This is a genomic window from Apibacter sp., assembly GCF_025291155.1.
Classification (GTDB): Bacteria; Bacteroidota; Bacteroidia; order Flavobacteriales; family Weeksellaceae; genus Apibacter.
Genome location: NZ_JAMBJZ010000010.1, coordinates 1 through 40,510, shown reverse-complemented (window position 1 = coordinate 40,510; position 40,510 = coordinate 1). Strand labels below are relative to the sequence as shown.

36 protein-coding genes and 1 pseudogene are annotated in these 40,510 nt (G+C 30.3%); 15 read left to right on the top strand and 22 right to left on the bottom strand.

Annotation, left to right across the window (positions count from 1 at the left end; all coding sequences use genetic code 11):
* The 6 genes and pseudogenes from M3Z80_RS02245 to M3Z80_RS02220 form a co-directional block, all read left to right on the top strand.
* Positions 1-1,910, top strand: a pseudogene (locus M3Z80_RS02245) (hypothetical protein); the annotation flags it as partial.
* Between the two features lie 282 nt (positions 1,911-2,192).
* Positions 2,193-4,262 (top strand): protein-disulfide reductase DsbD family protein, encoded by a 2,070-nt coding sequence (locus M3Z80_RS02240; RefSeq protein WP_293917125.1) that lies wholly within the window; start codon positions 2,193-2,195, stop codon positions 4,260-4,262.
* Positions 4,263-4,317: 55 nt separating this feature from the next.
* The gene (locus tag M3Z80_RS02235) at positions 4,318-5,001 is read left to right on the top strand and encodes an SIR2 family NAD-dependent protein deacylase (protein ID WP_293917123.1); all 684 of its coding nucleotides are present in this window, start codon (positions 4,318-4,320) and stop codon (positions 4,999-5,001) included.
* A 152-nt stretch (positions 5,002-5,153) separates the two neighbouring features.
* Positions 5,154-6,314 (top strand): GlmU family protein, encoded by a 1,161-nt coding sequence (locus M3Z80_RS02230; protein ID WP_293917121.1) that lies wholly within the window; start codon positions 5,154-5,156, stop codon positions 6,312-6,314.
* Between the two features lie 147 nt (positions 6,315-6,461).
* Complete coding sequence (locus M3Z80_RS02225) at positions 6,462-7,490, top strand: PLP-dependent cysteine synthase family protein (RefSeq protein ID WP_293917118.1); 1,029 nt, start codon at positions 6,462-6,464, stop codon at positions 7,488-7,490.
* A 23-nt stretch (positions 7,491-7,513) separates the two neighbouring features.
* Entirely contained in the window at positions 7,514-8,767 is a 1,254-nt protein-coding gene (locus M3Z80_RS02220) for an aminotransferase class I/II-fold pyridoxal phosphate-dependent enzyme (RefSeq protein ID WP_293917116.1), read from the top strand.
* A gap of 151 nt (positions 8,768-8,918) precedes the next feature.
* Here the strand turns inward: M3Z80_RS02220 and dtd are convergent, their stop codons facing one another.
* Genes dtd through M3Z80_RS02205 form a run of 3 tightly spaced genes read right to left on the bottom strand, consistent with a single transcriptional unit; the run spans position 8,919 to position 11,106 of the window.
* Positions 8,919-9,371 (bottom strand): D-aminoacyl-tRNA deacylase, encoded by a 453-nt coding sequence (dtd, locus tag M3Z80_RS02215; RefSeq protein WP_293917114.1) that lies wholly within the window; start codon positions 9,369-9,371, stop codon positions 8,919-8,921.
* A gap of 13 nt (positions 9,372-9,384) precedes the next feature.
* Positions 9,385-10,305, bottom strand: coding sequence for an OmpA/MotB family protein (locus tag M3Z80_RS02210; RefSeq protein ID WP_293917112.1), 921 nt, complete (start codon positions 10,303-10,305; stop codon positions 9,385-9,387).
* 15 nt (positions 10,306-10,320) lie between these two features.
* Positions 10,321-11,106, bottom strand: a complete 786-nt coding sequence (locus M3Z80_RS02205) for an exodeoxyribonuclease III (RefSeq protein ID WP_293917111.1) — start codon at positions 11,104-11,106, stop codon at positions 10,321-10,323.
* A 686-nt stretch (positions 11,107-11,792) separates the two neighbouring features.
* Between M3Z80_RS02205 and M3Z80_RS02200 the strand changes: the two genes are divergently transcribed.
* A complete protein-coding gene (locus tag M3Z80_RS02200) occupies positions 11,793-12,023 on the top strand; it encodes a hypothetical protein (RefSeq protein WP_293917108.1) in 231 nt (76 codons plus the stop codon).
* Between the two features lie 926 nt (positions 12,024-12,949).
* Here M3Z80_RS02200 and M3Z80_RS02195 read toward each other — a convergent pair.
* The 10 genes from M3Z80_RS02195 to M3Z80_RS02150 form a co-directional block, all read right to left on the bottom strand.
* Positions 12,950-13,510 carry a hypothetical protein gene (locus M3Z80_RS02195; RefSeq protein ID WP_293917106.1) on the bottom strand — a complete coding sequence of 187 codons (561 nt, stop codon included), beginning with the start codon at positions 13,508-13,510 and terminating at the stop codon, positions 12,950-12,952.
* 4 nt (positions 13,511-13,514) lie between these two features.
* Entirely contained in the window at positions 13,515-15,182 is a 1,668-nt protein-coding gene (gene menD / locus M3Z80_RS02190; RefSeq protein WP_293917103.1) for a 2-succinyl-5-enolpyruvyl-6-hydroxy-3-cyclohexene-1-carboxylic-acid synthase, read from the bottom strand.
* A 76-nt stretch (positions 15,183-15,258) separates the two neighbouring features.
* A complete protein-coding gene (fabG, locus tag M3Z80_RS02185) occupies positions 15,259-16,005 on the bottom strand; it encodes a 3-oxoacyl-[acyl-carrier-protein] reductase (protein WP_293917100.1) in 747 nt (248 codons plus the stop codon).
* A gap of 192 nt (positions 16,006-16,197) precedes the next feature.
* Positions 16,198-16,800 carry a cytidylate kinase-like family protein gene (locus tag M3Z80_RS02180; protein ID WP_293917099.1) on the bottom strand — a complete coding sequence of 201 codons (603 nt, stop codon included), beginning with the start codon at positions 16,798-16,800 and terminating at the stop codon, positions 16,198-16,200.
* A 20-nt stretch (positions 16,801-16,820) separates the two neighbouring features.
* A complete protein-coding gene (locus M3Z80_RS02175; protein ID WP_293917097.1) occupies positions 16,821-18,173 on the bottom strand; it encodes an MATE family efflux transporter in 1,353 nt (450 codons plus the stop codon).
* A 190-nt stretch (positions 18,174-18,363) separates the two neighbouring features.
* Positions 18,364-18,597: a hypothetical protein gene (locus tag M3Z80_RS02170; RefSeq protein ID WP_293917095.1), complete on the bottom strand. Its 234-nt coding sequence runs from the start codon at positions 18,595-18,597 to the stop codon at positions 18,364-18,366.
* A 17-nt stretch (positions 18,598-18,614) separates the two neighbouring features.
* Positions 18,615-18,866: a GlsB/YeaQ/YmgE family stress response membrane protein gene (locus tag M3Z80_RS02165; RefSeq protein WP_293917094.1), complete on the bottom strand. Its 252-nt coding sequence runs from the start codon at positions 18,864-18,866 to the stop codon at positions 18,615-18,617.
* A 416-nt stretch (positions 18,867-19,282) separates the two neighbouring features.
* The gene (locus M3Z80_RS02160; RefSeq protein WP_293917093.1) at positions 19,283-20,545 is read right to left on the bottom strand and encodes a cation:proton antiporter; all 1,263 of its coding nucleotides are present in this window, start codon (positions 20,543-20,545) and stop codon (positions 19,283-19,285) included.
* 211 nt (positions 20,546-20,756) lie between these two features.
* Entirely contained in the window at positions 20,757-21,701 is a 945-nt protein-coding gene (locus M3Z80_RS02155; protein WP_293917092.1) for an aldo/keto reductase, read from the bottom strand.
* A gap of 63 nt (positions 21,702-21,764) precedes the next feature.
* The gene (locus M3Z80_RS02150; protein WP_293917091.1) at positions 21,765-23,015 is read right to left on the bottom strand and encodes a CinA family nicotinamide mononucleotide deamidase-related protein; all 1,251 of its coding nucleotides are present in this window, start codon (positions 23,013-23,015) and stop codon (positions 21,765-21,767) included.
* Between the two features lie 306 nt (positions 23,016-23,321).
* Here M3Z80_RS02150 and M3Z80_RS02145 point away from each other — a divergent pair, with 306 nt between their 5' ends.
* On the top strand, positions 23,322-23,987 hold the full coding sequence (locus tag M3Z80_RS02145; protein ID WP_293917089.1) for an HAD family hydrolase: 666 nt from the start codon (positions 23,322-23,324) through the stop codon (positions 23,985-23,987).
* A gap of 31 nt (positions 23,988-24,018) precedes the next feature.
* Positions 24,019-24,474, top strand: a complete 456-nt coding sequence (locus tag M3Z80_RS02140) for a DinB family protein (protein WP_293917088.1) — start codon at positions 24,019-24,021, stop codon at positions 24,472-24,474.
* An 86-nt stretch (positions 24,475-24,560) separates the two neighbouring features.
* On the opposite strand, the gene M3Z80_RS02135 is transcribed toward M3Z80_RS02140, so the two are convergent.
* On the bottom strand, positions 24,561-25,487 hold the full coding sequence (locus M3Z80_RS02135) for a manganese-dependent inorganic pyrophosphatase (protein ID WP_293917086.1): 927 nt from the start codon (positions 25,485-25,487) through the stop codon (positions 24,561-24,563).
* A 197-nt stretch (positions 25,488-25,684) separates the two neighbouring features.
* Here M3Z80_RS02135 and ffh point away from each other — a divergent pair, with 197 nt between their 5' ends.
* Positions 25,685-27,031, top strand: coding sequence for a signal recognition particle protein (ffh, locus tag M3Z80_RS02130; protein WP_293917127.1), 1,347 nt, complete (start codon positions 25,685-25,687; stop codon positions 27,029-27,031).
* A gap of 223 nt (positions 27,032-27,254) precedes the next feature.
* Here ffh and M3Z80_RS02125 read toward each other — a convergent pair whose 3' ends face one another.
* The 4 genes from M3Z80_RS02125 to M3Z80_RS02110 all read right to left on the bottom strand — a co-directional run bounded on the left by M3Z80_RS02125 (position 27,255) and on the right by M3Z80_RS02110 (position 30,044).
* Positions 27,255-27,866 carry a thiamine diphosphokinase gene (locus M3Z80_RS02125; RefSeq protein WP_293917084.1) on the bottom strand — a complete coding sequence of 204 codons (612 nt, stop codon included), beginning with the start codon at positions 27,864-27,866 and terminating at the stop codon, positions 27,255-27,257.
* Positions 27,859-28,425 (bottom strand): cob(I)yrinic acid a,c-diamide adenosyltransferase, encoded by a 567-nt coding sequence (locus M3Z80_RS02120; protein ID WP_293917082.1) that lies wholly within the window; start codon positions 28,423-28,425, stop codon positions 27,859-27,861. Before M3Z80_RS02120 ends, M3Z80_RS02125 begins: the two co-directional genes overlap by 8 nt.
* Positions 28,426-28,536: 111 nt before the next feature.
* Positions 28,537-29,298, bottom strand: a complete 762-nt coding sequence (locus M3Z80_RS02115; RefSeq protein WP_293917080.1) for a protein kinase family protein — start codon at positions 29,296-29,298, stop codon at positions 28,537-28,539.
* Entirely contained in the window at positions 29,295-30,044 is a 750-nt protein-coding gene (locus tag M3Z80_RS02110; RefSeq protein WP_293917078.1) for a TrmH family RNA methyltransferase, read from the bottom strand. The genes M3Z80_RS02115 and M3Z80_RS02110 overlap by 4 nt, the downstream gene beginning before the upstream one ends.
* 4 nt (positions 30,045-30,048) lie before the next feature.
* On the opposite strand from M3Z80_RS02110, the gene tamL reads away from it, so the two are divergent.
* Genes tamL through M3Z80_RS02090 form a run of 4 tightly spaced genes read left to right on the top strand, consistent with a single transcriptional unit; the run spans position 30,049 to position 35,401 of the window.
* On the top strand, positions 30,049-32,886 hold the full coding sequence (gene tamL / locus M3Z80_RS02105) for a translocation and assembly module lipoprotein TamL (protein WP_293917077.1): 2,838 nt from the start codon (positions 30,049-30,051) through the stop codon (positions 32,884-32,886).
* A gap of 54 nt (positions 32,887-32,940) precedes the next feature.
* Positions 32,941-34,089, top strand: coding sequence for a sensor histidine kinase (locus M3Z80_RS02100; RefSeq protein ID WP_293917075.1), 1,149 nt, complete (start codon positions 32,941-32,943; stop codon positions 34,087-34,089).
* 60 nt (positions 34,090-34,149) lie between these two features.
* Positions 34,150-34,878: an LPS export ABC transporter ATP-binding protein gene (gene lptB / locus M3Z80_RS02095; RefSeq protein WP_293917074.1), complete on the top strand. Its 729-nt coding sequence runs from the start codon at positions 34,150-34,152 to the stop codon at positions 34,876-34,878.
* A gap of 1 nt (position 34,879) precedes the next feature.
* Positions 34,880-35,401 (top strand): TlpA family protein disulfide reductase, encoded by a 522-nt coding sequence (locus tag M3Z80_RS02090; protein WP_293917072.1) that lies wholly within the window; start codon positions 34,880-34,882, stop codon positions 35,399-35,401.
* 12 nt (positions 35,402-35,413) lie between these two features.
* Here M3Z80_RS02090 and M3Z80_RS02085 read toward each other — a convergent pair whose 3' ends face one another.
* The gene (locus M3Z80_RS02085; RefSeq protein ID WP_293917071.1) at positions 35,414-35,986 is read right to left on the bottom strand and encodes a DUF3109 family protein; all 573 of its coding nucleotides are present in this window, start codon (positions 35,984-35,986) and stop codon (positions 35,414-35,416) included.
* A gap of 168 nt (positions 35,987-36,154) precedes the next feature.
* Here M3Z80_RS02085 and M3Z80_RS02080 point away from each other — a divergent pair, with 168 nt between their 5' ends.
* Positions 36,155-37,423, top strand: coding sequence for an NAD(P)/FAD-dependent oxidoreductase (locus M3Z80_RS02080; protein WP_293917069.1), 1,269 nt, complete (start codon positions 36,155-36,157; stop codon positions 37,421-37,423).
* 62 nt (positions 37,424-37,485) lie between these two features.
* Here the strand turns inward: M3Z80_RS02080 and M3Z80_RS02075 are convergent, their stop codons facing one another.
* The 3 genes from M3Z80_RS02075 to radA form a co-directional block, all read right to left on the bottom strand.
* A complete protein-coding gene (locus M3Z80_RS02075) occupies positions 37,486-37,872 on the bottom strand; it encodes a bactofilin family protein (RefSeq protein WP_293917068.1) in 387 nt (128 codons plus the stop codon).
* A gap of 17 nt (positions 37,873-37,889) precedes the next feature.
* Positions 37,890-38,759: a peptidoglycan DD-metalloendopeptidase family protein gene (locus M3Z80_RS02070; RefSeq protein ID WP_293917067.1), complete on the bottom strand. Its 870-nt coding sequence runs from the start codon at positions 38,757-38,759 to the stop codon at positions 37,890-37,892.
* Positions 38,760-39,020: 261 nt separating this feature from the next.
* Positions 39,021-40,376 (bottom strand): DNA repair protein RadA, encoded by a 1,356-nt coding sequence (gene radA / locus M3Z80_RS02065; RefSeq protein WP_293917066.1) that lies wholly within the window; start codon positions 40,374-40,376, stop codon positions 39,021-39,023.
* Positions 40,377-40,510 lie beyond the last annotated feature (134 nt).

The following is a 40,510-nucleotide window of genomic DNA, read 5'->3' as shown; positions in this document are numbered from 1 at the left end:
CCGAATATAGATTTGCTTATGGAAATGTCGGTATAAATTTAGCGTTAAGTAATTACGATGAAAATACATTTTCTTCCGTAGGGAATAAAAAAAACACAGGTTATGCAAGCAGATTTTATATAGATATAAAGAATGAAAAAAATAATTGGAAAAGTAATCTGAATTTATCCCATACATTTATTCAGAAAAATTTCCATATTTTAGAAAGAATACATGAGGTAGAATTTGATAGAGATTTTAATATTTCGCAAGAATTTAACGGCATAAATCAACATAAATTTAGTTTGAATTGGAAGAATGTTTTTTTTGATAAATGGATCGTAAATTACACTTTTAATTTATTAGACGAAAAAAACTTCTATACTGGTTATAAAAATGACATATTGCTAGGATATAGAAAAAAAAATACTGACTTTCATTCTAAAATAAGTTATTTGCATACTACACAACAAGACAGTATAAAATCAAATTTTATCAAATACACTACAGAATTTCATCATAAAATAGGAAGCCTGAAAACAGGCATAGGATATAAAGGAGAATCAAATAGAAATAAAAATAATTTAGTATCGGAATATACTTCTTCTAGTTTTAACTGGAATGAAATATATACTACTTTTTCTTTAGATAGTTTAAAAATAACCACAGAGTTAAAATTATATATTAGATCAGACGACTCAGTTCGCGTAGGTAAACTGAAGAATTTTACAACTTCCTATGGAAGTATACTAACTAATCATTTAATAAAAACTCAAAAACATAATTTATACTTAGATTTTCATTATAGAAAAGTTCATTATAGTAAAGCAGTATATAGTAATCAAAATGATGAAAATTACATATTAGGATCACTCCGTTGGAATAAAATATTATGTAATAATGGGGTACAATTAAATTCAGTTTATGAGTTATCTAGTGGACAAGAAGCGCAAAGAGAATTCAAATATGTGAAAGTAACAGATGGGAAAGGTATTTATAAATGGACGGATTATAATGGAAACGGAATAGAAGAGCTTGATGAATTTGAAGTTGCAGAATTTAGTGATCAAGCCCAATACATACGTGTATATACAGATAATATCAATTATGTAAAATCAAATAGCAATAAATTTATTTTTAGCTTACAAATATCGCCTTCAAGATTTTTACGATCAAGCTGGTGGGAAAGAATAGGATTACAATCGGCATTCCAATCAGTTTCATCGTATAAGAAAAAAAATAAAACAGCAGAATTAAATCCCTTCTCGAAGAGTGACCTTTTAACTCAAACGCAAAGTTTTACCACAAATTTATCTATTAATAGACTAAGTATTCATAAGTGGATGGCAACCTTTCAATATATGGAAAATAATAATACACAATATATATTTACAGGGAGAGAAAAAAGAAATAATGATAATTTTCAAGTGTTATTAAATTATAAACCATGGAAATTCTGGATTTTTGCCATTCAAAGTAATTTAATAAAGGATAAAAGTAGATCTCAACTTTTTTCAACCAAACGCTTTACTATAGAAACTACGGCAATAAATCCATCTGTAACCTATGAAATACAAAAAAATATTAGCTTAAGTACTTTAGTTAAATATCAAAACAAAAAAAATATATTAGGAAATGAACGTTTAGATTGGAGAGAGGTAGGTTTAGAATTACGTTGGAATGATGAAAAAAGAACCTCTCTTACAGGTAGTTATTCATACATTAAAAACGATTTAAAAGGGAATAACTATTCATTAGTTTCCAGTCAAATGATGGAAGGCTTACTAAGCGGAAAGAATAGTGTTTGGAAAATTTATCTTCAAAGAGAACTCAGTTCTGTCTTTACCTTGAATATAATCTATGACGGTCGTAAGAGTGAGGAATCCCAGGCAATCCATACGGGAAGTGTTCAGATAAGGGCTTCTTTCTAATAAAATTCAATAAAAATTTAATTTATTTAGAAAATTTATTTGAGCTAATAGAAAAGAATTTCTTGAATAAATCACATTTAATTTTTATTGCATAAATAAAGAACTATTTATAAATCAGGTCATAAATATCATGCAGATTTTTAAAAATATAACACCTATTTTCAATTTTATATAAAAAAATGTTTTTAAGAAAATAAAATTAGGGTATAACGAATGGTATATATTTGCGAAATTTATTACATTTGATACGTAAACTCTAATTATAAAAAACAAACGCTTATCATGAAAAAACTGATTTGGATTTTTTTTACTCTTGCAATAATAGTACAGGCTCAAGTAAAGAATCCTATCAAGTGGAAGTCTGAAATTAAGCATACTAAGGAAAATAAATACGAGGCCATATTTACAGCAATATTGGAACCTGGTTGGCATGTATATTCTAAAGATATTAAAGTAGAAAGTGCCATTCCTACTCAATTTGTGTACTCTGAAAACTCTTCTATTCGATTAGTAGGTCCAACCAAAGAAATAGGTAAAAAGATCGAAGAATACTCGGACGTATTTGAAGGAAACTTAATTTATTATTCTAATAAGGTAGAATATCGACAACAATTAGAGATTAAGGGTACTAATCCCGTAGTATTTGAAGCAGAAGTCGAATTTCAGATATGTAACGATAAAGTTTGTTTAGCACCTGATGTAGAATCTTTTACATTTACAATAACTCCGGAAGATAAATATGAAGAAAAAACTCAAATAATACAAAAAGATACAATTAAACATTCTTCGGTCGTATTAACTCCTAAAGTGGACTCTATCGATTCTGACCGAATGAAAGATTTTGTCGAATCTAAAACAGCAGTTAATACAATTAATAAAAATCAAATTATAATTCCCAGCTTAAATGTAGCAGAACCCATATCTAAAGAGTGTGGTGAGAAAATAATAAAAGAAGAGGGGAATATGTGGATTTTCGCATTTGGATTTTTTGGGGGATTGGTAGCTTTGTTAACTCCTTGCGTTTATCCCATGATTCCGTTGACCATATCCTATTTTACCAAACATGCTAAAAGTAAAAAGCAAGGGAAAAAAGATGCATTGATTTATGCCTTTTTCATCCTATTAATCTTTGTATTATTCACTTTACCATTTCATTTAATTAGTGGAATAAATTCCGATATTTTTAACCAAATAGCTACCAATATATGGTTAAACCTTATCTTTTTTATAATTTTTATTCTATTTGCATTTAGCTTTTTCGGTTATTACAATATCACACTTCCTAGTTGGATGGCTAATAAGTCCGATAAAGCTTCCGAATCGGGAGGGGTAATAGGATTATTTTTTATGGCATTAACTTTAGTCATAGTATCTTTCTCATGTACCGGACCTGTATTAGGAAGTATATTAGCCAATGCAATTCAAAATCCAAACCAATTGACCATGGCATTTGGAGGTTGCGGTTTGGCTTGGGCATTAGTTTTTGGCATATTTGCATTATTTCCACAATTTTTACATAACATGCCTAAATCCGGAGGATGGATGAATACAGTAAAAGTTGTCTTAGGATTTCTTGAATTAGCATTAGCGTTTAAATTTTTATCTAAGGCAGATTTAGTAGCAAAAACGTTCTTTTTGAAAAGAGAAATTTTTATTGCCATTTGGATTCTTATTTCCATATCAGTAGTGCTCTATTTATTAGGGGTAATTAAATTTCCTCATGACGATAAGCATCCAAAGATTGGAATTGGGCGAAAAATCTGGGCATGTATATTTATAGGTATAGCGGTATATATGCTTCCCGGATTGTTCCCTTCAAAAAAACCGAATTTAAAATTACTTAGTGGATTAACCCCACCCTTAAATATAAGTATTTATAAAAATAATCAGACAGAAGGAGTATTAGGACTTACCAGTGTACATGATTATTATGAAGCCATAGAAATTGCAAAAAAAGAAAATAAGCCTATATTAATTGACTTCACAGGATATGGATGCGAAAATTGTCGAAAAATGGAAGAATATGTTTGGAGTGAAACAGATATTTGGAATATCTTACATGATAAATTAATTATTGCATCACTGTACGTAGATGACTCAGAAGAATTACCAAAAAATGAACAAATAACTATAAGTTTGAAAGAGGGTCGAAAAAGAAAAATTAAAACGGTTGGAAATAAATGGTCTACTTTTCAAAGGGAGAACTTTAATTCTAACTCTCAACCATTTTATGTTTTGGTAACTCCGGATAGCCAAATAATAAATTTCCCAGTTGCCGGCTATATGGATAAAAAAGAATTTAAGAAATTTCTGCTATGTGGAATTAATGCTTATGAGGAGATGAAAAAATAGAACCAAATATTTATATTAAATGAAAATATTAATTAACTAATTGAGAACATATAGTATGAAAAAAAAATTAGTTGTATTAACAGGAGCAGGAATGAGTGCTGAAAGTGGTCTGAGCACTTTTAGAGACTCAGGTGGATTATGGGAAAATTATAATGTGCAAGAAGTTGCTTCCATAGAAGGATGGTATAAAAATCCGGAACTTGTTCAGAATTTTTATAATATGCGTAGAGCAGAATTGCAAAATCACGAACCCAACCAAGGACATTATTTGCTAAAAGAATTTGAATCCATTTTTGATATTTCAATCATAACGCAGAATGTTGATAATTTTCATGAAAGAGCTCAATCAACAAAAATTCTTCATTTACATGGGGAGCTTACAAAAGTGAGAAGCGAAACTAATGAATCATTAGTTTATGAAACCTTACAAGATGTTCATATGGGAGATTTAGCTGAAGATGGAGGACAATTAAGACCCCATATTGTATGGTTTGGTGAGATGGTGCCCGAAATGGAAAAGGCTATCGAAATAACTCAAAATGCAGATTTATTTCTTATTATAGGGAGTTCTTTACAGGTTTATCCAGCAGCATCTTTATTAGACTTCGTTCCTATAACCTCAAAAGTGTATGTAATCGATCCTAAACCTGTTGAAACAGCGTTACGAAATGATATTATATTCATTCAGAAAGGAGCATCCGAAGGATTGGAATATTTTAAAAATCATTATATCGAATAAAGAGTTACACTGGGGCATAATAAAATAATTTATATTAAATAATACGTATATGGTCAACATATACTTATAAATACAATTAATTATAATGATTAAGATAAAGTAAATTCTATGATATAATTTTATATATTTGAAAAAATAATAAAGTAGAAATTATGAATATTATTCTTTTTGATGGGAAAGAATACTCCGATCTGTTGCCGTTAACTTATACACGTCCTGTAGCAGAATTAAGAATGGGAATATTGACTTTTGCTGAAAGATGGAGATCAATATTCCAGACAGAGAAAATTTCATATTTGACTCAAGAATATCTTTCAAAAAAATATTCCCTTCATACAGAAGAACAAAATTTTTTCATTAACCCAACTTATTTCCCCTACCAAGAATTTATTCTCACACTTAAAAATTTAGAATTTGGAGAAGCTATCTATCATAATGAGGAACTAATAGCTTCAAAAACTACACTCGAAAATTTTCAATTAAATAAATTTGATAAGAAGAATAATATAGAATTCAAAGGAATTCATATACAATATCCATGGGACTTATTTACCTACAATGCAAAGGCTATAGCCTATGACTTTACATTAGTAACACAAGGAAGAAAATCAAAGGATTTATCTGATACGGTTAAAATTATAGGAGATCCATCACAAATTTTTATAGAAGATGGAGCTGTTGCAGAATGTGCGATTTTAAATACCAAAGAGGGGCCTATTTATCTAGGGAAGAATACAGAGGTTATGGAAGGTGCAATGATTCGAGGTTCGTTTGCCTTGTGTAAAGGTTCCAAAATAAATATGGGGGCAAAAGTCTATGGAGGAACAACTATAGGACCGTATTCCAAAGTAGGAGGAGAAGTAAATAATATTATAATATTGGGATATTCTAATAAGGGGCATGAAGGATTTTTAGGAAATTCGGTAATAGGGGAGTGGTGTAATCTTGGAGCCGATACAAATGCCTCTAATTTGAAGAATAATTATGCAGAAGTAAAGCTTTGGAATTATACCGCACGAAAATTTATAAACTCAGGATTGCAATTTGCCGGTATGATTATGGGCGATCATTCAAAATCTGCTATAAATACACAGTTTAATACAGGTACAGTAGTGGGAGTTTCTGCAAATATATTTACCCCAGGTTTTCCTCCAAACCTTATAAAATCATTTTCATGGGGAGGTAGGTCAGAAAGCCCTCTTTTCAAATTAGAACAAGTTTTTGAGGTAGCAGAACGGTCTATGAAAAGAAGAGGGATTGAATTATCAGAAGTAGATAAAGAAATAATAAAGTATATATATAATAACTATTAGGAATTTATATAAATTTAGCAAAAAAATAAGGTTTAAGATTCGATTTGGTTTGAATAAGTCAAATTTCATTAAGTTAAGTTTTTTGTAAGAAAAAAAAATTATAAATTTGCCCCTTGAATTAATTATATAAATTAATAATAAGATAGGATGGCTAGAACTTATAATAATGTTCTTGAGTTAATTAACAATACGCCGTTAGTTCGCTTAAATAGAGTAACAGAAGGGATGAAAGGTTCTTTTTTTGCAAAATTGGAATGTTATAATCCCGGACACTCAACTAAAGATAGAATTGCACTTCATATAATTGAAAATGCTGAAAAACAAGGTTTATTAAAGCCAGGTGCAACTATAGTGGAAACAACTTCAGGGAATACCGGTTTTTCCATAGCTATGGTAAGTATCGTTAAAGGCTATAAATGTATTTTAGCTGTAAGCGATAAAACAAAACCTGAAAAAATTTCATTTCTTAAAGCAATGGGAGCTAAAGTATATTTATGTCCGGCTAATGTTCCGGCAGATGACCCCAGATCCTATTATGAAGTTGCTAAACGAATAGCCGCGGATACCCCTAATTCGTTATATATTAATCAATATTTTAATCAAGAAAATACAAAATCTCATTATCTAAGTACAGGTCCTGAGATTTGGGAGCAGACCCAAGGTAAAATTACCCATCTTATAGGATGTACAGGAACAGGTGGAACTCTAACCGGTGCAGCACAGTTTCTAAAAGAAAAAAATCCTAATATTAAAGTGATAGGAGTAGATGCCGTAGGCTCAGTATTAAAAAAATACTTTGAAACAGGAGAAGTTGATCCTAATGAAATAAAGCCTTATCAAATAGAAGGTCTAGGTAAAAACCTAATACCTGGTGCATTGGATTTTTCCGTAATTGATAAATATGTTAAAGTATCAGATGAACCTAGTGCTTATGCTACAAGAGAGTTAGCGCTTAAAGAAGGAATGATGGTAGGCTATACGAGTGGAGCAAGTTTAACAGCGGCACGAACTGTCGCAGATACTTTTGATGAGAGTTCTGTAGCTGTTCTAATCTTTCCGGATCATGGATCAAGATATATGACTAAAGTTTTTAGTGATGAATGGATGTCATCTCAAGGTTTTGTTAATAGCAAATTGAATGGATTAGAATCACACGCTACTGTAGAAAAAATATAAGTAACTTTGGTTAAATAATAAAAATGGATATTTTTGAGAGAATAAAAAATAATCCCGGTCCTCTTGCTAAATATGCGGACTATGGGGAAGGTGAATATATATTTCCTGTTCTAGAAGGAGAAATCAGTCCGAGAATGAAATTCAAGGGTAAAGACATGATAGTCTGGAGCATTAATGATTATTTAGGACTAGCCAATCATCCTGAAGTAAGAAAAGCTGATGCCGAAGCTGCCGCTAAATATGGTATGGCGTATCCGATGGGTGCTCGTGCCATGTCTGGGCAGACCCATTACCATGAAGAATTGGAAAAACAACTTGCTGCTTTTGCTAATAAAGAGGCGGCATATCTTTTGAATTTCGGTTATCAAGGTATGCTATCAATAATTGATACTCTTGTTTCCAAAAATGATGTGATTGTTTATGACGTTGATAGCCATGCATGTATTGTAGATGGCGTAAGGCTTCATTTCGGTAAAAGATTTACCTATCAGCACAATGATATGGAAAGCTTAGAAAAAAACCTTAAAAGAGCAGTAAAAAACGCAGCAGAATCAGGGGGAGGAGTTTTGGTGATTACTGAAGGGGTTTTTGGAATGAGAGGTGAGCAAGGAAAATTAAAAGAAATCGTTGAGCTTAAAAAGAAATATAATTTTCGATTATTAGTAGATGATGCTCATGGTTTCGGTACGTTAGGTAAAACTGGAGCAGGTGCAGGTGAAGAACAAGGATGCCAAGACGGTATTGATGTTTATTTTTCTACCTTTGCAAAGTCTATGGCAGGAATTGGTGCATTTGTAGCATCTAATAAGGAAATTATCCGATATTTAAAATATAATCTACGTTCACAGATTTTTGCCAAATCACTTCCAATGCCTATGGTTATTGGGGCTTTAAAAAGATTGGAGTTACTGAAAAGTAAACCTGAACTTAAAGATAGATTATGGCATAATGTAAAAAAACTTCAAGAAGGCCTTAAAGAAAGAGGATTTGATATAGGCAAAACCAATACTTGTGTAACTCCTGTATACATGCAGGGAGATGCTATTGAAGCAACATTATTGATAAAAGATATCCGTGAAAATTATAAAATATTTACCAGTGTGGTAGTATATCCGGTTATACCAAAAGGAATGATTCTTTTACGTTTAATACCAACAGCTTCACACACAGATGAAGAAATAGATAAAACTCTTCAAGCATTCGAAGCTGTAAGAGACAAACTGGTGAATGGAGTATATAAGCAAGAAATGGCGGATTTAAATATTAATATAATTTAAATTAAATCATATTTATTTAAAAAAACCTGATTAGAATAGTAATCAGGTTTTTTTTATTTGATATTCAAATTATATTTTTATGTAAAAAAATGGATTGAGAACATTTGCTTTTATATATTTTTTATAAAATACACGCTTTTGAAATACCTATTTATTCTTTATTTTTAGAATCTATTGTTATAGTAACGGGGCCATCATTGATCAATGATACTTTCATATCTGCCCCAAAAACTCCTGTTTGAATAGATATTTTTAATAATTGACAAAGATAATCTTTGAATTTTTCATACATGGTCTTAGCATATTCATGTTTTGCTGCTTTTATATAGCTGGGCCTGTTTCCTTTTTTTGTAGATGCATGAAGGGTAAATTGACTAACTAATAATATGTCTCCTTGAATATCTAAGAGAGATTTATTCATGATACCTTTTTCGTCATTAAATATTCGTAAATTACAAATTTTATTAGCCAACCATTCTATATCCTCTTGATTATCCGCATCTTCAATGCCTAAAAATAATAGTAATCCTTGATTAATTTTACCCACTATTTTATTCTCAACCCTAACAGACGATTCTGAAACTCTTTGAATAACAACCCGCATTATCTATCAATGATTACAAATCGTTTAAAATCTTTGTTATCTCACTTAAATTGGGGGCTATAATAATATCCACCCTTCTATTTATAGCTTTTCCTGTAGCAGTAGAATTATTAGCTAATGGAGCGTATTCGCTCTTACCTGAAGCTGTCATTTGTTTGGGAGATACCCCTTCAGATTGAAGAATTTTGGTAATAGCAGTAGCGCGCATTACAGATAAGTCCCAATTGTCTTTTATGTTTCCGTTACCGGCATATTTATCAGAATCGGTATGTCCTTGAATTATAATATTTAGATTATTATCTTTAGATAAAACTTCGGAAAGGTCTTGTAGAGCTTTTATACCCTCGGCCTCTACAGTCCAGCTTGCCGATGGGAAAAGAAGCTTATTCTCCATAGAAACATAAATATTTCCTTCTTTTTCTTCGACGGTTATTCCTTTACCTTCATAATTTTTTAAAGCTATTTGTAGCTTGTTTTTTAATTTCGAAACTGATTCCTTTTGTTGTGAAATTAATCCTTCCAGTTCATTTATCCTTTTAATCTTTTCTTGTAATTGACCTTGGGTTTGTTCCAATTCATTTAGGATTTTTTTTCGAGATTGTTCGGTGGTTTGGACTTCGTTGGAAATTTGTGCATTTTTAGTCTTCAAATCTTCCATATCTTTCAGCTTAGTAGCATATTCAATTTGAAGATCCGAATATTCAGCATCTAATTGAGCTTTCTTTTTTGCAAGAGCTTCTTGCTGCTGTTGTAATGAAGAGTATTGGTCTGATAACGATTTTAATGCATCTTCTTTCTCCTGAATGGCTTTCTGACTTTTTCTTTCTCCCTGTAAGGATGCGTAATATTTTTTTTCTAATTCATCATATTTGGATTGCGGTACACATGAGGTAGCAATTACCAAAAGAGAAATAATGCAAGTTGCTTTTTTCATAATTAGATAATTTAATTAAAGATTTTGTAATTTATTTAGATCGAAATCTATCCCTACAGGGGCATGATCCGAATGAATGGCTTGTGTTAAAATATAAGCTCTTTGTAAATGTTTGACTAAGGGTTTAGTAACCAATGAATAATCTATTCGCCAACCTTTATTGTTGTTTCGCGCAGTTTTTACCCTATAAGTCCACCACGAATATTGAAAAGGTTCATGATTGAAAACGCGTAAGGTATCAACAAGATTACATTGTTTAAAAAATCGATCCATCCATTCCCTTTCTTCAGGTAGAAATCCTGAAACTTTAGCATTTCTTACTGGATCATTAATGTCGATGGCTTTGTGACAAATATTTATATCTCCGTTTATAATAAGATTTTGATAATCTTTTTCTAAGTTTTTAATATATTTTAATAAGTATTCGCAAAAGTCTAATTTAAATCCTAGACGAGCCATATTAGTTGCGGAAGGAACATAAACACTTATCACCGAATAATTGTTGAAATTTGCTTGCAATACTCTTCCTTCCTGATCATATTCTTGATTATCGCATCCATATTTTACAGATATAGGCTTTTCTTTTGATAATATAGCTACACCACTATACCCTTTTTTTTCAGCGGAAAACCAATAAGAATGATATCCTAAACTTTCAAATTGTGACACGTCAAATTGATCTGTGTGAGCTTTAATTTCTTGTAAGCAAAGTATATCAGGATTTGCCGATTTTATCCATTCTACTAAGCCTTTATTTATGGCGGCTCTTATTCCGTTAACATTGTAACTCAATAGTTTCATTTTACAAAAATACAGTTTTTTACACTTTGATTTTTTATAAATAGTATTCCTCTTTCTATTAAATTATAGTTAAATTTAAAATGTAACAAAAATTATGTGAAAAGAATTTTTGCTAAACGCAATAATATAAAAATATAATTTTATACTAAATAGAATAAAAAATAGTAAGTGAGCATCTATATTTATTTTAATTTGATTATTGAAAAATTAGTGCTCTATTCAAATGTTTATTTATAAAATACAATAAATATTTAATAATAAAGATATTATTATTTATATCCCTTTTATTATAAAAAAGCTTTGAAAATTTATTTTTTATATATTTATTTACTATTCTTAGCTATTCTCGGAAAATTTTTCAAAAAGGAACTGTTAATTTTTGCTGAAAATATATTAAACACTTCTGTAAAAATCACTTTAGCTAAACAAGATTCTATTACAATTACCACTCAATTAGATGATAAAAATTCTTTTATTTTCAAAGATTTGCATCCAGGATTATATAATATAAAATTGAAGAAAATGAAGAAGAGCTATATGCAGATTTTTTAATAATAAAAGAAAATATAGACTTAGGTACAATAAAGCTTTATAAAAGTAAAGAAATACAGCAAGTAATTATAAAGGGTAAAAATAAAATAATTGAGAGGAAAATAGACATAACGGTATTGAATGTAGAAAAATCTATGGTATCCACTTTAGGTACAGGTTTTAATGTATTAGTGAAGACTCCAAAAATAAAAGTTGAAGGGAATAATATCAAAATAATAGGGAAAAGTTTAGCTAAAATAATTGTTGATAACAGGTTAGTTGAACTATCAGGAGAATCGTTGAATAACTACTTAAAAAGTATCCCGTCAGATGAGGTAAGAAGTATAGAAATAATTACAAATCCATCCTATCAATATGATTCATAATTAAATAGCGGATTAATTAGTATTGTTTTTTAAAAAACAAAAAAGATTCATGGAATTTATCTTTACAAGTGGATGTAAAACAATCGCATTATACATTTTTTATTATTCCTTTATTGATTGGAAAGTAGTAACGAAATAATATTCAATATTCCGAATATAAATTGGATAATTTACAAATAGGAAAGATCAAAAATATTTGTTGGTTATTCTATTTTTCAACAGATAATTCCTTTTATTTGGATAAGAATAAAAATTTTATATTTAATATAAATTGGAATTTTAATTCAAAAGGGAAGGATGTAATAAGTGCTGTGAATTTTTATCATAGTGTAAATCTATCATTTAGAATGTTTTTCTTTAGTAAAAAATTACAAATTACTCTGGACAGGAGAAGATATTTTTTCAAACCAAAAAAACTGACTATACGGATTTTACAAATAATATTAAACAAATCTACCTTGGTATGGAGAGACCAATCATTATGTTCAACTTTCAAAAATATATAAGCTAATCAATTATTAACTTAATATAAAAAAAGAGAAATTCGAAAATGAAGACGGAAAGAATATTAAACGATACACAAAATTCTTAATAAAATAAGTGCTTAATTTTTCAAGTTTGTGCATGTAAATTAATTTTAAAATAAATTATTTAAATGAGAATTTTTCCTCTTAGAATCCGTAATATTTATTTTGTGATGACGCTACTATGGCTTTAAATTCTGAGAAATGAAAGGATTATTCATGATAATTTATAAAAATTATTTAAGGAGGAGAACTATAATTATTATTGCCAAACGGCTATCAACTGTAAAAAAGCAGATCAAGTTAAAATGGTAAAACCGAGTGAATCATAGAAACAGAATATCATAACCAATTAGTAAAACTTAAATTAAAATAATATAAATGGGTAAGAATCAGTTTAAATTATGATTCCAAACTTTCTAAAAATTCAATTACTGGAGTAAAAGAAATATCCTCAATAACCTTAAAAAAATCTATTTCATCCTGGTGAGGCAAAAAGTCAGATATAATCCGTATGATGAAATCATGGGGTCTTTTCAAATACATGAAACTATAATCTTCCATGTTAATAAGCGTGCCAATCGGTAAATGGGAAGTGGTCACAAATTTATCGGAAGTAAGGGAAGTGAGAGTAGGGAATTGGGTACGGGAAGCGGAAAGTAACAATTTTCCATTTTCAAAAATTTCACCCGAATATCCATATAAAGAAGAAGCTACTACCTCTACTAAGCAGCCTTTTTGTAATTCTTTAGGCATGGTTTGTTCAATTCCGGTTATTGCCGTGAAACCCACTAAAATATCTAAATCGGATTTTGGTTTATTGACCAGGGATTTTGCAATTTTCTCACGACCAATTCCAGTTACAATGACTTCATATGAATGCTTTAGCGATGAAAACTCTGTTATAGCATCCATTATTTTTTGATTTTCTTCCCGCATAGGGGTAAATAAATTAATTCTCATATTTCTATTCCTGATTTAAATAATTGAAATATTCTCGTAAAAGATTTGAATTTGGCTGTCCTGCTGTATTAATTTCCAATAATTTAGGTCTATGGGAAGAATTAAAAAATGACTCTAAGTGTTTTACTAACTCTTCTTGATTATGAGCTTGTAAATACTCAAAATTATATTCTTTAGCTAGTAGTTGAGCAGTACGGTCGTGATGAGTGACAAAAAATTCATCTAAAGCATTTGATGTATCGGGTCCCGGAATGATTTTAAAAATATCTCCACCTCCATTATTTATGAGAATAATTCTAAATGTATGAGGGATGTATTTATTCCATAAAGCATTAGAATCATAAAAGAAACCAATGTCGCCGGTTATTAAAACAGTAGGATGGTGATCGGCAACGGCAAAGCCGACTGCAGTGGAAGTAGATCCATCAATACCACTGGCTCCTCGGTTGCAAAATATTTTATTTTTAGAATTAAAATTAAATAATTGCGCATATCTAATCATGGAACTATTGGATAGTTGAAGATTATACGAATCAGGTATTTTTTTATCCAAGGTTTTTATTACCCATAAGTCTGAAAACGGAAGATGAGCAACAAATTCATGATGTCTTTGTTCGCGTTCATTCTTTAATTGTTTCCAGAGTAATGAATAAGTAGAAGTTTTTGGCGAAATTTTCACTAATTTCTTTAAAAAAATAACGGGATTTTCTTCTATTTTTTCAGTTAAAGAAAAATAGGTGTCGGGATGCCAAAATTCATCCAAATGCCAATGTGCCTGTAAATTTGATTTACGTAAAAAATCTTTAATTTTCTTGGAAACGATATTCTGTCCTATGGTAAGAAGTAGATCGGGTTTATACTCTTCCATCTTATCTTCACCGAATGGGAACATATAGCGATCGATAGTAGGATAAAATTTGCTGGAGTTGAGATTTGATGTAATTTCAGTAAGAATAATCGTATCTTCTCTATCAGCCAATCTTTCAAGCAAATGAGTAAGCTTCGAATTAGGTTGTTGCATTCCTACAAGGATCATCTTTTTAGAATAATGATTCCAAGTAGGTAATAGAGGAGAATATAAGTCCGAATTATAGCTTTTATACGGAAGAGCTAGTTTGTCAATAATAATTTCTATTTTTTCAGTTTGTTTGTATAATGGTTCTGAAAATGGAATATTTATATGTACCGGTCCGGATTTTAAGATACACGTATGTAATGCTTTTTTTAAATCCAGGAAATTTTGTGTAATTGATTCTTCATTTTCCGATTCAGATAGCTGAAAAGATCCATAAATATGGTTACTGTAAATGTTTTTTTGTCGAATTGTTTGTCCGTCAAAAATATCTACATAATTCTCGGGTCTGTCTGCTGTAAGTACTAATAAAGGAACATTCTGGTAGAACGCTTCAATAATGGCCGGATAATAATTGGCCGAAGCCGTTCCACTGGTGCAACAGATGACTACTGGCTTTTTTTTGGATTGAGCCATACCTAAAGCAAAAAATGCGGCAGAACGTTCATCGACTATACTATAGCAAGTATACTCTTTATGATTTGTAAAATGTATGGTTAAAGGCGCATTTCTGGAGCCAGGAGAAATGATAATGTCAGTAATATCGTATCGATATAAAACTTCTCCTAATAATTGTACTGATAATTTATTGCTATACATATTTTAATAAGTTAAAAAAAGAAAGAGATTAAAATTTTTAATCTCTTATTTATAATACCTTATCCATATATTTTGTTTAATAAGTAAGCATACCACCGTTCACATTAAGTACATGTCCGGTAACATAACTTGATAGATCACTGGCAAGATATAGACAAGCGTTGGCAATATCTTCCGGTGTTCCACCTCTTTTTAGAGGAATATTGTCTCTCCATTCTTGAATAGTTTTTTCATCTAATGCTTCCGTCATTTCGGTTTCGATGAATCCCGGAGCAACTACATTGCAACGAATATTTCTTGATCCCAATTCTAATGCTATTGATTTAGAGAAACCAATAATTCCTGCTTTGGATGCGGCATAATTCGCTTGTCCAGCGTTTCCTTTCACACCAACTACAGAGCTCATATTGATAATCGACCCTTTTTTTTGTTTCATCATAGGTTTGACGATTGCTTTGGTAAGATTAAATACCGAATCAAGATTTATACGGATCACTTCATCCCAATCTTCTTTATTCATTCTTAATAGTAAGTTATCTTTGGTAATCCCTGCATTATTAACTACGATATCTATCTGACCGAATTCTTTGATAACATCATCTGCAAGTTTTTGTGCTGATTCAAAATCAGAAGCATCTGATTGGAATCCTTTTACTTTAGTAAGGTTACCAAGCTCTTTTTGCAATTCTTCTGCTTTAGCGACAGATGATGCATATGTGAAAGCAATCTGAGCCCCGTTTTTAGCAAATACTTCTGCAATTCCTTTTCCGATTCCTCTGGTTGCTCCGGTAATTATAGCGGTTTTTCCTTCAAGCAATTTCATATAGTAATCTTATTTTTTTTCAAATATAATACTTTTGTCATTATCAAGGTATTTTTAAAATTATACTGCAATATATTTTAATGATTTGAAAACCATAGGGGTTAAATTTTTATATTTATTTCAAAATAAATTTCCATAACTAGTAATTGTTACATTTTTTAGGAATTTAAAAAATTAATCTATTATAATTCTTTAAAGATTAAATTTTTGTTCAACAAATGATTTAATAAGATTTACACTTTTTTCAATTCCTAAAACAGAAGAGTTTATGCAAAGGTGATAAGAATTTGCATGCCCCCAATTTTTTTTATTATAGAAGTTATAATATTCTTTTCTTTTTCTATCTATTTTTAAATTTAATTCTTCAGCCTCTTTTAACGAAATATTTTTTCTCTGAGAAGTTCTCCTAATGCGGTCTTCTTTGTTAGCGGTTATGAATATATCGATTCGTCTTTCGAATTCACGTAAAATATAATCGGAACATCTACCCACAAATAAAGCGGAACCTTTACGAGCTTCCTCTTTAATAATTTCACTTTGTATTTCAAATAAATTTTCGTTTCCTAAATAATTTTTAGAAAGTTGCATTCCTAAGAAATTTTCGAAAAAGCTATAACAATTTTTTTCATCTGCTTGCTCAAAAATCTCGGGATTTAAACCACTTTCTATAGAAGCTAAATTGATGATTTCCTTATCATAATAAGAGATGTGTAAAGCATCAGCAAGTTTCTTTCCAATTTGCCGGCCACCGCTTCCCAACTGTCGACCAATGGTAATAAAATATTTTTCTGTCATAACATATCTATATTAGTTTATCAGGATTTCGGTTTAGTAAATTCTTTGTATTGTTTAAGCAGCATAATTGCAGCCAAAATAGTAGCGAAAAAATCTGCTGCAGGCATACTTATCCATATTCCTGCAATACCAAAAAATCTAGGGAGAATTAATAGAAAAGGGATTAAAAACAAAATTTGACGTGTTAATGACAAAATAATAGCCTTTTTAGCCATTCCTATACTTTGGAAAAATGTTGAAGTAACGATTTGAAAACCTACAATGGGATAGCAAATAAAAACTATTCTCAGCCCTAGAGATGCAATATCGATGAGTTCTTTATCAGTTGTAAATATGGAAGCTACCGCATGAGGAACAGACTCAACTATAATAAATCCTGTACACATGATTAGGGTTGCAATTAATATCGTTTTTTTTAATACTTCTGTAACTCTCGAATATAATTTTGCTCCGAAATTATATCCGGCAATAGGTTGCATACCTTGATTTAGTCCCAATACAACGGTTACAAATAGAAAAGCGATCCTATTAACAATTCCATAAGCTCCAACGGCAAGATCTCCTCCGTATTTTAATAATCCCTGATTTATAATTATCACAATAACAGATGCAGCAGCATTCATTAAGAAAGGAGACATACCAATCGATAAAGAGTCTTTTACTATATATTTATTTAATTTAAATATGCCTTTTTGAATATGAATAAAATTATTCTTATCGCAAAATAAATAGATCTGCCATATTAATATAGTTGTTTGTGAAATGATAGTTGCATATGCGCTTCCCTGGATACCCCAGCCAAATACAAATATGAATAAGGGATTTAAAACTAGATTTATGAGTACTGTAAATATGGTTGCATACATAGACTGTTTGGGTTTCCCGGAAGAGCGCAACATTGAATTTAATCCGAGATACATATGAGTGATCACGTTTCCTGACAGAATTATAACCATGAAATCATGGGCATAAGGAAGTGTTTTTTTGCTGGCACCGAAAAAGTATAATATAGGGTCTAGAAATAGTAAGGAAACAATAGTAAAGGAAATACCAATAATTAAATTCATAATGAATACGTTTCCTAAAATGCTGTTTGCCGTAGTATAATCCTTTTGGCCTAATCGGACAGAAAGTAAAGTAGCGGCACCGGCTCCTACAAGAGAGCCGAAAGCAGCGGCAAGATTCATGAGGGGAAAGGTGATAGCTAATCCGGAAATAGCCAATGGTCCGACTCCATGTCCTATAAAAATGCTATCGGTAATATTATAAAGAGAGGAGGCTATCATTGCTATGATAGCAGGGATGGCATATTGCTTTAATAATTTTCCAATATTCTCAGTTCCTAATTCAATAGGAGTACCGGTTAATCTCATATTTTAGTTATCTTAATTTTAAAAGGTTATAAAATTGTCAAATGAAGTAAATAGGTCGCGCTATAAAATTAATAATTTTTTATATAATGTGATTATACACACATAAATAAATATACTGCATTAATGAACACTAAATAAAATAGCAGCTAATAAGCTGCTACATGGATGTATTGTTGGATTATTTCATTGTTTAATCTTCTTGAATAAGACTTTCACCTTTTTCCCCATACTTTTTTGCTCTATCTTTTAGATATTCAGCCTCATTTTTACCCACATCAACCATATTGTTTAAATTTTTCTTAGTTTTAGAGGTAAATTTATTTAGTTCATTAGATACTTGATCGAAAAAACCATCTTCTTGCATCTTTCTGGCGATATATCCAATAGCTGCACCCAAGAAAGTTCCTAAAATTATTTTTTTCATGACATTTTATTATAAGGTTATTTTGTTCTAAATAATGATATAATCCATAAAAGGGCTACAGAACCAATTACAGACATTAAAAGCATTCCTAATTTACCACCACTGGAAAAACCAAATAGGCTGTAAATCCATCCGCCGAGTATACTTCCAATAAGACCGACAAGCAAATTGACAAACATGCCGAAGCCGCTTCCGCGCATAATTCTTCCTGCAATAAAACCGGCTATAATTCCAATAATTATAGACCATAAAATACCCATTCCTTGCATTAATATAAAATTTTTATATGTTTTTAATATTTTTTGTTAATGAAAGAAGTGTAATTATCTTGTAGTTTTTTTATATCTTAAACAATAAATATGCCATCTAAATCACATTTTAATGTGATTATTTTAGAATATTATAAAATAAACTTATTGTGAGATAAATCACATAAACTAAAATGAAATTGGTTCTTATTGAATGAAGATTCTTAAATTCTTACTAATTATATTAAATAAATAAGGATATAAATTGGTAATGTAAATAACTTTAGATAAAATTTTTTATAATAAAATTTACAAAACTGTAAATAAGATGGGGCGCAGTATTATATAAAAAAAGTAACAGTTTTTACTAAAAAACAGTTACTTTTTCTATAGTTTAAATTGATATCATTTAAAATATCGAATATATAAACTGTATACTATTGTATATCTTTAGCTACTTTTCCAACAGTTAATCCTTGTACTAAAATAGAAAATACGACTACTACATAAGTAACGGCTATAATAGTTTCCTTATAATCACTGTCTGGAACGGTAAGCGCTAAAGCTATTGAAACACCACCTCTTAATCCTCCCCAAACCAATACAGCAATAGTTCCTTTACTGAACTTTTCTTTAAAAGGAATAATTATTGTAGGGATTTTAATTGAAATGTATCTGGCAAATAAAACTATAATAATGCATATAATACCTAAAAGCCAGTAATGAATCAAATCATCAATAAGTAAAAGTTGAAATCCCATAAAAAGGAATAAAATAGCATTCATAACCTCATCTATCAATTCCCAGAAGTACCCTACGCTGCTTTTTTCAGTAGTTCCTAATTTTCTTCTTGATTCTCCTATGATTAGTCCGGCACCTACCATAGCAAGTGGCGCAGAGGTATGCAACGATCTAGCTATAAGATATCCTCCCATAACAACGGCCAAGGTAATTAATACAGAAACTTTATAATCGTTAGAAGTTCTTATGGCATAGGCAGCAAGGTAACCAAGTGCAGTTCCTAATAATAAACCGCCTATAGCCTCTCTTAAAAATAAATCAAATATATGGGCAAATGATAAATCCATATGTCCGGTAGCCACAACAACTGGGTTATTAGCAAGATTCGCTAATATTGCAAATAACACTACGGCTACCCCATCATTAAGCAATGATTCTCCGGCAATTTTGGTTTCTAATGATTTTGAAACATTAGCCTGTTTCAATATACTTAATACAGCAATTGGGTCTGTAGGTGAAATTAATGCTCCAAAAAGTAAGCAATAAATTAAAGGTATTTCGGTATGTACATTTATAATCGGAAGAAGGTAATTAGAAGTGTAATAAAGTCCTGTTCCCACTACTATCGCAGATATTATCACTCCCAATGTGGAAAATATTATTACAGGAAGCCTTTGCTCTTTTAAATCTGACATATTAATATGTATAGCTCCGGCAAAAAGCAGGAAATTTAACATACATCCCATCAATATTTCAGTAAAATCAAATCCTTTGATTAGGGAAGCAATATCATTTAAAGGTTTTGAAGTAAGACTCCCTAAAAGAACTAAAATAATTGACATAATTAATGCGATGATCATAATTCCAATAGTAGATGGAAATTTTAAAAATCTAACATTAATATATGAAAAAATAGCAGCTAAAATAATAAGAATTGAAAATGAGTAGTATAATTCCATGAAATTAAATAAAATTTTTTGCAAAGATAAGAAATAAAATTAGAGTAAAAATAAAATGAAAATAGTAAACCAATTTAAAAAATGAAAAAATTATATATTTATATTATAATTCCAATTAATATAGTTTGATTATTTTATAAAAATAAAAAAGCGTTCAGTTTTTTGAACACTTTTTTTATTTGAGGAGATTAGGTTTTTATGAGTTCAGAGGTCATTTACTCGCATCGTTCAAGGCCGTAATATCTTCTTTGGAAAGCTGTAAATCCACGGCTTTTAATATGTCTAATTGTCCTAGTTTGGAAGCACTTGCAATTGGAGCGGTCACACTGGGTCTTTGAATGATCCAAGCTATGGATACTTGAGCCGGTGTAGCGCTATTTCTTGCAGCTACATCTTCTAAAGTTTTAATAATTCTCAAACCTCTATCATTTAGATATTTTTTTAATCCTTCTCCTCTTTTGCTTTTATTCAAATCTTCTTCTGAATGATATTTACCGGTTAGAAAACCACTTGCCAAAGAATAATACGTCATAACCCCCAACTTATATTTTTCAGCTAACGGTTCATATTCCTTTTCATATTTCTCACGATCATATAAATTATATTCTGGTTGTAATACTGAATAGGAGGGAAGGTTATTGGTTTTGCTTATTTCTAAGGATTGTAATATTCTTTTTGTAGTCATGTTGGAAACGCCTATATAACGTATTTTACCTTCTTTGATCAATTGTTGATAGGCCTCTAGAACTTCTTCAATAGATGTGTCAGGGTCATCAAAGTGAGTAAAATATAAGTCTATATAATCAGTTTGTAAACGTTTTAACGATTCTTCAATCTCTGAGAGAATGTATGATTTTTTTAAGCCTTTATGAATACTGTCTATTTCTCCACCTACTTTAGAAGTAATTACTAACTTGTCTCTGTTTCCTCTCCGATTAATCCATTTTCCAATGATCGTTTCGGATTCTCCTCCTTTATTTCCGGGTACCCATGCAGAATATACATCAGCCGTATCAATAAAATTAAAACCTAATTCTGTATATTGATCTAATAATTCAAAAGAAGTATTCTCATCGGCAGTCCAACCAAAAACATTCCCTCCAAAAGCAAAAGGATAAACTTCTAAATCAGTCGGACCTAATTTTCTCTTTTCCATAATCATATGATTTAATATGTCTGTATAAAATCTAAAATTATACCAAATAAATACAGAAAAGTGTCATTTATTTTTTACAATTTTAAAGTAAATCATTTCTAGTGCCTTATTAGTAATCCGGCTAATCATTTCATCTCTTGTTACGTTAGGATAATAGTACTTTGTTGCATATGTTTTTCCATTCATATATAAACCTACATAAGCCAATCCTACAGGATCATTAAATTCATCGGATCCTGGACCGGCTATTCCTGTAGTAGAAATGGCAACCGTTGAATTAAACAAACTAGCACATTTATTAGCCATTTCTTTTGCTATTTCTTCACTAACTACTTTATGAACATCGATGTAAGATTCGGGAATTTGTAAAATACTTTCCTTGATTTTTGAACTATAAGCTGTTATACCTCCTTTGTAATAAGAAGAAGATCCAGCTAAATAAGTAATCTTGTGGGAGATATTTCCTCCGGTAATACTTTCTGCTACTGACAAAGTCAGATGGTTTTTTGTAAAGAAATCTGCAATGATTTCAACAATATTTGTAGTTTGGACAGATATAAGGTTTTCCTTGAGTATTGAAGATAGCTTTTCAATTTCATTGGTTATAGCCTTTTCCAATATTTCTTTATTATTTCCCTTAGCGCTAAGTCTAAGCTCAATTCGCGCACCCGATGGTAAATACGATAGTGATATGAAATCAGGTAGGTGGCTTTCCCAATTGTTCAAGGTAATGGCTAAATCACTTTCAGGATAGTTAACTACGATTACGGAACGTCTTACAATATAAGGTAATTTATATTCCTTTTTTATTTTTGGAATTATAAATTCATCAATCATAGCTTGAGTTTCATAAGGTACTCCGGGTAAATTAATTAATACCTTATTAAATTTTTTTGTCCATAAAATTGGAGCGGTGCCGTATCGATTTATGATAACTTCTGAACTTGAAGGAACCATTGCTTGTTTTTTAGTCAAGTCATTCATAGTGCGACCATTAGTGCAATATAATTTCGTAATGAAATCTAAAGTTTTTTGGTTTAGAATCAATTCGTCGCATAAAAAGTTAGCAATGGTCTGTTTGGTTCTGTCATCCTTAGTAGGGCCTAATCCTCCGGTAGTTATTATAAAATCATTATCAGAAGCAAAAGCGTCCGTTAATTTTTTTATAATTGAATTCGGATTATCGGAAATAGTTGAAATCTGGCTGACAGAAATTCCTATTTGGTCAAGTTTTTTAGCAATAAAATTAGAATTTGTATCTAAAGTTCTCCCGGAAAGAATTTCATCTCCAATAACAATAATATAAGCTTTCATTACATCGGTTTTTAATTAACAAAATTAGATAATTTTATGAAATATTTGTATAGATTTTATAGTATTATATTTTGTAAACAATAAATATTTCAATATTAGCAGTCAATCAAGCAAATAATTTGTATATAAGTAGACCTATAAGATACAGGTAGGTAGTAAACAAAGAAATAATCAGCCATAGAAATAATATTTCTTAAATTTGAGCTTTTAATTCTACCTATTATTTAGAAATTTTATCGTAATTCTAAAAAAATGAAAATTATTTGATGCAAAACATTTACAGTAAATACACATAAAATAAACTTTATGATAAACACAGTCATTTTTGATATGGACGGGGTAATCGTAAATACGGAGCCCATTCATGAATTATCATTTAAAAAGCATTTTAAAGATATCGGATTGAATATATCACAAGAAGAATATGAGACCTTTAGAGGATTATCAACGAAAAATTTATATCAAAATTTAAAACAGAAATATGGATTAAAACAAGGAATTGAAGAATTGGTTCAGCAAAAAAGGGATATATTCAATAAAATTTTCCAAGAAGATGAGGAACTCGATTTATTGCCAGGGGTAAGAAATCTTATTGAAGATTTATATAGAAATAATTTTCAAGTAATATTAGCTACATCTTCTGCAAGAGTAACTTTAACAAAAGTTTTAGACCGATTCCGATTATTTCCTTATTTTAAACATATCGTAAGTGGTGAAGATTTTCCAAAATCCAAACCTGATCCGGCTATCTTTTTGGAGGCAGTTAGATTATCAGGTCAACCCAAAGAAAATTGTATAGTCATAGAAGACTCGACTAACGGAGTTATTGCAGCCAATAAAGCTGGAATATTATGTGTTGGTTATCAGAGTGATGCTTCAGGTAATCAAGATTTGTCTACTGCAAATTTGATAATAAATGATTTCTCAATGCTAAATTCCAATAATATCGATTCAATTTTTTTAATTAAATAACTTTAATATATTTGTTTAAATTCTTTTTAAAGTGAAAAAAAATTTTGAAATTCTTAGAACCTATCGCAGATCATTAGTAAAAGAAATTGATGATTTAGATATGGATCAAATACAAAAGATTCCGAAAGGTTTTAAAAATAATATATTTTGGAATGTTGCTCATATATTGGTTTCTCAACAAATCTTGCATTATACGATGTCAGGACTGACCCCGCTTATAACCAATGACTGGATTGAAAATTATCAAAAAGGAACTTATCCTAGATTTATAAATACAGAAGACGAAATTCAATATTTAAAGGATAAACTTATTACTTCCATTGACCAATTAGAAAGTGATTATAATGAAAATAAATTCATATCGTACACGAAATATGAATCTCAAATGGGATTTGAAATTTCATCAATTGAAGATGCTATAACTCTTAACAATACTCATGAAGCCATGCATTATGGAATTGTTATTACTATGAAAAAGCTAGTTTGATAAAGGTATCTTTTGTAAAGAATATATAATAAAAAACACATACATGAATTCTGTATGTGTTTTTTATATAAAATATATTTTATAATTTAAGATAAGGCTTCCGTAATCTGAGGAATAATTTGCTTTTTACGAGAAACCACTCCTTTTAGGATTGCTTCGCCGTTACTTAATTTAACTCCAAACGCCTTTTCCGCAGCAGATGCAGCATTTCCCATTGCTAATATTTTAGAATCACTATCTAAAATATTAGTAATTACCAATAAGAAGAGATTGTATCCCTGAGTATTTATTTCCTTGGAGATAGTATCTTCAATACTGTCTTTTTTAGAAAAGACATCATCGTAATCGATAGTATTTACTTGAGCAACACGTATTTTATTTCCGTTAACTTCGAAAGATTTAGCATCAAGAGAAATCAGTTCTTCAGCAGATTTATTTGAAAGATTAGTTCCGGCTTTAAGAAAATCTAGTCCGTATTTTTCAGCTTCAATTCCTGCAATTTTTGCCAATTCTTGAGCCGCATTAATATCTTCTTGTGTGCATGTCGGAGATTTAAATAACAAAGTATCGGAAATAATTCCGGATAACATCAACCCTGCTATAGCAGGTGGAATATCAACGGAGTTTTCCTTGTACATTTTCAGAATTATAGTTTGAGTGCATCCTACCGGCTCGGCGCGATAATATAAAGGAACCGAAGTATGAAAATTTGCAATACGATGGTGATCAATTACAGCTAATATATTTAATTCTTCGATATCTGAAATAGATTGTTGGAATTCATTATGGTCTACCAATATGATATCTTTGGTCTCATCAGAGGCTCTGGAAATAATTCTTGGAGCGTTTATTTTAAAATAATCAAGAGCAAACTGGGTTTCCTCATTAGGGGTACCTAGAGCAACTGCCTCTGTATTTTTACCTAAACTATTTTGCAAATAAGAGAAGGAAATAGCAGAAGTAATTGTATCTGTATCAGGATTTTGATGCCCTGTAATTAATACTTTATTCATGATAGATAAAATTAGATGTTTTTTTAAATCATGTATTTATAAATAAACATGTTGTTTTTATATTATTTAATACAAAAGCAAATATACATTTTTAAACTTTTTTTGCAAAGAAACGTACATTCTAATTACTTACTGTATTACATATTTTTAAATTAACTAAAACTTTTATATTTTTGCAAATATTACAAGTAACGGATATGTTTCAGAATTTACAAGATAAATTAGATAAAGCACTACATAACATCAGCGGACGTGGAAAGATTACCGAAATAAATGTTGCAGAAACCGTAAAGGAGATTAGAAGAGCTTTGGTTGATGCAGACGTTAGCTATAAAGTTGCCAAAGATTTAACCAAAAGAATCCAAGATAAGGCTTTGGGGCAGAATGTACTTACTTCAGTTACACCTGGTCAACTTATGGTTAAGATCGTACACGATGAATTGGCCGATCTAATGGGAGGAGAAAATGTCGGAATAAACTTATCCGGGAATCCTTCAGTGATATTAATAGCCGGATTACAAGGTTCCGGTAAAACCACCTTTTCAGGGAAATTAGCCAATTTTCTAAAAACAAAAAAACAAAAGAAAGTTTTGTTAGTAGCTTGTGACGTTTATCGTCCGGCAGCTATTGATCAATTAAAAGTTTTAGGAGATCAGATAGGAGTAGAAGTATATACTGAACTTGACAATAAAAATCCGGTTGAAATATCCAGCCATGCTATAGAATATGCTAAACAAAATAGATTTAATGTAGTTATAATCGATACGGCTGGACGTTTGGCAATAGATGAAAATATGATGAATGAAATCAGAAATGTTCATCAGAAAGTTAAGCCTGACGAAACCTTATTTGTTGTAGATTCCATGACAGGACAAGATGCAGTGAATACAGCAAAAGCTTTTAACGATGTGCTGAACTATGATGGAGTAGTATTAACTAAATTGGATGGTGATACTCGTGGTGGAGCTGCTTTGACAATACGCACAGTAGTTCAAAAGCCGATCAAATTTATTTCTACCGGAGAAAAAATGGAAGCGTTAGATATTTTCTATCCGTCTCGTATGGCAGATCGTATTTTAGGAATGGGGGACGTGGTATCTTTAGTGGAAAGAGCACAGGAGCAATTCGATGAGGAAGAAGCGCGTAAGCTACAGAAAAAGATAGCTAAAAACCAATTTGGTTTTGATGATTTTCTAAATCAAATAAAGCAGATTAAAAGAATGGGAAACATGAAAGATTTGCTTGGAATGATTCCCGGTGCAGGAAAAGCTTTAAAAGATATTAATATAGACGATGATGCTTTTAAGCATATTGAAGCATTGATTTATTCCATGACACCGGAAGAAAGAAGAAATCCGGCAATCATTACAACTTCCAGAAAGAACAGGATAGCTAAAGGGAGCGGAAGAAGCATACAAGATATCAATCAACTGTTGAAACAGTTCGAACAGATGAGTAAAATGATGAAGATGATGCAAACTCCACAAGGTAGGATGATGATGCAGGCTATGGCTAAGCAAATGTCAGGAGGAAAACCCTTTTAATAGAGGTTTACCCATTATAATATTTTAATAAGGACCAATGTAAAGCTTCTATAATCATTTATTTTTTTAAATGATTTAGAGCTTTATTTCCTCAATAAAAATTAAAATTCACATATCATAATAATAGTTTCTTTATTCTTCATATTCAATAATTTGATTTCAATGACACATTTTCAAGAATAAGAATAAAAAATATTTTATTCTCAGATATAAGTTGAGAATATCATTTACCAATATAAATAAGAAGTTCCCCTTTAGTATAACAAATACTAACTTTATCATCACAGGCGACATTACGTGTCCCTATCCTTTGAGGTAATAGGAGTGTTTCTCCGAATAACGGATATTGTAATCCTTGAGTATAAATATTTTTAGCCTCAAAAAAAGGAATTAAAGAAATAATTTTCCCTTTTACCCCTTTAAGCTTAGTTTTCTTATTGGAAAAAAAGAATTTTGAAAAATCATCGTAGAAGGTTATTCGAAGTTTATTTTTAAAAAATAAAGCGGTAGACAAATTTCCTATGAAATGATCGCTTTCTTTTCCACTTCCTCCATATACATCTACTTCTAATATATTTTGTTTTAATAAAAGCTCTAATGCCTTATGAAAATCAGTCTTATTTTGATCCGGCGTTTCAATTATTTTAATTGACGAAGTAATATTTGATGAATTAATACTATCCAAATCCCCTGATATATAAGTTACAGACAAAGGAAATTTATTAACATATCTTGTGTATGAACCATCAGTACATGTAATAATTGAATAAGACTCAAGATCTTTAGGTATTTTCTTAGGTTTTTTTCCGTTTAAAAAAAGAAGTGCTTTACTCATTAGGATTCCATGGGATTTCTTTGTTATTCGCTAAATACCCGAAATATCTGGCAAGAACAAATAGATAATCGGATAATCGATTTAAATATTTTATTATAAGAGGCCGAATTTCATCAGCTTCACTTAAAGTCACTGTGCTTCTTTCTGCTCTTCGGCAAATAGTTCTTGCAACATGAGAAGTAGAAGTGGCGATATTTCCAGTGGGAAGAATAAATTGCTTCAGAGGAGGAACCTTTTCACTCATAATATCTATCCATTGTTCCAATAAAAATATTTTTTTATCGGAAATCAAACAAGAAATTTTCGGTTTTTCGTTTGTAGAAAACATTCGATCAGACGGAGTTGCTAATTCAGCGCCAATATTAAATAAAGTATTTTGTATCACATGGAGCTGTTCATCAATTTCCTTATAAGAATTATAACTTCTAATAAGTCCTATATAGGAATTTAATTCATCTACCTCACCACAAGCTTGAATTCGAATGTGGTTTTTTGTTACACGCTTTCCACCATATAATCCAGTGGTACCATTATCTCCGGTTTTCGTATATATAATCATAGATATGCATTGATATTTTTAACTATTAGTAAAAAAGTTAAAACTTAGAGTATTTAAATTTATTATTCTTTAAAAGACTTTTGAAAATAGTTCTTTGGAGAAAACCAAGGATTAGGTTTTACCTAAAATTTTTTTTATTTTTTTCTTTCTTTCCTTTTTTTTAATAAATATAGTGTTTTTTTTATGCAATTGATCAATTATAAAATTATAATTTGTATTACTATAATAAGAATATTCCTTTGCGATAATAGGAATCATTTCATCAGTTAATGATAATCGAATAAAATTTTGAAGTCTTTGATCTAAAGATAAAGGTTGAAATTTCATTCTATTCAAATCAATTAAATAAAAAATATATGACTCTTTTTCTTTTTTTATCAAAACATTCCCGGGAGAAAGGTCTTTAAATAAAATATCATTCTCATGAATTTTAAATACAAATTGGGTAAACTCTTTAATTATTAAATCCCAATCAGTAAACATGTTTTTTTGTTCAATTAGTTCCCGAAAAGTAAAATCGTAATTAAAATAATTAGAAAAATAAAAAGAATGTTCAATTCTAGATAAATTGAATTCTTCAAAATAACCGATCGGTTTTGGTGTATTTATATTTTTAGAACTTAAGATTTCAGCATGGATAAAAGATCGATACGCTTTAGATTTCCTAAAGCTTGCATATGCAATTTGATTAATAAAATGCGGTTTTTTAAAAGATTTAACAGCTAAAGTGCCTAATATCGGATGTACGATTTTACGTAGAGTGTTTCTTTCTTGAAATATTATCTCTCCTAAAGAATCAAAATCTTCAATTATTTTATAAAAAATATCGGTATAACAGTCATATTCACTAGAAATATGGGCTTTCCATTTCATATTTTTTTAATTTTTAATTTTTCAATTCTGGAGAAAAATTCACTCAATATAATCCCAGTGGACATGGCAACATTAAGGCTTTCTGTTTTTTGTTCCAAGCCAAATCTCGGTATGGTAAGTGTTTGATTACACAATGTTTTCATTTCTTTTGAAACTCCATTTCCTTCATTCCCCATTACAATATAAAAATTTTCAGGTAAATTAGTAGTATAAAGATTTTCACCCTTCATATCTGTTCCCAATATAGGGATTTTTGAATGAGATAAAACGTTGTAAATATCTGTATAAACTACATTTACTCTGCTCAATGATCCCATGGCCGCTTGTACCGTCTTCGGGTTATAGGCATCGGTAGTTCCTTTACTGCATAAAATTTGTTTTATTCCATACCAGTCTGCAAGCCGAATTATTGTTCCAAGATTTCCAGGATCTTGGATTTCATCCAATACCAATTGAATCCCACTAATTGCTTCGATTTTATTCGAAGGAATTTCCAATAAGGCTAATGCATCATGCGGTGTAGTTAAAAAACTAATTTTTCTTAATTCTTCTGTACTAATAATTTGGTACTGATACTCTTTTAGGAAAGAGATCGGGACAGTACTGTAAATACTTTTTATAGAAAAGTTTGAAAAGATAAATTCTTTAATACTTTTTATACCTTCGACCACAAATAAATTATATTTTTGTCTATATTTTTTTTTTGCAAGAGACTGAATAATTTTAATTTTACTGGCAGACATCATAAAAATGAAATTAAGATACAATATTATAGTAAAATTATTGATTTTTGTTCAACTGTTTCTCATTTTTTCATGTAGAACTAATAAAGTACCTAAAAATGGACATTTATTCATTGATAATAAGTATAAATATGTTGATAAAAAAGGAAAACCATATTTGGATAAATACGGAAATCCATTTTTAAATAAAAACGGGAAAGAAATCCTTAATCAATACAAGGAACCATTTGAGGATGAATTAGATGATTATGTAAAACAAAAGTCCAATAAAAAAATACTCTTCACAGTTCCGCTGGGGCTATGGCTTTATGATTTATCAAATCCGGCATTTGATTCAATATATGCGGAATATTATCAAGTAGGTCAGAAACAAAGAAAACAAAAATTGCTTGATTCTCTTTATATCAAGTATAAATTACAAAAATATGTGGGCAAATCAAGATGGTTTGACCGTTTCTTTTATAATAATGGAGAAGCACCCGTTTTAGTGGATACTGTGATATCAAAAACTTCATCAAAAAATATAGAACAATATTTTAAAAACAGGGGATGGAGAAAATCAAATGTTAGTGACACCATTATTACATCAGGAAAAAAAGCCCATGTACAATATACTATTCGACTAGGTCGTCCCATGATCATGGATACTATTATATATGATATTGCCGATGAAATGAAAGACGATTTATATCATCGTTATTTGAATAGAAGAAGACAAGCTGGAACTCGAAAATCACAATCAGGAGAATTATCAAAAGAAGAATATATTTCGAATTTTTTCAGTAGAGGTTCATTAGTGAAGAGAGGGGATAGGTTAGATGCTTATGTGATTGAAAATGAGATTTCTCGTTTAGAAAATCGATTTAAAAATATGGGTTATTATCGTTTTAACGAACTTAAAGATGAAGTGATCTATTATGTAGATACAGCCAAAAATGTTTATGATGTTCCAGTAAAATTATCAATCAAAAAAAGTCAGCTAGGAGATGTTACAACCAATCAAAAGGATGATACCATTAAAAAGGATTCTTTAGTACATAAATTTAAAAGATTTAAATATAATAAAATAAACGTATCTCTTATAGATAATGAAGCCGATGAAAAAACAACCTCTATTGTGGATTCTAGCTTTTATGTAACTAATAAAAAATTTGTCAAGCTGGTAGATGGCAAGAAAACTAAAGTTATGGTAAAAGATACCATTGCGTTTATTGTAAACCATTTAGGGGATAAATACAAAAATAGAGTTTTAGCAGATATGTTGGCCATTGAAAAAGGGCATTCATATAACTTAAATGCGGAAACTCGTACCAGAAGAAATATATATAAAGTAAATAATTTTAATATCTTAGGCTTTAATACCGTTCCGGAAAAAGATTCAGATTCTACCTTAATCTCCAATATTATTCTTTCACCTATGGATAAATATTCCTATGAATTAGGATTTGAGGCATTTACATCAGGCGTTGCAAATTTTGGAATTACTCCAAACCTTACCTTTACAGCAAAAAACCTATTCGGTGGAGCAGAGAACTTAAGTGTCAGCTTTGGAGGTTCATTAGGAAATATTCAATCAAAAAAGAACAATAATAAACTCTTTAACGCTTCCGAACTTTCAGTACAGGCAAGTTTGTCTTTTCCTAAACTTATATTGCCTATCAATGCAAAAAACATTATCCCGAAAGCATGGGGACCTTCTTCCGCTATTTCAGTGGGATATAATGCACAATACAATATAGGATTAGATAAACGAAGCTACAATACAGGATTATTATATAATTTTAATCCAACACGATCAACAATACATCAAATTACTTTATGGAACTTACAGTATACACAGTTTTTAAATCCGAATAACTATTTTAATATATACGAACAAGATAGTAGAGTAAGAGATGATGTCTATAGTTTATACTTTAAACAATATCCATCCGCTAAAGAAGAATACGAGAAAAATCATAATGACAATGATTTATTATTTCAAATACAAAATAATATAGATTTTCAAGATTATTTAAGAACAACGGATTTGAATCTTGCGAACAGCTATGATCTAATGGAATTTAGACGGTACCGATTTACACAAAATGTATTGATTTCATCATTCAAATATGATTTTACCTATGACCAAAGATTAGGGTATTTTACCGGAAAACATCCATTTTATATGAAAGCGCAAGTAGAATTGGCGGGTAATATGTTGTCATTATTTAATAAAACGCTCAAAGACTTTACCACATCCAATAATAAGACTATAAAACAAATATTTGGTGTTCCGTATTCACAATATGTCAAATTTGATATAGACCTTAGAAAATTCTGGATTTTTACTGGCAAAAGATCATTTAATGCAAGACTTTTTAGCGGAATTGGGATACCTTACGGAAATTCTTTCAGTATGCCGTTCGACCGAAGTTATTCTGTAGGCGGCCCCAGTGATGTGCGTGCTTGGAAAGCGTTCGGTTTCGGTCCGGGAACATCAAAATTAGGAGGAAAAAATGGATATGAATTAATAGCTATTGATAATTTTAAGTTATTAACTCAGCTTGAATATAGGTTTCCTTTACCAAGTAAAGGATTTGAAGGAGCTTTATTCACAGATGCAGGAAATGTCTGGGGAATTAACAAAAATTCTCTTAACAAGTTTGATATAAAATCTTTTTATAAAGAATTGGGAATAGGAGGAGGATGGGGAATTCGTTGGGATATAAGCAATTTCATTATACGATTTGATTTTGCCTATAAATTTCATGATCCCAGAAGGGATGAAAACGATCGTTGGTACTTTAAATATATTAATTTGCTTAAGCCACAAGTTAATTTTGCTATTGATTACCCTTTCTAAATTAATAAATAAATTTCGTAAACGTTTAATATATGAAAGCAAAAAATTCTGATAATGAAATTTTTTAAAAGCGTTAGATTACGAAATTGGGCTGGATATGCATTAGCACTTTGTGTGGCATTGTTTATTATACTTTTTTCTAACAGTAAAGTAGAAGAATTAAAAAATGAAGAATCTGTAAAGATTGCCAATTATGCTAAAACCTTGGAATTATTAAACACAGAAACGGAAATTCCTCCGAACACACAATTCTTTTTGGTACAGCTTATTGAGCAAAATACAACCATCCCCGTTATATTAGTAGATCAGAAAGGAAATTATATTGATTCCAAGAATGTTAATAAAAAAATTATTTCCGATCCATTAAATTTAAAAAATGAGTTGAATGAAATGGAGGAATCATACAATCCCATTCTTATTAATTTACCTTTTGGCAATCAATATGTATATTTTAAAAATTCAGTACTTCTAAATCAGCTAAGATATTATCCATTTGTATTAATAATATTAATAGTATTATTTGTATGGTTTACTTATTGGTACTTTAAAACCATAAAAAAGACAGAACAGGGCTTACTTTGGGCAGGCATGGCTAAAGAGACTGCACATCAAATTGGTACGCCGCTTTCTTCGATAATGGGATGGTTAGAAATATTAAAAGGGGAAAATATAGATCAAAAACCGGTACGGAATATAGAAAGAGATGTACATCGATTGCAAAGCATAACGGAGAGATTTTCAAAAATAGGCTCGACTCCTTCACTCAACAAAGAAGATATTGTAGAGGTTTCCCGCCAAGCATTTATGTATCTAAAGAAAAGAATGTCAAAACAAATTATTTTTGAATTCCAAGCTCCCGAATATCCTATTTATCTCTCATTGAATCACACTTTATTTAGTTGGGTTATTGAAAACCTCATCAAGAATTCAGCCGATGCTATGAAAGGAGAAGGAAAAATCAAATTTCAAATTCAAGATAATAAAAAAAACATTTTTATAGACATTTCTGATGAAGGAACAGGAATAGAGTCTAAAAATTTAAAAAAAATATTTAAACCCGGTTTTACCACTAAAAAAAGAGGGTGGGGTTTAGGATTATCGCTGGCTAAGAGGATTATTAAGGATTATCATTATGGTAAAATTTTTGTTCAAAATTCCCAAATTAATAAAGGGACAACCTTTAGGATTATTTTGAAAAAATAATTTATAAAAATTTTAAAAAGTGATAGGTAAAAACGTAGCATTTTAATTACTTTTGAACTTATGATTTTACGAGGAGAACATTTAATAAAAACATACGGAAACAAAAGAGTAGTCAAAGATGTTTCATTAAATGTAAAACAAGGCGAAATAGTAGGGTTATTAGGACCTAACGGTGCAGGAAAAACAACATCCTTCTATATGATTGTAGGATTAATAAAGCCTACACAAGGTAATGTTTTTTTGGATAAGATCAATATAACCCGAGATGCTATGTATAAAAGAGCACAGAAAGGAATTGGTTATTTAGCCCAAGAAGCATCTATATTTAGAAAATTATCCGTAGAAGATAATATTGTCGGGGTGTTGGAAATGACCAAACTTTCAAGAAAAGAACGGAAAAAAAAGGCTGATTCGCTTATAGAAGAATTCGGTTTAGAACATGTTAGAAAAAATAGAGGAGACTTACTATCAGGAGGAGAAAGAAGACGTTGTGAAATAGCGCGCTGTTTAGCTACAGACCCTAAATTTATTTTATTAGATGAACCCTTTGCAGGTGTAGACCCTATAGCAGTAGAGGATATACAAAAAGTAGTTCGCTCATTAGTTAATAAAAATATAGGAATATTGATAACAGATCACAATGTTCAACAAACACTTGCTATTACAAACAGGACTTATATAATGTTTGAAGGAAATATTTTGAAAGAAGGATATCCCGAAGAGCTAGCAAATGATCCGGTAGTTCGTCAAGTATATCTGGGTGAAAATTTCAGATTCGAAAAAATATAAGATGAAAACAATTGTAACAACTATATTTTTAGGTATTTTTAATACCATAATTTTCAGTCAACAAATTCCGCAAATTTCCAAAACGGAATTTTCACAAGAGGCTTTACAGGAAGAAGTCATTGATACAGATAACAATGAAATAACGATACAATCTATAATTGACAAACATAAGGGAAAAGTAATGGTAATCAAGTTTTGGGCATCGTGGTGTAGAGATTGTCTTTTGGAAATGTCTAATTCGAATGAGCTTAAAGAAAAAAATAAGAAAGTTGATTTTATTTATTTATCATTAGATAAGAATTTCGATACGTGGAAAAAAAGTATTAGTAAATATGAATTAAATTCCGGCGAGAATTATTGGTTTTCATCAGGTTGGAAAAACTCATTTACAGAATATATTGAATTAAATTGGATACCTCGTTATATGGTCCTAGATCAAAATGGTACTATAGCAAAATATTATGCTATAGCTGCCAGCGATATCGAACTTCAGAATACTATCAATAGTTTACTTGAAAAATAAATACAAGCAAATTTATTGAATTTCCAGAAGTTTTTCGGCTTCAATCAATTGATTGTACCAATTTTCACCGAATTTTCTTATTAAAGGTTCCTTCAAAAATTCGAATACTTTAACATTAAGTTCTTTACCCAGAGAGCAAGCATCCTTACATATATACCATTCATCATAATTAACTGCGATATATTTTCTCAATTTTTGCAGGCGTACAGGATATAAATGACAAGATATGGGCTTTTTAAAATTTATTTTACCATCCTCATAAGCTTTTTCAATGGCACATTTTGCAGCATTATTCTCATCATATATTACATAGGCACATTCTCTACCCTCAATTAAGGGCGTTACATAATCGTCATCAAGATCCGTAGTATATTTACCCTCTTGTTCAATGGCCTTTCTCCCTTCCTTTCTTAGGTAAGGAGATACATGAATATAAATATCTTCAAGGATTGAAAGTTCCTCCTCATCGAGAGGAGCCCCCGAATCACCCTCAACACAACATATCCCTTTACATTTATTAAGATTACAAATAAATTGCTTTTGAAAAACATCTAAAGAAATTATAGTATCTTCTATCTGAATCATATTTTATGAAAATAAATTCAAAGATAGCATTAAATTTTTATTAAAAGTTTAAATAAAATTATAAAAAAATTTTAACTTTGATAAAATGTATGCTATACATTTTTTTAGTGTTCTTGAGAAATAAATGTGTTTGTAACAATACGTTAAATTAATTTTTTAGTGCAAATTATGAAAAAAATAGTATTAATAGGTGGAGGTTTTGCTGGGATTAACATTATTACCAGGTTAGCCAACAACTCTAATTTTGAAATTACCTTAGTTGATAAAAATAATTATAATTTTTTTCCGCCATTAATATACCAAGTAAGTTCCAGTATATTGGACCCTGCAGCAATAAGCTATCCCTTCCGAAGATTTATCAGACATAAAAAGAATGTCAAGTTCCGACTAGGTGAATTATTGGAAATAAAACCAGATGAAAATAAAGTAATATTGTCTAATGGAGAATTAGAGTATGATATTCTTATTTTAGCAACGGGAACCCAAAGTAATTATTTCGGAATGGGAAATTTGGAAAAGTATGCCTTTCCAATGAAAACTTTAAACGATGCATTACTACTGAGAAATATACTTCTAGAAAGATTAGAAGCAGCTAGCAGAGAGACTGATTTAGAAGAAAAGAAAAGATTTTTATCTCTAGTTATAACCGGTGGAGGGCCGGCAGGAGTTGAAATAGCCGGAGTAATTCGAGAAATTATCAATTACATTGAAAATGTTGATTATAAAGATTTAAAAGGACAAATTCAAGTATATTTAGTTGAGGGTAGTCCTGCACTTCTCGGTCCCATGAGTGATAAGTCTCATAAAGAAGCATATCATGCTCTTGATAAATTAGGAGTTAAAATTTTGATAAATACACAAGTTAAAGATTGTGATGAAAATGCGATTTATTTCTCCAATGGTGAAAAAATAGAAACCAAAACTATCATTTGGACAGCAGGGGTTACTTCAAGAATTTTTGAAGGAATACCTAAAGAAGTTTATGGAAGAGGAAGACGTATGCAAGTAGATGCCTATAATAAAGTTCAAGGATTTTCAAATATTTATGCTGTTGGAGATACCTGTATAATGACTGCCGATCCGAATTTTTCCGGAGGACATCCTCAACTTGCGCAAGTAGCAATGCAACAAGGGAAAAACTTAGCAGATAATTTAAAGAAACAAATAACTAATAATAATCAAAAACTAAAAGAGTTTCGTTATAAAGATAAAGGGTCCATGGCGGTTATTGGAAGAAATAAGGCTGTAGCCGATCTTATACATCCCACCTTATTTCTAAAAGGATTTCCCGCATGGGTTATTTGGTCATCCATACACCTTATATCGTTAGTTTCTATAGGTAACAGGCTGAATACATTATATCGCTGGTTAACCATATATATATCTAAAAATTCCTCATTAGGAAGTGCCTATAAAATAGGAGATAAAAAATCCTAAAACGAAAATTTTAAATTTTCTTTATTAATCATAGCTTTAGGGTTTTTTATAAAACCCTAAAGCTATGAAACATCCTCATTAGATATAGAACTTGAATTTTGTTCCATACTTACGGTGCCTTTATATGAGGCACCATTTTCAACTTGGAAACTTTTTACTAACATGTTTCCAATGATCGTACCCGAATTTTTTAGGCTTAAATTATCAACATAGATATCTCCTTCAATCTTGCCGTATACAATAAGTTCTTTGGTTCTAATATCTCCTTTAATATTTCCATTCTGGCCTATAACCAATCCGGATAAGCTATTTATATCCCCTAATGCTTGACCATCAATTCTTATAAATTCTTTACATTCTATACTTCCTTCAACTTTACAATCTTCGGCAATAATAGTGGTAATATTATCCGTAGATATATCAAGAGCAGTAACTTTTTTTTTGAACATAGTAGTTTATTTTTTAATTAATTTATATCTAAATAATTATTAGGATTTTCTTTTTCTTTATTGTATATAATTTCGTAATGAACATGAGGTCCTGTTGAGCGTCCGGTACTTCCTAGTTGACCAATAACGTCTCCAGCTTTTACAGTCTGTCCTTCTTTAACATTAATCTTGGATAAATGACCATATAAAGTTTCGTATCCAAAATTATGTTTTATAATGATGCAGTTTCCATAACCACCTCTAACATTTGCAAAAATAACTACGCCATTAGCTGTAGCATGAATAGGATCCCCAATATTACCGGCAATATCTAAACCCGGATGAAATTCAGAACCTGTTCCTTTTTTCATTGGATTACCTCTTACGCCAAAATTAGAAGTAATTCTTCCAATATGAGGAAGACCTATAGGGACATATTGTATTTTTTTTAAAATGTCAGAAATTCTTTCTTTTTTATTCTCAATCAAATTTAAGTTAGAATCGTTGACAGGATAATATTCTCCCCCCATATTATCAGTATTATTTAATTTAATTTCGGAAGTTGGTAGCGTTTTAACCTGACGATCTTTGAGATATTTTTCGATCTTAATCAACGACTTTTCAGCCTCATTAAGATTTAGAATCATTTCATTAAGTTTTTTAGAATCCAATTTGCTCTCAAGATTAGAAATTTTAACATGTAAATCTTCTTTTTGATTATAAACATAGCTTACATAACTAATCAATCCGGCAACAAGACAAAATATGACTATAAAAGACAATAAAATTATCTTTTTATAAAGAAAGAAATTTTTAATATGCTTGTTTTTCACGGAAAAAATTCTTGATTCAAAAGAGTTCTTATCAGTAATAATTATAGTAGAATATTTTGATGTATCTTTATTCATAGTTTTAGTATAATTATAGTGGTAGTGCAACAAATATAAAAAAAATAAAAACTATAAGTTACATTTAAACAGTGTGTTTAACATTAAATTAATAAAATTAAAACAAAATTAAATCTGCCGCTAAGATAATAAACTATATAAGAATAAATCTCTTTGATTAGATTAATTAAATATCACTAAAAAAAATTACATTAAATAAAACAAAATAACGTTAAAAAATTACCATTAATTGAATGTACTAGTATTTTCAATTAAATTCAATTAAAACAATAATCTATAAACATCTTCAACTTTAGAAACTAATTCAATCCTGATATTATATTTCTTATAATCAATCTTATTATACTTAGAAATGAAAATAACATCATAACCAAGCTTTTCGGCTTCGGTAATTCTCTGTTCAACACGATTAACAGCCCTTATTTCACCACTGAGTCCTATTTCACCTGCAAACAAACAATTATCAGGCAAAGAAATATCCTCATTAGAAGATAGAATAGAACAGATAACGGCTAGATCTATAGCAGGATCATCCACTCGTATACCTCCAGTAACATTTAAAAATACATCCTTAGTTCCCAAATGAAAACCTGCTCTTTTCTCTAGAACAGCTAACAACATATTTAACCGTTTTACATCAAAACCCGTCGTAACCCGTTGGGGAGTTCCATAAACAGCTGTTGATACCAATGCTTGAATTTCAACCAACATAGGGCGTAAGCCTTCCAATGTAACAGCGATTGCATTGCCCGACAAACTTTCATCTTTTTTAGATATTAAAATTTCAGATGGATTTTTTACTTGACGCAATCCTGAAGTAAGCATTTCATAAATTCCAAGTTCAGAAGTAGAGCCATATCTATTTTTATTTGCACGTAAAAGACGATATACATAATTTCGATCTCCTTCGAACTGAAGGACCACATCAACCATGTGCTCTAAAATTTTAGGACCGGCAATAGATCCCTCTTTAGTTATATGTCCAATTAAAAATACAGGCGTAGATGTTTCCTTAGCAAACTTAATCAATTCGGAGGCGCATTCTCTAATTTGAGATATACTTCCGGGTGATGACTCTATATAAGAAGAATGAAGAGTTTGGATTGAGTCTATAACCAAGAGCTCAGGCTTTAGTTCATGAGCTTTTTTTAAAATCTTTTGGGTCGAAGTTTCAGTTAAAATATAACATTCGGAGTTTGTAATGGAAAGTCGATCCGACCTCATTTTTATTTGATTACTACTTTCCTCGCCGGAAACATATAGAACTTTTCTAGGTATTTGTAAAGAAATTTGCAACAAAAGAGTGGACTTACCAATTCCGGGTTCGCCTCCAATTAATATTACACTACCGGGAACGATTCCTCCCCCCAATAAATGGTCTAATTCCGAATCATTTGATAAGATACGATATTCATCTTTTGCTTCTATTTCATGTATTTTATATATTTTATTCTTATTAATAGGAGAACCATCATAAGACAAAGAATTATTCGGGCCTTTATCGATAATCTCTTCAACAATGGTATTCCATTCACCACATACTTTGCATTGACCTAGCCATTGAGAATATTGTGTTCCGCAATTTTGACAAAAGAAAGTAGTTTTAGCCTTAGCCATAATTATAGATGTGTATTACATTTAATACAAAGATAGTCTTTATTAAATTACTACATATAGTCTAACATCCTAAAATAATAAAAGAATAAGTTATAATATAAATATGAATGGGGGAGGAATTAAATGAAGGATTG

Excerpts from the sequence above, each read along its gene's own strand:
- M3Z80_RS02075 (WP_293917068.1), bottom strand. The coding sequence starts at position 37,872 with ATGTTCAAAAAAAAAGTTACTGCTCTTGATATATCTACGGATAATATT.
- M3Z80_RS02210 (WP_293917112.1), bottom strand. The coding sequence starts at position 10,305 with ATGAAAAAAGCAACTTGCATTATTTCTCTTTTGGTAATTGCTACCTCA.
- M3Z80_RS02085 (WP_293917071.1), bottom strand. The coding sequence starts at position 35,986 with ATGATTCAGATAGAAGATACTATAATTTCTTTAGATGTTTTTCAAAAG.
- M3Z80_RS02150 (WP_293917091.1), bottom strand. The coding sequence starts at position 23,015 with ATGAAAGCTTATATTATTGTTATTGGAGATGAAATTCTTTCCGGGAGA.
- M3Z80_RS02180 (WP_293917099.1), bottom strand. The coding sequence starts at position 16,800 with ATGACAGAAAAATATTTTATTACCATTGGTCGACAGTTGGGAAGCGGT.
- M3Z80_RS02195 (WP_293917106.1), bottom strand. The coding sequence starts at position 13,510 with ATGAGAATTAATTTATTTACCCCTATGCGGGAAGAAAATCAAAAAATA.
- M3Z80_RS02235 (WP_293917123.1), top strand. The coding sequence starts at position 4,318 with ATGAAAAAAAAATTAGTTGTATTAACAGGAGCAGGAATGAGTGCTGAA.
- lptB (WP_293917074.1), top strand. The coding sequence starts at position 34,150 with ATGATTTTACGAGGAGAACATTTAATAAAAACATACGGAAACAAAAGA.
- M3Z80_RS02225 (WP_293917118.1), top strand. The coding sequence starts at position 6,462 with ATGGCTAGAACTTATAATAATGTTCTTGAGTTAATTAACAATACGCCG.
- M3Z80_RS02200 (WP_293917108.1), top strand. The coding sequence starts at position 11,793 with ATGGTATCCACTTTAGGTACAGGTTTTAATGTATTAGTGAAGACTCCA.
- M3Z80_RS02135 (WP_293917086.1), bottom strand. The coding sequence starts at position 25,487 with ATGAATAAAGTATTAATTACAGGGCATCAAAATCCTGATACAGATACA.
- M3Z80_RS02220 (WP_293917116.1), top strand. The coding sequence starts at position 7,514 with ATGGATATTTTTGAGAGAATAAAAAATAATCCCGGTCCTCTTGCTAAA.
- M3Z80_RS02170 (WP_293917095.1), bottom strand. The coding sequence starts at position 18,597 with ATGAAAAAAATAATTTTAGGAACTTTCTTGGGTGCAGCTATTGGATAT.
- tamL (WP_293917077.1), top strand. The coding sequence starts at position 30,049 with ATGAAATTAAGATACAATATTATAGTAAAATTATTGATTTTTGTTCAA.
- M3Z80_RS02240 (WP_293917125.1), top strand. The coding sequence starts at position 2,193 with ATGAAAAAACTGATTTGGATTTTTTTTACTCTTGCAATAATAGTACAG.
- M3Z80_RS02145 (WP_293917089.1), top strand. The coding sequence starts at position 23,322 with ATGATAAACACAGTCATTTTTGATATGGACGGGGTAATCGTAAATACG.
- M3Z80_RS02155 (WP_293917092.1), bottom strand. The coding sequence starts at position 21,701 with ATGGAAAAGAGAAAATTAGGTCCGACTGATTTAGAAGTTTATCCTTTT.
- M3Z80_RS02110 (WP_293917078.1), bottom strand. The coding sequence starts at position 30,044 with ATGATGTCTGCCAGTAAAATTAAAATTATTCAGTCTCTTGCAAAAAAA.
- M3Z80_RS02230 (WP_293917121.1), top strand. The coding sequence starts at position 5,154 with ATGAATATTATTCTTTTTGATGGGAAAGAATACTCCGATCTGTTGCCG.
- M3Z80_RS02120 (WP_293917082.1), bottom strand. The coding sequence starts at position 28,425 with ATGATTATATATACGAAAACCGGAGATAATGGTACCACTGGATTATAT.
- M3Z80_RS02070 (WP_293917067.1), bottom strand. The coding sequence starts at position 38,759 with ATGAATAAAGATACATCAAAATATTCTACTATAATTATTACTGATAAG.
- M3Z80_RS02165 (WP_293917094.1), bottom strand. The coding sequence starts at position 18,866 with ATGCAAGGAATGGGTATTTTATGGTCTATAATTATTGGAATTATAGCC.
- menD (WP_293917103.1), bottom strand. The coding sequence starts at position 15,182 with ATGTATAGCAATAAATTATCAGTACAATTATTAGGAGAAGTTTTATAT.
- M3Z80_RS02100 (WP_293917075.1), top strand. The coding sequence starts at position 32,941 with ATGAAATTTTTTAAAAGCGTTAGATTACGAAATTGGGCTGGATATGCA.
- dtd (WP_293917114.1), bottom strand. The coding sequence starts at position 9,371 with ATGCGGGTTGTTATTCAAAGAGTTTCAGAATCGTCTGTTAGGGTTGAG.
- M3Z80_RS02090 (WP_293917072.1), top strand. The coding sequence starts at position 34,880 with ATGAAAACAATTGTAACAACTATATTTTTAGGTATTTTTAATACCATA.
- M3Z80_RS02160 (WP_293917093.1), bottom strand. The coding sequence starts at position 20,545 with ATGGAATTATACTACTCATTTTCAATTCTTATTATTTTAGCTGCTATT.
- radA (WP_293917066.1), bottom strand. The coding sequence starts at position 40,376 with ATGGCTAAGGCTAAAACTACTTTCTTTTGTCAAAATTGCGGAACACAA.
- fabG (WP_293917100.1), bottom strand. The coding sequence starts at position 16,005 with ATGAAATTGCTTGAAGGAAAAACCGCTATAATTACCGGAGCAACCAGA.
- M3Z80_RS02125 (WP_293917084.1), bottom strand. The coding sequence starts at position 27,866 with ATGAGTAAAGCACTTCTTTTTTTAAACGGAAAAAAACCTAAGAAAATA.
- M3Z80_RS02080 (WP_293917069.1), top strand. The coding sequence starts at position 36,155 with ATGAAAAAAATAGTATTAATAGGTGGAGGTTTTGCTGGGATTAACATT.
- M3Z80_RS02205 (WP_293917111.1), bottom strand. The coding sequence starts at position 11,106 with ATGAAACTATTGAGTTACAATGTTAACGGAATAAGAGCCGCCATAAAT.
- ffh (WP_293917127.1), top strand. The coding sequence starts at position 25,685 with ATGTTTCAGAATTTACAAGATAAATTAGATAAAGCACTACATAACATC.
- M3Z80_RS02175 (WP_293917097.1), bottom strand. The coding sequence starts at position 18,173 with ATGAGATTAACCGGTACTCCTATTGAATTAGGAACTGAGAATATTGGA.
- M3Z80_RS02115 (WP_293917080.1), bottom strand. The coding sequence starts at position 29,298 with ATGAAATGGAAAGCCCATATTTCTAGTGAATATGACTGTTATACCGAT.